At 71.9% G+C, this 57,671-nt stretch carries 45 protein-coding genes and 1 pseudogene (1 of these 46 running past the window's edge); 14 read left to right on the forward strand and 32 right to left on the reverse strand.

What is annotated here, in order from left to right; translation table 11 throughout:
• Window positions 1-436: 436 nt before the first annotated feature.
• Entirely contained in the window at window positions 437-763 is a 327-nt protein-coding gene (locus tag ABD329_RS28605) for an SEL1-like repeat protein (protein ID WP_344317116.1), read from the reverse strand.
• Between the two features lie 290 nt (window positions 764-1,053).
• Here ABD329_RS28605 and ABD329_RS28610 point away from each other — a divergent pair, with 290 nt between their 5' ends.
• From ABD329_RS28610 to ABD329_RS28620, 3 genes are all read left to right on the forward strand, one after another.
• Window positions 1,054-2,085, forward strand: coding sequence for a ferredoxin family protein (locus ABD329_RS28610; protein WP_344317117.1), 1,032 nt, complete (start codon window positions 1,054-1,056; stop codon window positions 2,083-2,085).
• A 106-nt stretch (window positions 2,086-2,191) separates the two neighbouring features.
• Complete coding sequence (locus ABD329_RS28615; protein ID WP_344317118.1) at window positions 2,192-3,862, forward strand: ATP-binding protein; 1,671 nt, start codon at window positions 2,192-2,194, stop codon at window positions 3,860-3,862.
• Window positions 3,859-4,569 carry a response regulator gene (locus tag ABD329_RS28620; RefSeq protein ID WP_198280444.1) on the forward strand — a complete coding sequence of 237 codons (711 nt, stop codon included), beginning with the start codon at window positions 3,859-3,861 and terminating at the stop codon, window positions 4,567-4,569. The genes ABD329_RS28615 and ABD329_RS28620 overlap by 4 nt, the downstream gene beginning before the upstream one ends.
• Window positions 4,570-4,582: 13 nt before the next feature.
• On the opposite strand, the gene ABD329_RS28625 is transcribed toward ABD329_RS28620, so the two are convergent.
• From ABD329_RS28625 to ABD329_RS28635, 3 genes are all read right to left on the reverse strand, one after another.
• Window positions 4,583-6,190: a solute symporter family protein gene (locus tag ABD329_RS28625; protein ID WP_198280445.1), complete on the reverse strand. Its 1,608-nt coding sequence runs from the start codon at window positions 6,188-6,190 to the stop codon at window positions 4,583-4,585.
• On the reverse strand, window positions 6,187-6,639 hold the full coding sequence (locus tag ABD329_RS28630) for a DUF485 domain-containing protein (protein WP_309142880.1): 453 nt from the start codon (window positions 6,637-6,639) through the stop codon (window positions 6,187-6,189). The genes ABD329_RS28625 and ABD329_RS28630 overlap by 4 nt, the downstream gene beginning before the upstream one ends.
• Before the next feature lie 220 nt (window positions 6,640-6,859).
• On the reverse strand, window positions 6,860-8,983 hold the full coding sequence (locus tag ABD329_RS28635) for a DNA gyrase/topoisomerase IV subunit B (RefSeq protein ID WP_198280446.1): 2,124 nt from the start codon (window positions 8,981-8,983) through the stop codon (window positions 6,860-6,862).
• 441 nt (window positions 8,984-9,424) lie between these two features.
• On the opposite strand from ABD329_RS28635, the gene ABD329_RS28640 reads away from it, so the two are divergent.
• Window positions 9,425-9,655: a DUF7455 domain-containing protein gene (locus ABD329_RS28640; RefSeq protein WP_037964812.1), complete on the forward strand. Its 231-nt coding sequence runs from the start codon at window positions 9,425-9,427 to the stop codon at window positions 9,653-9,655.
• Window positions 9,656-9,864: 209 nt separating this feature from the next.
• Here the strand turns inward: ABD329_RS28640 and ABD329_RS28645 are convergent, their stop codons facing one another.
• The 6 genes from ABD329_RS28645 to ABD329_RS28670 form a co-directional block, all read right to left on the reverse strand.
• Window positions 9,865-10,695 carry a S1 family peptidase gene (locus ABD329_RS28645; protein WP_344317120.1) on the reverse strand — a complete coding sequence of 277 codons (831 nt, stop codon included), beginning with the start codon at window positions 10,693-10,695 and terminating at the stop codon, window positions 9,865-9,867.
• A 203-nt stretch (window positions 10,696-10,898) separates the two neighbouring features.
• On the reverse strand, window positions 10,899-12,470 hold the full coding sequence (locus ABD329_RS28650) for an RNA polymerase sigma factor (protein WP_344317121.1): 1,572 nt from the start codon (window positions 12,468-12,470) through the stop codon (window positions 10,899-10,901).
• Between the two features lie 468 nt (window positions 12,471-12,938).
• Entirely contained in the window at window positions 12,939-13,892 is a 954-nt protein-coding gene (locus ABD329_RS28655; RefSeq protein ID WP_078559735.1) for a FadR/GntR family transcriptional regulator, read from the reverse strand.
• Between the two features lie 194 nt (window positions 13,893-14,086).
• Window positions 14,087-16,288 (reverse strand): ATP-binding cassette domain-containing protein, encoded by a 2,202-nt coding sequence (locus tag ABD329_RS28660; protein WP_344317122.1) that lies wholly within the window; start codon window positions 16,286-16,288, stop codon window positions 14,087-14,089.
• A gap of 130 nt (window positions 16,289-16,418) precedes the next feature.
• Complete coding sequence (locus tag ABD329_RS28665; RefSeq protein WP_344317123.1) at window positions 16,419-17,180, reverse strand: NUDIX hydrolase; 762 nt, start codon at window positions 17,178-17,180, stop codon at window positions 16,419-16,421.
• A 552-nt stretch (window positions 17,181-17,732) separates the two neighbouring features.
• Window positions 17,733-19,289, reverse strand: coding sequence for a DUF4192 domain-containing protein (locus ABD329_RS28670; RefSeq protein ID WP_198279213.1), 1,557 nt, complete (start codon window positions 19,287-19,289; stop codon window positions 17,733-17,735).
• A gap of 110 nt (window positions 19,290-19,399) precedes the next feature.
• On the opposite strand from ABD329_RS28670, the gene ABD329_RS28675 reads away from it, so the two are divergent.
• Both ABD329_RS28675 and ABD329_RS28680 read left to right on the forward strand, forming a co-directional pair.
• Window positions 19,400-21,565, forward strand: a complete 2,166-nt coding sequence (locus tag ABD329_RS28675) for a RecQ family ATP-dependent DNA helicase (RefSeq protein WP_198279212.1) — start codon at window positions 19,400-19,402, stop codon at window positions 21,563-21,565.
• A 229-nt stretch (window positions 21,566-21,794) separates the two neighbouring features.
• Entirely contained in the window at window positions 21,795-22,418 is a 624-nt protein-coding gene (locus ABD329_RS28680; RefSeq protein ID WP_198279211.1) for a hypothetical protein, read from the forward strand.
• 100 nt (window positions 22,419-22,518) lie between these two features.
• On the opposite strand, the gene ABD329_RS28685 is transcribed toward ABD329_RS28680, so the two are convergent.
• From ABD329_RS28685 to ABD329_RS28705, 5 genes are all read right to left on the reverse strand, one after another.
• Window positions 22,519-23,178 carry a hypothetical protein gene (locus ABD329_RS28685; RefSeq protein WP_198279210.1) on the reverse strand — a complete coding sequence of 220 codons (660 nt, stop codon included), beginning with the start codon at window positions 23,176-23,178 and terminating at the stop codon, window positions 22,519-22,521.
• A gap of 68 nt (window positions 23,179-23,246) precedes the next feature.
• On the reverse strand, window positions 23,247-23,948 hold the full coding sequence (locus ABD329_RS28690) for a ribonuclease HII (protein ID WP_086879272.1): 702 nt from the start codon (window positions 23,946-23,948) through the stop codon (window positions 23,247-23,249).
• 191 nt (window positions 23,949-24,139) lie between these two features.
• Window positions 24,140-25,033 (reverse strand): ADP-ribosylglycohydrolase family protein, encoded by an 894-nt coding sequence (locus tag ABD329_RS28695; RefSeq protein WP_198279209.1) that lies wholly within the window; start codon window positions 25,031-25,033, stop codon window positions 24,140-24,142.
• Window positions 25,034-25,044: 11 nt separating this feature from the next.
• Complete coding sequence (locus ABD329_RS28700; protein ID WP_198279208.1) at window positions 25,045-25,704, reverse strand: histidine phosphatase family protein; 660 nt, start codon at window positions 25,702-25,704, stop codon at window positions 25,045-25,047.
• 9 nt (window positions 25,705-25,713) lie between these two features.
• Window positions 25,714-27,360, reverse strand: a complete 1,647-nt coding sequence (locus ABD329_RS28705) for an ABC-F family ATP-binding cassette domain-containing protein (RefSeq protein ID WP_198279207.1) — start codon at window positions 27,358-27,360, stop codon at window positions 25,714-25,716.
• Window positions 27,361-27,474: 114 nt separating this feature from the next.
• Between ABD329_RS28705 and ABD329_RS28710 the strand changes: the two genes are divergently transcribed.
• On the forward strand, window positions 27,475-28,101 hold the full coding sequence (locus ABD329_RS28710; RefSeq protein WP_198279206.1) for a TetR/AcrR family transcriptional regulator C-terminal ligand-binding domain-containing protein: 627 nt from the start codon (window positions 27,475-27,477) through the stop codon (window positions 28,099-28,101).
• 35 nt (window positions 28,102-28,136) lie between these two features.
• Here ABD329_RS28710 and ABD329_RS28715 read toward each other — a convergent pair whose 3' ends face one another.
• The 3 genes from ABD329_RS28715 to nrdR all read right to left on the reverse strand — a co-directional run bounded on the left by ABD329_RS28715 (window position 28,137) and on the right by nrdR (window position 32,418).
• A complete protein-coding gene (locus ABD329_RS28715) occupies window positions 28,137-28,742 on the reverse strand; it encodes a YdbC family protein (RefSeq protein WP_201852655.1) in 606 nt (201 codons plus the stop codon).
• 171 nt (window positions 28,743-28,913) lie between these two features.
• A complete protein-coding gene (locus tag ABD329_RS28720; RefSeq protein WP_198279510.1) occupies window positions 28,914-31,781 on the reverse strand; it encodes a vitamin B12-dependent ribonucleotide reductase in 2,868 nt (955 codons plus the stop codon).
• A 118-nt stretch (window positions 31,782-31,899) separates the two neighbouring features.
• Window positions 31,900-32,418, reverse strand: a complete 519-nt coding sequence (nrdR, locus tag ABD329_RS28725) for a transcriptional regulator NrdR (RefSeq protein WP_198279509.1) — start codon at window positions 32,416-32,418, stop codon at window positions 31,900-31,902.
• Window positions 32,419-32,869: 451 nt separating this feature from the next.
• Here nrdR and lexA point away from each other — a divergent pair, with 451 nt between their 5' ends.
• A complete protein-coding gene (lexA, locus tag ABD329_RS28730; protein WP_037958216.1) occupies window positions 32,870-33,673 on the forward strand; it encodes a transcriptional repressor LexA in 804 nt (267 codons plus the stop codon).
• A gap of 144 nt (window positions 33,674-33,817) precedes the next feature.
• Here the strand turns inward: lexA and ABD329_RS28735 are convergent, their stop codons facing one another.
• From ABD329_RS28735 to ABD329_RS28750, 4 genes and pseudogenes are all read right to left on the reverse strand, one after another.
• The gene (locus ABD329_RS28735; RefSeq protein ID WP_198279508.1) at window positions 33,818-35,818 is read right to left on the reverse strand and encodes an ATP-dependent DNA helicase; all 2,001 of its coding nucleotides are present in this window, start codon (window positions 35,816-35,818) and stop codon (window positions 33,818-33,820) included.
• 217 nt (window positions 35,819-36,035) lie between these two features.
• Entirely contained in the window at window positions 36,036-36,734 is a 699-nt protein-coding gene (locus tag ABD329_RS28740) for a GNAT family N-acetyltransferase (protein WP_198279507.1), read from the reverse strand.
• A 76-nt stretch (window positions 36,735-36,810) separates the two neighbouring features.
• Window positions 36,811-38,904: an IucA/IucC family protein gene (locus ABD329_RS28745; RefSeq protein WP_425574393.1), complete on the reverse strand. Its 2,094-nt coding sequence runs from the start codon at window positions 38,902-38,904 to the stop codon at window positions 36,811-36,813.
• A 630-nt stretch (window positions 38,905-39,534) separates the two neighbouring features.
• Window positions 39,535-39,876 (reverse strand): annotated as a pseudogene (locus ABD329_RS28750) (aminotransferase class III-fold pyridoxal phosphate-dependent enzyme); the annotation flags it as partial.
• A 260-nt stretch (window positions 39,877-40,136) separates the two neighbouring features.
• Between ABD329_RS28750 and ABD329_RS28755 the strand changes: the two are divergent.
• Complete coding sequence (locus tag ABD329_RS28755) at window positions 40,137-41,312, forward strand: trypsin-like serine peptidase (RefSeq protein WP_198280781.1); 1,176 nt, start codon at window positions 40,137-40,139, stop codon at window positions 41,310-41,312.
• Between the two features lie 128 nt (window positions 41,313-41,440).
• Here the strand turns inward: ABD329_RS28755 and hflX are convergent, their stop codons facing one another.
• The 6 genes from hflX to miaA form a co-directional block, all read right to left on the reverse strand.
• Window positions 41,441-42,943 (reverse strand): GTPase HflX, encoded by a 1,503-nt coding sequence (hflX, locus tag ABD329_RS28760; RefSeq protein WP_138917189.1) that lies wholly within the window; start codon window positions 42,941-42,943, stop codon window positions 41,441-41,443.
• A 122-nt stretch (window positions 42,944-43,065) separates the two neighbouring features.
• Window positions 43,066-44,646, reverse strand: a complete 1,581-nt coding sequence (locus ABD329_RS28765) for a M1 family metallopeptidase (RefSeq protein WP_246618995.1) — start codon at window positions 44,644-44,646, stop codon at window positions 43,066-43,068.
• 119 nt (window positions 44,647-44,765) lie between these two features.
• On the reverse strand, window positions 44,766-47,012 hold the full coding sequence (locus tag ABD329_RS28770) for a RelA/SpoT family protein (RefSeq protein ID WP_344317127.1): 2,247 nt from the start codon (window positions 47,010-47,012) through the stop codon (window positions 44,766-44,768).
• A gap of 137 nt (window positions 47,013-47,149) precedes the next feature.
• On the reverse strand, window positions 47,150-48,082 hold the full coding sequence (gene dapF / locus ABD329_RS28775; protein WP_198281349.1) for a diaminopimelate epimerase: 933 nt from the start codon (window positions 48,080-48,082) through the stop codon (window positions 47,150-47,152).
• Window positions 48,083-48,309: 227 nt separating this feature from the next.
• Window positions 48,310-48,807, reverse strand: coding sequence for a hypothetical protein (locus tag ABD329_RS28780; RefSeq protein WP_198281353.1), 498 nt, complete (start codon window positions 48,805-48,807; stop codon window positions 48,310-48,312).
• A 108-nt stretch (window positions 48,808-48,915) separates the two neighbouring features.
• The gene (gene miaA / locus ABD329_RS28785) at window positions 48,916-49,854 is read right to left on the reverse strand and encodes a tRNA (adenosine(37)-N6)-dimethylallyltransferase MiaA (protein ID WP_198281350.1); all 939 of its coding nucleotides are present in this window, start codon (window positions 49,852-49,854) and stop codon (window positions 48,916-48,918) included.
• Between the two features lie 285 nt (window positions 49,855-50,139).
• Here miaA and ABD329_RS28790 point away from each other — a divergent pair, with 285 nt between their 5' ends.
• Both ABD329_RS28790 and ABD329_RS28795 read left to right on the forward strand, forming a co-directional pair.
• Entirely contained in the window at window positions 50,140-50,322 is a 183-nt protein-coding gene (locus ABD329_RS28790; RefSeq protein WP_309142925.1) for a gliding motility protein, read from the forward strand.
• Window positions 50,323-50,346: 24 nt separating this feature from the next.
• A complete protein-coding gene (locus ABD329_RS28795) occupies window positions 50,347-50,589 on the forward strand; it encodes an antitoxin (RefSeq protein WP_198281352.1) in 243 nt (80 codons plus the stop codon).
• Window positions 50,590-50,701: 112 nt separating this feature from the next.
• On the opposite strand, the gene ABD329_RS28800 is transcribed toward ABD329_RS28795, so the two are convergent.
• Both ABD329_RS28800 and miaB read right to left on the reverse strand, forming a co-directional pair.
• Complete coding sequence (locus ABD329_RS28800; protein WP_344317128.1) at window positions 50,702-51,451, reverse strand: class III extradiol dioxygenase subunit B-like domain-containing protein; 750 nt, start codon at window positions 51,449-51,451, stop codon at window positions 50,702-50,704.
• Window positions 51,452-51,473: 22 nt separating this feature from the next.
• Window positions 51,474-53,006, reverse strand: a complete 1,533-nt coding sequence (gene miaB / locus ABD329_RS28805) for a tRNA (N6-isopentenyl adenosine(37)-C2)-methylthiotransferase MiaB (RefSeq protein ID WP_198275756.1) — start codon at window positions 53,004-53,006, stop codon at window positions 51,474-51,476.
• Window positions 53,007-53,141: 135 nt separating this feature from the next.
• Here miaB and ABD329_RS28810 point away from each other — a divergent pair, with 135 nt between their 5' ends.
• The 3 genes from ABD329_RS28810 (at window position 53,142) to ABD329_RS28820 (ending at window position 55,592) form a co-directional block, all read left to right on the forward strand.
• The gene (locus ABD329_RS28810) at window positions 53,142-53,864 is read left to right on the forward strand and encodes an IclR family transcriptional regulator (RefSeq protein ID WP_198275760.1); all 723 of its coding nucleotides are present in this window, start codon (window positions 53,142-53,144) and stop codon (window positions 53,862-53,864) included.
• A gap of 97 nt (window positions 53,865-53,961) precedes the next feature.
• Entirely contained in the window at window positions 53,962-54,951 is a 990-nt protein-coding gene (locus ABD329_RS28815) for a TAXI family TRAP transporter solute-binding subunit (protein ID WP_198275755.1), read from the forward strand.
• 38 nt (window positions 54,952-54,989) lie between these two features.
• Window positions 54,990-55,592 (forward strand): class I SAM-dependent methyltransferase, encoded by a 603-nt coding sequence (locus ABD329_RS28820; protein ID WP_198275754.1) that lies wholly within the window; start codon window positions 54,990-54,992, stop codon window positions 55,590-55,592.
• 117 nt (window positions 55,593-55,709) lie between these two features.
• On the opposite strand, the gene ABD329_RS28825 is transcribed toward ABD329_RS28820, so the two are convergent.
• Complete coding sequence (locus tag ABD329_RS28825) at window positions 55,710-57,146, reverse strand: sensor histidine kinase (protein WP_198275753.1); 1,437 nt, start codon at window positions 57,144-57,146, stop codon at window positions 55,710-55,712.
• Between the two features lie 18 nt (window positions 57,147-57,164).
• Window positions 57,165-57,671: the 3' portion of a response regulator transcription factor gene (locus ABD329_RS28830; protein ID WP_198275752.1), read on the reverse strand. It continues 204 nt past the right edge of the window; 507 of the gene's 711 nt are visible here — the last part of the coding sequence; its start codon lies off the right edge, out of view — the gene reads right to left on this strand; it ends in the stop codon at window positions 57,165-57,167.

Consider the following 57,671-nt stretch of genomic DNA (forward strand, 5'->3'; position numbering starts at 1 on the left):
AAACGCTCGGCTGGGAAACCCCAGCCGAGCGCCTGCATAAACTGCTCGCAGCCTGATCAACACAACCACGTGTTGCGACGACTCCTAGAAACCGCCCGAGGGTGCCGCGCCCCTCGCCGTTCGCTGGTACCGCGCCCTTTGTGGGCACCGAGCCCTTTGCGGGCACCGCGCCCTTTGCGGGCACCGCGCCGTTCATGAGCAGCCGCGCCGCTCACGGGCAGCCGCGCCGCTCACGGGCACAGGCACCGCTCACGCACTTCGGGTCCGCCCGCACACGGGCCGCCCCGCTCCCGGCGCGCGGTACGGCCCGCCGGGGCCCGGCATGGCCCGATGCGACGGCCACCCCGCTCCCGGCGCCCGGCAGGGCCCCTCGCCGCGTTGCCGGAGCGGCCCGACGAAGGCGGCCACCGGACGACGGACGGCCACGGCGAACGATTCAGTGGCCGCTGCCGTTGCGCCGGGCGCGCATCTGGCGGAGGGCGAGGCGGGCGCCGTCGTGGCCGCGGTCGGCCGCCCGCTGGAAGTGCCGCTCGGCCTCGCCCAGCTCGCCATGGTCCAGGTGGACGGTGCCGAGCACCACCATGGCCGAGAGATCACCCGTCGCGGCGGCCTTACCGAGCCAGTGGACGGCCTCGGCGTACGCACCGCGCTGCCCCAGTCCGATGCCGTAGACGGTCATCCCCCGCGGATCACCGGACTCGGCCGCCTTACGGGCGAGCGATTCGGGAATCGGCCGCCCCTCGTCGTACGCCGCCCTCACCATGGCCCTCAGCCCGGGATCCAGCGAGCGCGCCCCGCGTCTCCCCCGGCGGCCGCGCCATCGCGCCCATAACCCACCCATATCCGCCCCCTCCGCCCCCTGAGCGTCATTTTCCCGTCTGCTCCCACCGCATGGAACGGCGAGTACGCGGCGGAATACGGACCGCCGCGCTCCGCCGCCCGGGGCCGATGCGGCGCCGTCCGGCCCCGGGGTGCTCCTCCCTCCACCACGGCTCCGCCGCGTACGCACGGCCCGGCGCGCGCTCTCGATCAAGAGAGGTTAGGCTTACCTTCGTGAGCACGTGCGCGACCGCCTCCCGCGACCTGTCCGAGCCGCTCGCCGGGACGGCGGCCACCGCCTCCACCTGGCTGCTGGTGGAACAGCCCGGGCCCTGGGGCACCGAGGCCCTCACCGCCAGCCGGCTCGACCCGGCCGTAGGGCGCGTCCTGGAGCGCGCCGCCGAGGGCACCGGCGTACGGGTCGCGCTGATCCGCCGCCCCGGCCGCCACGCCGATCTGCACACCGGCGCCCGGCACCGGGTGTTCGTGGCCCACACCCGGCCCGGCCGCTCCTGGATCCGCACCACCGCCCTGGACGACCCGGCACGGCTGCTCGGCCTGGATCTCGCCGCGCTGGGCGCGGGCGACCCCGGCGGGCTCACCCTGCGGCCCCACGAGTCCCACCAACCCCATGAGCCCTATGGGCCCCATGAGTCCCACGACCCCGCCGCTGACCCCGCCGCCTGGGAGGAGTACACCGGCGATCCGCTGGTGCTGGTGTGCACCAACGGCAAGCGCGACCGCTGCTGCGCCCTCCTCGGCCGCCCGCTGGCCGGTGAGCTGGCCGCCTCCGGGGTCCACAGCACCTGGGAGATCACCCATATCGGCGGCCATCGCTTCTCCCCCACCCTCGTCGTGCTGCCGTATGGCTACACCTACGGCCGTGCCACCGCGCAGGGCGTCAAGGACGTCATCGAGGCGCTGCGGCACGGCCGGGTGGTCACCGACGGCTGCCGCGGCCGCTCCGCCTGGGAGCGCCCGGGCCAGGCGGCGGAGCTGGCCGTCCGCGAGCTGACCGGCGAGGACGGGGCCGACGCGCTGACCGTCGTACGGACCGAGGGCGAGGCCCCGGTCTGGTCCGTGACCGTCGCGCACCGCGACGGCCGGGCCTGGCGGGTGAGCGTCGCACAGCTCGCCGCGGCGCCGCCGCGGCCGGAGAGCTGCGGCCTCCCCCTGGGCTCCCCGGCCCGGATGGAGGTCGTCGGGATCCGGACCGCCCGGCGGCCCGCGGACGGCGTACGGGCGATGGCCGCCGGGCGCCTCTGACGCCTCGGGCGACGCTCTCGTGAGCCCGCACCCACCCCCGTAGCGCCCCGGGGCCGCCACTCCCGGCCCCGTCCCCCAGACCCGCCCTTGGTTACCCTTCGTTGCCATGAGCGCCGCGATACCGCCGGGGCCGGCAGCCACGGCCACAAGGTGGCGCATCGGCTGGCCCCGACGCGTCTTCTCCCAGGTCCTGCTGATGCAGCTGGCCATCGCCACGGGTGTCACCGTGCTCGCGACCGGTCTCTTCCTCGCGCCGCTCAGCGACCACCTCGACGACCAGGCCATGCGCCGTGCCCTCGCCATCGCCCAGACCACGGCCGCCGAGCCCCGGATGGCCGACGCGCTCCAGCACACCCGGCCCACCCCCGGCGGGCCGGTGCAGACCGAGGCGGAGCGCATCCGCCGGGCGACCGGCGCCGAATATGTCGTGATCATGGACCGGCGCGGGGTGCGCTGGTCGCACACCTCCCCGGGCGAGATCGGGAAGCATGTCTCCACCGACCCCACCGAGGCCCTCGAGGGCCGGGAGGTCATGGAGATCGACGACGGCACCCTCGGCCGGTCGGCCCGCGGCAAGGTGCCCCTGCGCGCCGGGGACGGCCATATCGTGGGCGCCGTCTCCGTGGGCATCTCCTACGAGAGCGTGCGCGCCCGGCTCGTCGCCGCGGTCCCGGAGATGCTCGCCTACGCGGGCGGCGCGCTCGCGGTCGGCGCCCTGGCCGCGTATGTGGTCTCCCGCCGGCTCCAGCGGCGCACCCATGACCTGGCCTTCTCCGATATCTCGGCACTGCTGGCCGAACGCGACGCGATGCTGCACGGCATCCGGGAGGGCGTCGTCGCCCTTGACGCCCACGGCCGCATCCGCCTGGTCAACGACGAGGCCCAGCGGCTGCTCGACCTGCACCCCGAGGACACCGGACAGCCCCTGGAGGCGGTGCTGGCCCCGGGCCGTACGACCGATGTGCTGTCCGGGCGGGTCACCGGCGCCGATCTGCTGGCCGTCAGCGGCGGCCGGGTGCTGGTCGCCAACCGGATGCCGACGGACGACGGCGGCGCGGTGGTCACCCTGCGTGACCGCACCGAGCTGGAGCGGCTGGGCCGCGAGCTGGACGGCACCCGGGGCCTGATCGACGCCCTGCGGGCCCAGGACCATGAGCACGCCAACCGGATGCACACCCTCCTCGGCCTGATCGAACTCGAACTGCACGACGAGGCGATGGAGTTCATCACCGAGGCGATCGGGGTGCACCGGGCCACCGCGGAGCAGGTCACCGAGCGGGTGCACGATCCGCTGCTGGCCTCCCTGCTGGTCGGCAAGGCCACGGTCGCCACCGAACGCGGCGTCTCGCTGTCCGTCGCCGAGGACAGCCTGCTGCCCAACCGGCTGGTGGACCCGCCCGGAGTGGTGACGATCGTCGGCAACCTCATCGACAACGCCCTGGACGCGGCGGTCGGTTCGGCGGAGCCGCGGGTCGAGGTGGAGCTGTGCGCCGACGACCGTACGGTGCTGCTGCGGGTCTCCGACACCGGCCCCGGGATCCCCGCCGACCGGCGCGACGTGGTCTTCACCGAGGGCTGGTCGACCAAGGAACCGCCCGCGCACGGCAAGCGCGGCATAGGGCTCGCGCTGGTCCGCCGCCTCGCCGAACGCCAGGGCGGCAGCGTCCGCGTGTCCGACCGCGAGGGCGGGGGCGCGGAGTTCACCGTCGTCCTCCCCGAGGCGCTGGCCGAACAGCCGGCCGGGGCGCCGCTGACCGCGACAGGAGAGCCACGATGACCCTTGGAACCGGACCGGGCGGGCCCTTGGAGGTGCTGGTCGTGGACGACGACGTCCGGGTGGCCCGGGTCAACGCCGCGTACGTCGGCAAGGTGGCCGGATTCCGCGTCGCCGGGCAGGCGCACACCGCCGCCGAGGCGCTGGCCTTCCTGGAGGACACCCAGGGCGCCCACGTCGACCTGGTACTGCTCGACCACTATCTGCCGGACGAGACGGGGCTGTCGCTGGTGCGGCGGCTGCGGCAGCTCGGCCATCACACCGACATCATCATGGTGACCGCGGCCCGCGACATCGCGACCGTCCAGGCGGCCATGCGCCATGGCGCGCTCCAGTACCTGGTCAAGCCCTTCACCTTCGCGGGGCTGCGGGCCAAGTTGGAGGGGTACGCGGCGCTGCGCCGCGCCCTGGAGGGCGACGGCGAGGCCGGACAGGACCAGGTGGACCGGATCTTCGGCGCCCTGGGCGGCGCCTCGGCCGGCCCCGCGGAGCTGCCCAAGGGCCACTCGGCGCTCACCGCCGATCTCGTACGGGAGGTGCTGCGGGGCGCGGAGGGCCCGCTGTCGGCGCAGGAGGTGGCCGAGCGCTCCTCGCTCAGCAGACAGACCGCACAGCGCTATCTGAAGCTGCTGGAGCGCACGGGCCGGGTGCGGCTCAGCCTGAAATACGGGGAGACCGGCCGCCCCGAGCACCGCTACGACTGGGTCTGAACCCGTCCCCGCCTCAGGCCGCGCCCGCCCCGGTGAGCGCCCGCACCTCCGTCTCGGCGTGCTTGGCGGCATGGCCGGGGACATCCGCGGGGGCGGGTGAGGTGACCGTTCCGAGCCAGCCCGCGAGGAACCCGAGGGGCACCGAGACCAGCCCCGGGTTCTGGAGCGGGAAGAGGTGGAAGTCCACCCCGGAGAAGATCGCGTCCGGGCCGCCGGAGACCACCGGGGACAGCACCACCAGCACCACCGCCGGAAGCAGCCCTCCATAGACCGACCAGACCGCGCCGCGCGCGGTGAACCGCCGCCAGAACAGCGAGTACAGCAGGACCGGAAGGTTCGCCGACGCGGCGGCGGCGAACGCGAGCCCCACCAGGAACGCCACATTGAGGTCCTCGGCGAGCAGCCCCAGCCCGATCGCGGCCGCCCCGATCCCCACCGCAGCGATCCGGGCGACCAGCACCTCGCCGCGCGGGGTGCGGCCCGCCCGCCTGCTCAGCGAGGCGTAGAGGTCATGGGCGACGGAGGCCGAGGAGGCGAGGGTGATCCCGGCGACGACGGCCAGGATGGTGGCGAAGGCGATCGCCGCGACGACCGCGAACAGCACCGTGCCCCCGGTCGATCCGGCGCCGCCCCCGAGGTCGAGCGCGAGCAGCGGAACGGCCGTGTTCCCGGCCGCGTTGGAGGTCCGTACGGCATCGGTGCCCAGCACGGCGGCCGCGCCGAAGCCGAGCACGATCGTCATCAGGTAGAAGCCGCCGATCAGCCAGATCGACCAGATCACCGAGCGGCGGGCGGCCCGGGCGGTGGGCACGGTGTAGAAGCGCGAGAGGATGTGCGGCAGCCCGGCGGTGCCCAGCACCAGGGCGAGGCCGAGGCTCACGAAGTCCAGCCGGGCGGTCCAGCCGCCGCCGTACTTGAGCCCCGGGGCCAGGAAGTCCACACCGTGGCCGCTGTTGCGCGCGGCGGTACTGAGCAGGGTGTCGAGATCGCCGCGGAAGCGGACGAGGACCAGGGCGGTCAGCGCGATCGCCCCGCCCATCAGCAGCACGGCCTTCACGATCTGGATCCAGGTCGTGGCGCGCATCCCGCCGAGCGCCACGAAGACCACCATCAGGGTGCCCACGCCGATCACCGTCCAGGCGCGGGCGCGGCCGCCCGTCTCCCCGAGCAGCAGGGCGACCAGGCTGCCCGCGCCGACCATCTGGGCCACGAGATAGAGCACACAGACCGTGACCGAGGAGATGCCCGCGGCGATCCGGACCCGGCGCTCCCGCATCCGCGCGGCCAGCACATCGGCCAGGGTGAACCGGCCGCAGTTGCGGACCAGTTCGGCCACCAGCAGCAGGACCACCAGCCAGGCCACGAAGAAGCCCACGCAGTACAGCACCCCGTCATAGCCGAAGAGCGCGATCAGGCCGGAGATCCCGAGGAAGGACGCGGCGGACATGTAGTCACCGGCGATGGCGAAGCCGTTCTCCATCGGGGAGAACAGCCGCCCGCCCGCGTAGAACTCCTCCGGCGAGCCGTGCCGCCGGCGCCCCGCCCAGGTGGTGATGGCCAGGGTGGCCGCCACGAAGACGCCGAAGAGCAGCAGCGCCAGGCTCCGCTGATCGCCGGTCACCGCCCGTGCCCCCGCATCATCTCCTGCGTCACCCAGCGGAGTTCGAGCGCGACGCGGTCCCGGCGCAGCCGTGCGTGCCGGGCGTACGCCCAGGTCAGCAGGAAGGTGGTGGCGAACTGCGCGAGCCCCGCGACCATCGCCACATTGAGCGTGCCCACGACCGGACGGGCCATCAGCCGGGGTGCGGCGGTGGCCGCGACGACATACCCGAGGTACCAGATGAGGAACGCGGCGGCCGCGGGGAACACGAACCGGCGATAGCGGCGGCGCACCTCCTGGAAGGCGGCGCTGCCGTGCACCTCCGTGTAGACCGCCTGGGCGGCGGGCGGACGCGCGCGCCCGGGTTCGGCCTCCGTGTCGTCCACTTCACCCCAGCCGGACGCGAGCGCGTCGTACCACGGGTCCTCCAGCCGCGCCGCTCCCGTGTCGCGCGCGTTGTGCATGTCCACCCCGAACACTCCTTGTTCACTGCGGCATTCGCCGCGTGACCAAGGATGGGCGGATCAGAAAGATCCGGAGCCCTTCAATACCGGACCTTCACCCCATCAGGTGACTCAGGTGATGAACGGTCCGGAAACGGCACTACAGAAGCGGACAGAGCGGAAAACGCCGAGCGGGGTCCCCCGGGTGGGAGACCCCGCCGGACCGGCCCTGCCGAGGGGCCGGGCGTCAGACGTCGATGCGCGACCGGTCCAGGGTCGCCGCCGAGTTGGTGATGAACTCCTTACGGGGCGCGACCTCATTGCCCATGAGCAGGTCGAAGGCGCGCTCGGCGGCCTCCAGATCGCTGATGTTGATGCGCCGCAGGGTGCGGTGGCGCGGGTCCATCGTGGTCTCCGCGAGCTGGTCGGCGTCCATCTCACCGAGACCCTTGTAGCGCTGGATGCCCTCCTTGTAGCGGATCTCCCGGCGCTGGAGGTCCAGCAGGGTCTCCTGGAGCTCCTGGTCGGAGTAGGTGTAGAGGTACTTGCTCTGGCCCCGCTTGGGGTTCACCAGCTCCACCCGGTGCAGCGGCGGCACCGCCGAGAAGACCCGCCCCTGCTCGACCATCGGCCGCATATAGCGCTGGAAGAGGGTCAGCAGCAGACACCGGATGTGGGCGCCGTCGACATCGGCATCGGCGAGGAAGATCACCTTGCCGTAGCGCGCCTGGTCGATGTCGAAGGTCCGGCCCGACCCGGCCCCTATCACCTGGATGATCGCGCCGCACTCGGCGTTCTTGAGCATGTCGGAGACCGACGACTTCTGCACATTGAGGATCTTGCCCCGGATCGGCAGCAGCGCCTGGAACTCGGAGTTCCGGGCCAGCTTGGCCGTGCCCAGCGCCGAGTCCCCCTCGACGATGAACAGCTCGCTGCGGCCCACGTCGTCGCTGCGGCAGTCGGCCAGCTTGGCGGGCAGCGAGGAGGACTCCAGCGCGGTCTTACGGCGCTGCGCCTCCTTGTGCTGACGGGCCGCGATGCGCGTACGGGCCGCGGCCACGACCTTCTCCAGGACGGCGCGGGCCTGCTGCTTGGCGTCCCGCTTGGAGGAGGTCAGGAACGCCTTGAGCTCCTTGGAGACCACATTGGCCACGATGCGGGAGGCCGCCGAGGTGCCCAGCACCTCCTTGGTCTGGCCCTCGAACTGCGGCTCCGCCAGCCTTACGGTCACCACCGCCGTCAGGCCCTCCATGGCGTCGTCCTTGACGACGTCGTCCTCGGCGACCCGCAGCAGCTTGGTGGCGCGCAGGGCCTCGTTCACCGTCCTGGCGATCGAGCGCTCGAAGCCGGAGACATGGGTGCCGCCCTTGGGGGTGGCGATGATGTTGACGAAGGACTTGATCGTCGCGTCGTAGCCGGTGCCCCAGCGCAGCGCGATGTCGACGCCCATCTCGCGGGTGACCTCGGTCGGGGTCATGTGGCCGCGGTCGTCGAGGACCGGCACGGTCTCCTTGAAGGTGCCCTGCCCGGACAGCCTCAGCACATCGCAGACGGCCTTGTCCTGGGCGAGGTACTCGCAGAACTCACTGATCCCCCCGTCGTAGCGGAAGGTCTCCTCGACCGGCCCCTCCCGCCCCTCCAGATTCCGCTCGTCCCGGACCACCAGGGTGAGCCCCGGCACCAGGAACGCGGTCTGCCGGGCGCGAGCGTACAGCGTCTCCACGGAGAGCTTGGCGTCCTTGAGGAAGATCTGGCGGTCCGCCCAGTAGCGGATGCGGGTGCCGGTGCGGGTCTTGGGGACCCTCTTGCCCTTGAGGATGCCGCTGGACGGGTCGAACGGGGCGTCCGGCCCGGATTCGGTGAAGATCCCGGGGACGCCGCGGCGGAAGCTGATCGTGTGGGTCTTGCCGTGGAGGTCCACCTCCACGTCGAGACGGGCGGACAGCGCGTTCACCACGGAGGCGCCGACGCCGTGCAGACCGCCGGAGGCCGCGTACGCGCCGCCGCCGAACTTTCCGCCGGCGTGCAGCTTGGTCATCACGACCTCGACGCCGGACAGCCCCGTCTTGGGCTCGACGTCCACCGGGATCCCCCGGCCGTTGTCCCGCACCTCCACGGATCCGTCGTCGTGGAGGATCACCTCGATGTGATCACAGAAGCCGCCCAGGGCCTCGTCCACCGAGTTGTCGATGATCTCCCAGAGGCAGTGCATGAGACCACGGCTGTCGGTGGAGCCGATGTACATGCCGGGGCGCTTGCGCACCGCCTCGAGCCCCTCGAGGACGAGAAGGTGCCGCGCGGTGTAGTTACCGCCGCCCCGGTCTGCTCCGGTCAGCAGCGCAGTGGACGGCACGGACGTGTCGGCGGTCACGCGGTTCGCTCCTCGCTGAATTTCTGGTTGGCCCGGCTGTGGGCACGATGGTGGCATGGTCGCCCGACAGAGCGTACCGAGGCCTGATAGAGCCTTTGTGCCGCCACCCGTTGAAACGTCCATGCTAGTCCCACCGGCCACCGTTTCGCTCGTACGTTCGATAGCTCACGGCGGTGCCGCACAGATCACGTTCCCTTTCAGGCATGAACCATTTAGGCTCCGGGCACGTCCTCATTCACAACCGGCAACCCGGCCGGGAGGGCAAACCAGACAATCGACGCGAAGCATCAAAGCTAGGCAATACGGCTCATTCGCCGCCAAACGTCACCATCCGGCCTACTCAGAAGCAACTTTTGGGAAAAAGCCACGAGCGGGAACGATTTCAGGCTGGTTGGATGTTGACCCTGGTACGACAGCTCGTCGAGCTAGAGAAGAGGCGACGTGACTACTGTTCTGACCCCCGCGAGCCCGTTGACGGCCGCTGACCGCTGCGACCGCTGCGGCGCCCAGGCGTACCTGCGCGTCGTGTTGATCAGCGGTGGTGAACTGCTCTTCTGTGCCCACCACGGGCGCAAGTTCGAGCCGGAACTCAAGAAGATCGCCGCGGAAATACAGGACGAGACCGAGCGACTCACGGCCGTTCCGGCGTCCGCGTCCGAAGACGAACGCTGACGCCTCATACCCACGACGACGAGCGACGCCGGCCCAGGGCCGGAAGCCGGGCGGTCTGCCCCCTGAGCGGGGCGGCCGCCCACGCTCGTATCGTGGGTCTTTCCGCGCTTTCGGTACTTTCGACATGACCCAAGGGCCCGCCGGGGCTCGCCCCGGGGTCCCTTCCAGGTCCAGGCCCTGCCACAGGCGCCTTCGGACTTCGTTTCGTATCAGTCATGGGCGGCCACCAGACCCGCCACCGACGAGATCCTCGTGTAGACGCCGGGCCGCCCCGCCACGGCGCATCCACTCCCCCAGGACACCAGGCCCACCAGCCGCCCCCGGACCACCAGAGGCCCTCCGCTGTCCCCCTGGCAGGCGTCCCGGCCCCCGTCCGGCAGTCCCGCGCAGACCATGGAGCGCGGGTCGTAGTCCCCCTCCGCGTTGCCCGGATAGGCGCTCTCACAGACGCTGTCGGCCAGCACCCGGACCGTCGCGGTGCGCAGCGACGAGGCATAGGTGCCATCGCCCTCCGTATCGCCCCAGCCGTACACCGCGGCCCGCTCACCCGGCCGGTACGCCTTGTCGCCGGTGGCCGCCATAGGGATCGTGTAGGCCGCGGGCACCGCGACCCCCAGGGTGAGCACCGCGATGTCCCCGGCCCGGTTGTCGCCCTCGTACGCCGGATTGACCCACACCCGCGCGAGCGGGTACTCCACCCCGTCCTTCTTGCGCAGGTCATTGCGGCCGATGATCACCTTCAGGTCCCGTACCTCCCGCCAGTCCTTGCCGAGCACCCCACGGCTCAGACAGTGGGCCGCCGTGACGACCGTTGTGGGGCCCACCACCGCCCCGCCACAGAACTGGCCCGACCTCTTCTCCCCGAAGAGCGCACGGCTGGCCACAGCCGCCGCCCAGGGCGCCTCGACGGTACGGGCCGGATGCCCGCCGATCACCACCCGGTCGGCCGTCGCCGGGGCGGGCACGGTGAGCACTATCGCGAGTGCGGCGGCCAGCGGCACCGCCAGGGCGATGAGGAGCGAGCGGGGGGACGTGGGCATGCGGCCTCCTGACCATACGGAGCAAGACGCATACTCAGCGTTACCCCCTCTGTCGCGAAGCGCATCCCCAGTGGGCCAAGCGGGGAACAGGACGCCGACGGACTTGGCACCGCACAGCGCGAAGGCCGGGCCCCCTCGGAGGGAGTCCGGCCTTCGCGCTGTACCGCTTCCGCCGTAAGGCGGCTATGCGGCGGCGGTCCGCATCAGTCCAGGTAGTCGCGGAGGACCTGGGAGCGGGAGGGGTGGCGCAGCTTCGACATCGTCTTGGACTCGATCTGACGGATCCGCTCACGCGTCACGCCGTAGACCTTGCCGATCTCGTCGAGGGTCTTCGGCTGACCGTCGGTGAGGCCGAAGCGCATCGAGACCACGCCCGCCTCGCGCTCGCTGAGCGTGTCGAGCACGGAGTGCAGCTGCTCCTGAAGCAGGGTGAAGCTGACCGCGTCGGCCGGGACGACCGCCTCGGAGTCCTCGATGAGGTCACCGAACTCGCTGTCGCCGTCCTCGCCCAGCGGGGTGTGCAGCGAGATCGGCTCACGGCCGTACTTCTGGACCTCGATGACCTTCTCGGGGGTCATGTCGAGCTCCTTGGCCAGCTCCTCCGGGGTGGGCTCACGGCCCAGGTCCTGGAGCATCTGGCGCTGGACGCGCGCCAGCTTGTTGATGACCTCGACCATGTGCACCGGGATACGGATGGTGCGGGCCTGGTCGGCCATGGCGCGGGTGATCGCCTGACGGATCCACCAGGTGGCGTACGTGGAGAACTTGTAGCCCTTGGTGTAGTCGAACTTCTCGACCGCGCGGATCAGACCGAGGTTGCCCTCCTGGATGAGGTCCAGGAAGAGCATGCCGCGGCCCGTGTAGCGCTTGGCCAGCGAGACCACCAGACGGAGGTTGGCCTCCAGGAGGTGGTTCTTGGCGCGGCGGCCGTCCTCGGCGATGATCTCCAGCTCGCGCTTGAGCTTGGGGGCCAGCTTGTCGGAGTTGGCGAGCTTGTCCTCGGCGAACAGACCGGCCTCGATGCGCTTGGCGAGCTCGACCTCCTGCTCGGCGTTGAGCAGCGGGACCTTGCCGATCTGCTTGAGGTAGTCCTTGACCGGGTCGGCAGTGGCACCGGCCGCGGCGACCTGCTGCGCGGGGGCGTCGTCCTCGTCCTCGTCGGAGAGCACGAAGCCCGCATTCTCCGGCTCGGCCTCGGCGCCCTCGGGGCCGGGCTTGCCCGGTGCCTCCTCGATGACGTCCTCGCCCTCGAGGAGCTCGTCGGTGACGTCCTTCTTTGCGGTGGCCTTCTTCGCGACCGTCTTCTTCGCGGCGGCGGTGGTGGCGGTCTTCTTGGCGACCGCCTTCTTGGCCGCGGCCTTCTTGGCGACCGCCTTCTTCGCGGGGGCGCCCATGGCCTCACCGGCCGGGGCGGCGCCCGGGTCCGCGGTGGGGGCGGCCGGGGCGGCGGGGGCCTTCTTGGCGGTGACCGTCTTGGCCGCGACAGTCTTGGTGGCGGTGCGCTTTGCCGGGCTCTTCGCTGCGACGCTCTTACGGGTGCGCTTGGGCGCCTCTGCGGCACTGACCATCAGCGTCACACCCTCCTCGTCGAGGATCTGGTTGAGGCTGCGCAGTACGTTCTTCCACTGGGTTGGCGGAATCTGGTCAGCCTCGAAGGCCCGGCGCACATCGTCGCCGGCGATCTGCCCCTCAGCCTTTCCCCGCTCGATGAGCGCCATGACAGACTCCGACTCGGCGATCTCCGGCGGGAGCGTACGGGATGTGCTGGCCGACACGAACAACCTCTCGGAACGTTGGAAACGGCTTCCGGCTCAGTCCACTGGGGACCGGAGCCGACGACCGCCGGCAGGGATGAACCGACGGCGCGGGCGGAGTGCGGAGGAGTACAGCGTTTTGAGCGACATCCGTATTCCCTCCGCGGCTGCCACCTCTTTAATCATCGCGCTGCCCCAAAGAGCGTTACGCCCAATACTCGTGGCCCGAGTCACACCCCATAACGGTCTTAATGCCCATCCAACGGGACAGAAAACTCCCAGTCGTGCGCTGATGGGAGTCACACGGCGCCGATCGACCAGATCGCGCCGCGCCGCCGAACCCGCGACGCGGGATCCGGCGACGCCCTCTCGTACGCCGTACGGCATCCATCGGCCCGGAACTCGCCGGCTACGGACACCGCCTTGCCGTACGTCGTACGCCGCACGCTCCGGACGCCCGGCGCTCCGGGCGACCGGACGCGCCGCGGATCAGTGCTCGCGCGGCGCGGGCACCCCGACCTCGGCATGATCGAGATCCGGGTGGACGGTCAGCAGCTGGCGCATCGCCGCCTCGGCCGCCGCGGCGTCGCCCTCGCCGACCGCCTCGACGATCCGGCGGTGATGGGCGACCCCCGCCTCGGTGAGGCGGTCGCAGCCGGAGACCGGGGCCCCGGAGACATGGAGCGCGGCGGCGACGATGCCCGCCAGGTGCTCCAGCATCCGATTGCCCCCGACCTGGAGCAGCAGCGCGTGGAACTCGGCGTCGGCCCGGGAGAAGGTGAGGGCGTCACCCTGGGCCAGCGCATGGCTCATGATCTCGACCATGTCGCCGAGCCGCTGCTGCACCTCCTCGCGGCCGTGCCCGGCGGCGAGCCGGGCGGCCAGCGGCTCGATGGTCCAGCGCAGCTCGCACAGCTCACGGCGCTGGTCGTCGCGCTGCGGGCCGAAGGCGCGCCACTCGATGATGTCCGGATCGAGCAGGTTCCAGTCGCTGACCGGGCGGACCCGGGTGCCCACATTGGGGCGGGCGCTGACCAGGCCCTTGGCCTCGAGGACGCGCAGCGATTCCCGTACGACGGTGCGGGAGACCTCGAAGCGCTGACCGATCTCCTCGGGAACGAGCGGACGGTCCGCGCCCAGGTCACCGGAGACGATCATCTGGCCCAGCTGCTGAACGAGTTGGCCGTGCAGCCCGCGGCCCCGGTTGCCGGCCGCGCGCCGGCCCACCCGGCCGATCTCCGCCTCGGCACCGTCCCAGGAGGAGGGGGCGCTGCCGCGGTCGGCGCCGGGGGCTTCGGCGTAGGAGTAGCGGTCAAGCTCGCCCGAACCGGCCAGGCCGGAGTCGGCGGGGCGAGCCGCGGTCATCGTGGTGTGCGCAAGGGTACTCACGCATCCTTTGTCGGCGACGCCTCGGAAGCCCTTGAGGTCTTTGGTGAAAAGCACACGAAAGGGTGATCGCCCATTACCTCATAATTGACGCTCAATCGGACAGAAAGAAGCATCCTTCGGGGAGTTGCGAGCAGCTCGCGCGACGGCTGTACGAATCCGCTCCGGGCCTGATCCACCGGTGGCTTGGAGGCGGGCGCGGGTGCCCGGCGCGGGGCGGGCGCTTACCGGCGGGTGCTCACTGACGGGTGCTACTGGCGAGTGCTCTTGCCGCGCAGACCGGTGAGGGCGTAGGCGCACAGCAGGACGGCCACCGACAACATCAGCGCCTGTCCGACCGGTTGGGACGCGAGCCGCAGCGCGACCGCCAGCCCTCGGTCGATCATGGAGGGCGACCGGTCCAGCGTCGCCGCGCGCAGCCGGTGCGGCAGCATGACCAGCGAACGCAGCGACGGATCCTGCGCCGCGCGCTGGACGACGGGCACCGCGAGGATCGGCACGGCGAGCAGGGTGGCCAGCCCGAGCGCGGTGGAACGGAAGACTCCGGCGGCGAGCAGCCCGGCCCACGACGAGCCGATGGTCAGACCGAATACGCCGACCACCAGCGCGGGCCAGTCGCCCGGCAGCGGCACCGCGTTACCGCCCACGAGCAGCAGGAGCGCCGCGCTGTCGAGCACGATGACGCCGAGCGACAGCAGGACGGCACCGGCCGCGCAGACCGCGAATTTGGCGGCCAGCAGCCCGAGTCGGCGGGGCACCGCGTCCCGGGTCGCGGCCAGTGCCGGAAAGCGGAACTCGTCACCGAAGGCGAGGGCGCCCAGGAGACCGGCCGCGATGGCGACGGGAGGCAGCGGAAGGTCGGCGGGCCAGCCGGTGAGCCGGTGCAGCTCCCCGGTGTCACCGGCGCGGGCGAGCAGAACGGAGGCGAGGAGGGAGGCCACGATGGAGGCGACGCCGATCAGCCAGCCGGTCCGTACGCCCGTGGCGCGGCGCACCTCGTAGCGCATCGGCCAGGCGGGGCCGGGGAAGCGGAGTTTGGGGAGCAGCCGCAGCGGGGGCGCCTCGGGGTCGCGGGCGCGGGCGGCCGCGGGAGTCCCGGGCCCCAGATCGGCGGTCTCCTCGACCAGCCGGTGGACCACGATGCCGTGGCGGTAGGCGGTCTCCCCGACCGATGCGGGGGACAGGCCGTAGACGGAGATGTGGGTGTCGTCGTCCCGCACCACGGAGAACGGGTCGGCGGCCACGGCGACCGGCTCCTCCTCGACCTCGGCCCCGGCCCCGAGGCCGACGCCGCCCCCGGGCCGCGTGTGGGCCGGTTCGGCGCCGGCCGTGTCGGTGTCGGCAGCGGGGGCGGGGATGGCGGCGGGGGCGGGGGCCGATGCGGGAGCGGGGGCAGCCTTGTCCGCCGGATTTGCCGTGTCCGCCTTGTCGCCCGTGCTCGCCTTGTCGTTGGCCGCGTCGTCGTTGGCCACGGCTTTCGCGGTGGCCTTCTTCGCCTCGGCCGCGGCGGAGCCGCGGGTGGCGAACTGGGCCATCCTGACCTTCCGCCAGATCGTCCTCTTCCTGGCCTTGGGGCCGGCGCTCTCAGCCTTGACGACGTCACCCCCGTCGGCCACGTCGGACTGGGCGACGTCGGCGGCCTGGGCAGCCTCGACCTTGGCCGCGAGCTCGGCCGCCACCCGGGCCTCCTCCGCGGCCTGGGCCTCGGCCACCTGCCGGGCGGCCTCGACCTCCTCCTCCAGGACGGCGGCGAGGCGGCCGACGAGCGGCGAGTGGACGACGACACGGGGGCGCAGCCGGGTGCGGGCGAACTCGTCCACCGGCTGATCGGCCACCAGCCGCCCCGATTCCAGGGTGAGCACCTGGTCCGCGAGGCGGATCACACCCTCGGCGTCCTCGGTGGCGACGAGGACGGCGCCGCCCTGGGCGGCGAATTGACGCAGCAGCCCGTACAGCCAGGTCGCCTCCCGGGCCGGCAGGCCCCGCGCGGGCTCGTCGAGGACCAGGGTGTGCGGGTCCCCGAGCAGCGCGGTGGCGATCCCGAGACGACGCTCCGCCCCGGTGGACAGATCACCGAGCCGCTCGTCCGCCAGATCGGTGAGGCCGACCACATCGAGCACGACATCGGCGCGCGCGGCAGCCACCCCGGCCGCGGCACCGAGCATCCTCAGATGCCCCCGCACGGTGCGGCCCGGGTGGCCCGGGACGTCCTCGAGGAGGACGCCGATCTCATGAGCCGGGCGCCGGATGCGGTGCAGGGGGCGGCCCCGGAAGAAGGCGGAGCCATGGCCCCGGTCGAGCTGTAGCAGAAGCCGCAGGGCGGTGGTCTTGCCCGCGCCGGGTCCGCCGAGCAGGGCGGTGACCCGGCCCGCCGGGGCCTCGAAGGTGAGGTCGTCGACAACGGGCGGTTGGTTGCGGCGGGGGGTGCTGGTCAGTCCGGTGGCCTGGATCATGGCTTCTCCCGCGGGGCATGGAACCGCTCGATGGCACGTGGGGACTGGTGACGTACCGGAGAACGTTAACCCGCTATGTCCTATTTCGTCAGGACATAGCACTCCCGGGGAGTCGTCGTGTCATGGCCCGTCACACCTCAGGACGAAGCATGGGCGGATTGAGCAGCGTCGCCCCTCCGGCCCGGAACAGCTGGGCGGGACGGCCGCCCTGACGGGTCGTCGTACCGCCGGTGGGCACCAGGAAGCCCGGGGTGCCGGTGACCTTGCGGTGGAAGTTCCGCGGGTCCAGGGCCACGCCCCACACCGCCTCGTACACCCGGCGCAGCTCACCGACCGTGAACTCCTGCGGGCAGAAGGCGGTGGCCAGCGAGGAGTACTCGATCTTGGAGCGGGCTCGCTCGACCCCGTCCGCGAGGATGCGGGCATGGTCGAAGGCGAGCGGGGCGGCCAGATCACCGTCACGCCCGAAGGCCCCCTCCTGGTCGAGCAGCGACTCGACCGGCGCCCATCGCACGCTGTGCGCGTCGCCCCCGGCCCGGGGCGCGGGCAGATCGGGCGCCAGCGCGAGATGCGCCACGCTGACCACGCGCATCCGGGGGTCCCGCTTCGGATCGCCGTACGTGGCGAGCTGCTCGAGGTGGGCCGCGTTCGGCGGGACCGGAAGCGTGGGGTCATGGGCGAGCAGCCCGGTTTCCTCGGCCAACTCCCTGGCAGCGGCGACGGCGAGATCCTCATCGGGCCGCACGAAACCGCCGGGCAGCGCCCACCGACCCTTGAAGGGCGGCTCCCCGCGGCGAACGGCCAGCGCACACAGCGAATGCCGCCGCACGGTGAGCACGACCAGATCAACGGTGACGGCGAATGCCGGAAAAGCCGACGGGTCGTAGGGCATGACGCGATCATAGTCGTCTGCCTGACGATAATCAGGCCCTTGAGCATGATCACCGATGTTCGTGAAATCGCTCTCTCAAGCGCTCGCCTGCACGATTCCCACACTCCTTTCCGATTCCCCCGGCCCGCCCCACGCGGGCGAACCACCACCACTAACCACCGTCCACCCCGGACCGCCACGCCTCGGCCCACCTCCCTCGCCGCCCCCTGTCCACCCCGGCCGCCCCGGGCCTCAGCACGCCTCCTGCCGCGACCGACCGCCCCTGGCCGCCGTGTCTCAGGCAACGAGCCCCCAGCGGATCGGCATCCGCGAGCTGGAGGACCCCGCGAGCCGTTCGCTGTCTGCCTCCGGCCACCTGGCCTCGGCCCACCCGCCGACCGCCGCCGCCAGCGGCTCAGCTGCCGAACTCGCCAGCGGATCAGGATCCCCGATGGGAGAGCCGCTCGCAGACCGTCCACTGTCCGCCCGCGACGGCCGCGCCCCGGCCAACCTGCCCGCCACGCCTGGCCTCGCCCCAGGGCCTCGCCCCAGGGCTTCGCCGACCCGTCCGGGTCAGCGGCGGCTGCGCGTGCCCCGGCCGCCGGTGCGGCGTCGGGTGCGTGGCCGCCCTTCCGGGCGGCGCCTGCCACCCGGGGCGCTCGTCCCTGCCGGACCGCTCCTGCCACCCGGGCCCGCCGTCCCGCTTCGCCGCTCCCGCGCCGACTGCCGCTCCGTCTGGCCTTCCGCCTCCCCCGAATCCTCCGACTCTCCCGAATCCTCCAACTCTCCCGATTCCCCCCACTCCTCCGCCTCTGCGACTTCACCGCAGTCGGCCGAAACGGCGGGCTCAGCCGACTCGACCGGTCCGGCCATTTCCATGGCCGTTTCGGCCGGGGCTCCGGCCACCCCCAGCCGCTCCGCGGCAGCCAAGTCGCCGAGTCGCTCCAGCTCCGCGTGCACCGCGGCGTGCACAGCACGGTCGGCGCGGTCGGCCGGGCCGGAGCGCTCGGAGTCCTCCCGACGCAGGCATTGACGCAGCAGCTTCGGATGGACCCCCTCATTGCACGCCTGGTGCAACAACCTCGCGAAGAGGTAGTCAGGATCGACCCGCAGGGCACGGCCGAGCGCCACCCGTGCCATGAGCTCATCCCCCGCCGACCAGGCGACCCACCCCGCCAGGGTGAGCGGCGCCGCCGCATGCTCCCCGTAGGAGCCGACACAGCGACGGGCCAGCGCGCGCCACAGCCGCAGCGCCGCGTCGGCGTCCGCGTCCTCCATCCATCCGGCCACCCGATCCCGGGTCCGCCGGTCCTGCAACCCGATGATCACCGCCGCCGCCTCCTGGTCGTCGAGCAGACCGTCATCGCGGAGATCGGCAGCGCAGGCGTCGGCCACCGGTGGCGCGGCCTGGAACGTGTCCAGCATCCGGCCCACCAGACCAAGGGTTTGCGCACGCACGGTCGCGGAGCCGGCGCCATCCAGAATCCTCGGCACAAGATCGGCTCCGGCCGCGTCCAGCGCCCGCTCCTGAACATCGGCCCGAGGCGCCCCGAGCGGGGCGAGCCTGGCCTCCATCTCCCGCAGCGAGCCGCGCACCTGGACCCCCGCGAACGTCGCCGCCGCGGCCATGACCGAGGTGCCGGGCAGGGCGAGTGGAACACCTTCCGGCGGACAGCAGCGCCGGTCGGGGCAGACATACGACCAGAACCGGCCGCCGGAGATGCACAGCGCCTCGAACACCGGCACCTCCAACCCGCCGCACGCGATGCGCAACCGCTGGGCGAGGGGCCGCAGCCGCTCCATAGCCTCCTGCGCGGACTCGCCCTCGGCCGGCTCCTGGCACAGGAACAGAACGACTCCGTCCGGCCGCACGCCACGCCGCTCACTGCCGCTGATCAGGCATTCGGCAAGCTGATCGCAGACCTCCGGCCACTCCTCCGGGCCCCGGGGAATGCCGAGCCTGAGCCTGCCGCCGAACCGGCCGCGGGCGCCGTGCAGCGCGATCATCACAATGCTGTCGTCCGGCTGGAAGCCCAGGACATAGGGCAGGGCATCGGCGAGCTCGGCCGGGCTGCGGAGGGTGACCTGATCTTCGCCGGGCAGACCGGCAGCTTCGTTGTGTCGAGTCATGACCCGACGGTCCCTCAGCCCCGCCGACCCCGCCACCCCTGTGGATAACGTTATCCACAGGCTGCCGGGGGCGTTGGCGCGATGTCGGCGGGATCGGGTTGCATGGGGGTATGAGCGACGAAAACCTGCGCCTCTCGGCCGACCGCGTCCTGGCCCGCCTCGTCGGGGACACCACCGGCTCCGCCCGGCTCCGGGAGGATCAATGGCGGGCGATCGAGGCGCTGGTCGCCGAGCGCCGCCGGGCGCTGGTCGTCCAGCGCACCGGCTGGGGCAAGTCGGCGGTGTATTTCGTCGCCACCGCGCTGCTGCGCGAGCGCGGCAGCGGTCCCACCGTGATCGTCTCCCCGCTGCTGGCGCTGATGCGCAACCAGGTCGAGGCCGCCGCGCGCGCCGGTATCCAGGCCCGCACGATCAATTCCGCGAACACCGAGGAGTGGGACACCATCCAGGCGGAGGTGGCCGCGGGCGAGGTGGATGTGCTGCTGGTGAGCCCCGAGCGGCTCAACAACCCCGATTTCCGCGACCAGGTGCTGCCCCGGCTCGCCGCCGCCACCGGCCTGTTGGTCGTCGACGAGGCACACTGCATCTCCGACTGGGGCCATGACTTCCGGCCCGACTACCGCAGGCTGCGCACCATGCTCGCCGATCTGCCCCAGGGCGTGCCCGTGCTCGCCACCACCGCGACCGCGAACGCGCGGGTCACCGCCGATGTGGCCGAGCAGCTGGGCACGGGCGAGGGAACCGGGCGGGCGCTGGTGCTGCGCGGCCCGCTGGACCGGGAGAGCCTGCGGCTGGGCGTGCTGCCGCTGCCGGACGCCGCGCATCGGCTCGCCTGGCTCGCCGACCACCTCGATGAGCTGCCGGGCTCCGGGATCATCTACACCCTCACCGTGGCCGCGGCCGAGGAGGTGACCGCGTTCCTGCGGCAGCGCGGCCACACCGTCGCCTCCTACACCGGCAAGACGGAGAACGCGGATCGCCAGCAGGCCGAGGAGGACCTGCTGGCCAACCGGGTCAAGGCGCTGGTGGCCACCTCCGCGCTGGGCATGGGCTTCGACAAGCCGGACCTCGGCTTCGTGGTCCATCTCGGTTCGCCGTCCTCCCCCATCGCCTACTACCAGCAGGTCGGGCGCGCCGGGCGCGGTGTGGAGCACGCCGAGGTGCTGCTCCTGCCCGGTCGCGAGGACGAGGCGATCTGGCGGTATTTCGCCTCGCTCGCCTTCCCGCCCGAGGAGCAGGTGCGCCGCACGCTCGACGTGCTCGCGGCGTCGGACCGGCCGGTGTCGCTGCCCGCGCTCGAGCCCCAGGTCGAGCTGCGGCGGTCGCGTCTGGAGATCATGCTCAAGGTGCTCGACGTGGACGGCGCGGTGCGGCGGGTGCGCGGCGGCTGGACCGCCACCGGGCAGCCCTGGGCGTATGACGCGGAGCGGTATGCGTGGGTGGCGCGCCAGCGGGAGACCGAGCAGCAGGCCATGCGGGAGTACGCCACGACGGCCGACTGCCGGATGGAGTTCCTGCGGAGGCAGTTGGACGACGAGAAGGCGGCGCCCTGCGGCCGCTGTGACAACTGTGCGGGGGCGCGGTTCACCACCGAGGTGTCGGCCGCCTCGCTGGACGCGGCGCGCGGTGAGCTGGGGCGGCCCGGTGTCGAGGTGGAGCCGCGCCGTATGTGGCCGACCGGGCTGCCCGCGGTAGGCGTCGATCTCAAGGGCCGCATTCCAGCGGGTGAGCAGGCCGCTCCGGGCCGGGCCCTGGGCCGTCTGTCCGACATCGGCTGGGGAAACCGGCTGCGGCCGCTGCTGGCCCCGCAGAGCCCGGACGCCCCCGTGCCCGACGATGTGGCCGGTGCGGTGGTGACGGTGCTCGCCGACTGGGCCAAGGGCCCTGGCGGCTGGGCCTCGGGTGCGCCGGACGCCCCGGACCGCCCGGTGGGCGTGGTCACCCTCGCCTCCCGCACCCGCCCACAGTTGATCCAGTCACTTGGCGAACGGATCGCCACGGTCGGCCGGCTGCCGCTGCTCGGGAGCATCGCGTACCACGACGGCGAGATCGACACCCGGGTGCCGCGCACCAACAGCGCCCAGCGGCTGCGGGCGCTGCACGGCGCGCTGACCGTGCCGCCCCCGCTGGCGGCGGCCCTTGCCGAGGCGGGTGGACCGGTGCTGCTGGTGGACGACCTGGCGGACACCGGCTGGACCTTGGCCGTCGCCTCCCGGCTGCTCCGCCGGGCCGGGGCGGCCGGGGTGTTTCCGCTGGTCCTGGCCGTGCAGGGGTAGGGAAGGCCGGGGCCGCGGCGGAGCGCGAACCGGCCAGGAATATAGAACGCACATCCAGGTAAAACGGTCAGTGGTGCCGACTGCGCATTGCCGCACGCGGGCGCTACCGCGAGAATTGTCAGCAGCTCCCCCGCCCCCGGTCCGGCCGTGGTACCGACGGGGCTGTGTCGTGGCCCGCGCCCGTGCCCGACCCTTCGCACGGACCGTGGGCGCAGACGAAGGGAGGACCGTGACCTTCGGCTTCGTTCCGCCACCGTCCGCCGATTCCGCTTCCCGAGCGGGCCGGATACTCCAGCCCGCCGAGTGGGCGGCAGCGGGAATCCCGTTGCTGCGCAATCCGCGCGAGGTGGTCACCGGACTGCACATCCGCCATCTGCCGACGCCCTCGACCGCCGTCGTCGCGGTTCTCGATCCGGAGGAACGGCTCACGGCGAGCGCCTCGTTCGTCCGCCGCAGCGCCGCGGCCGTCGACGGCTGGGACTTCCGGAACGCGCTGCTGGCGCGGTTGCGCCGGGTGATCCCACACGATCTGCGGCGCCGCACACCGATCCGCACCGCCGTGCTGCTCTACTGCCGCGAGGGCGAGAGCCGGTGGACGGAGGAGGACGGCGCCTGGATGTGGGGGCTGCGCGACGCCTGCACCCTGCACGGCCTGCGCTGCGGTGCCTACATCACGCTGACCCACGACGGATGGCGGGTCCTCGGCGAGGGGCGGGGCGGCCGTCGGCCGCACTCCACTTCGCTGCCGACCGAGCTGGGCGTGGCCGTCGAGGGCGACGGCGACGCCAAGGCGCTACCGCGGCCCCACCTCGGAGGGCGGCGCAAGGCGCTGAGCCACTCCGCCGCCGTCTGACCGGTCACGGGCCGCGCGACCACCGGCCGTCCGGGCGCCGGACAGCTCCGCCACATGGGGCAGAGACTGCCGGACACCGGGCGTTCGGGGACGTGCGGCCTCAGGCGCCCGGACCGATGAGGGTGTTGATGCGCTTCGGATCGCCGCAGACGATCAGCAGCGTCCCGGCACGGCCCATCGCCTCGGGCAGCGCGCGGGCCACGGCGTCGTTGGCACCGCCGTTGACGGCGACGACCACGACCGGACGGCCCTTGAGGCGGTCGGCATCCGCGCCGGCGTAGAAGACATCGTCTCCGGCGTCATGCTGCGCCCAATAGGACGCCTCACCGAAGGACAACTCATGTGCCGCCCACGGATGCTGCTCCCCGGTGGTCAGCACCAGGATGTCACCAGGAGCTCGGCCGGAATCCAGCAACAGGTCGACCGCCTCGTCCGCCGCGTCCAGGGCGCCGTCCACCGTGGCGGGGATCAGCTGGATCTGGGGCGTGGCCTTTGTGGCGGTGGGTGCGGCCTTGGCAGCCGAAGCCGCCGGGGCGGTCGGCACGGGCTTCGTCGCATCGCTCGTGGTGCGCTGCGACTGGGCCGACGAGGTTCCGGCGGAGCCACGGTTGGGACCGGGGCTTCCGGGCCGCCGCGGTGCGGGCCGGGGGCCGGGACCAGGGACAGGACGAGGGGTCGGCGCGGTACGGCCTGCGGCCGGTGTCGCGCGGGGACCCGGGACACTCTCGTGAATCTGAGGCTCCTCGGGGATGAGAGGCATGGGCTGATGTCTATCAAACGTCGGTGCGAGTCGCATCGGCGGGTGGCGGTTTTGACCGCTTGGTCTGCTCAGAAGTCGAAGCCGAGTTGGCCTTCGTCCTCCAGCCCGACCGGTTCGGATGTGCTGCGGAACCGCTTCAGGTGCCGCCAGCGGGGCAGCCCGTCCATATAGGCCCAGGACAGCCGGTGGTGGGGCGTGGGCCCCAGTTCCCGCAGGGCGGCGCGGTGCGTGGGGGACGGATATCCGGCGTTGTCCCCGAAGCAGAAGTCCGTGTGCTCGGCTCCCAGTTCGGCCATCATCGCATCCCGGCGGACCTTGGCGATCACCGAGGCAGCGGCGACGGACACACAGGACTGATCGCCCTTGATGACCGTACGAACCGTCCAGGGACCGCCGAGGTAGTCGTACTTCCCGTCCAGGATGACCGCGTCCGGCCGGACCGGCAGCGCGTCCAGCGCACGCGTGGCGGCGAGCCGGAGGGCGGCCGTCATCCCCAGGTCGTCGATCTCCTCGGGAGAGGAGTGACCCAGGGCGTGTGCGGTGACCCACGAGTCCAACTCCAGGGCCAGGGCCGTGCGCTTCTTGGGACTCAGCAGCTTGGAGTCGGTGAGCCCGGTCGGCGGACGGCGCAGACCGGTGACCGCCGCGCAGACCGTCACCGGACCGGCCCATGCCCCGCGCCCGACTTCGTCGATACCGACGACGATCTTGGCTCCCGTCGTGGCTCGGAGCGAGCGCTCGACACTGTGGGTGGGCGGTTCATAGGCCATGGCGAGGACAACCTTACGCCGCTCTTACCTGCGTTCGGAACCCGGATCCCCAGCAGTGATCACCGGCCGCCCCCGGCGGTCGCGACCCCGGTGGATCCAGTGGCCGTTTCCGCCCAACACGACGCGGCGCGCGGCTGGTTCGACGGGTGGGGCAAACCGGACGGCGCACCGCATCACGCCCACGCCAAAGGTCAGTCGGCGCCCCCTGGAACCCACTCCGGCAGCGCCTCGGTGCGGTCCAGCCAGTCGGCTGGTGGCGCACCGGCGGCCTCGGACGCGACCACTCCCCCGACGATGGCACAGGTGGTGTCCACATCTCCGCCGGCCGAGGCCGTCCTCCAGAACGCCTCCTCGAAGGAGCCCAGGTGGCGGGCGGCCGCCCACAGGGCGAACGGCACGGTGTCATGGGCGCTGGTGCGGCGGCCACAGCCGAGCACCGCGGCGACGGTCCCGGCGTCCGCGTAATCGAGCATGTCGCGGGCGCGGCGCAGCCCCGCCTGAACGGCGCTGCGCGGCACCACCTCGACCACCCGGTCCAGCAGTTCCCCGGGCCCGCCGTGGCCCGCCGGATCGGCCACCAGCGCCGCGGCCGCGGCCACCGCCATGGCGCCCGCCACCGCCTCGCGGTGCTGATGCGTGGTGTACGCCGAGATCTCCGCCTGATGCGTGGCCTGCTCCACATCGCCCGCGTACCAGGCGCCCAGCGGGGCGATCCGCATGGCGGCGCCGTTGCCCCACGAGCCCTGCCCCTGGAACAGCCCGGCGGCCAGGTCGCGCCAGTCGCCGCCCTCCCTGATCAGGCGGAGCATCCGGTTCACGGCGGGGCCGTAGCCCCGGTCGAAATCATGGTGGTCGGCGAAGGACCGGGCGAGATCGTCCTGGTCGATCCGGCCGTGGGTCACCAGGGCGGCCAGGATCGAGCAGGCCATCTCGGTGTCGTCGGTCCACTGCCAGGGGGTGGGCGGCAGCTCGCGGCGCTTGAGGTAGGGATAGTTGGCGGGGACGAAGAACTGGGAGCCGAGGGCGTCGCCCACGGCCAGCCCGCGCAGGCTCCGCAGAGCCCGGTGGAAACGGTCAGCGGTCATCGCTGCGCACTCTAACCGGTGTGGCCGTATGGCTTGGGGGTGCACCAGCGCTCAAAGGGCCGGTCGAGGTGGTAACGCCCGTCGGAGCCGAGCAGCAGGGTCCGCATCTCACCGTTGCCGGGGTTCGACAGCGACTCGAATTCGGCGACGTTCCAGTGCAGCCACCGCATGCAGAACAGCCTCATGGTCAGCCCATGGGTCACCAGCAGGACGTTCGGCGGATGGGCCGGGTCCTCGAAGCTGCGCCACAGGCTGTCCAGGAAGGCGTCCACCCGGTCATAGACGTCGGCGCCCGACTCACCCTGTGCGAACCGGTAGAAGAAGTGCCCGTAGGCGTCGCGGTACGCCATCTGTTTCCGCACGTCCTCGCGGTCCTGCCAGTTCCCCCAGTCCTGCTCCCGCAGCCGCGGTTCCTCCCTGACCCGGGTGCGGGAGGGGTCGAGATCGAGCAGCTTCAGGGTCTGGTGGGTGCGGCGGTACGGCGACACATAGATCGACACGCGCTCGTCGCCGAAGGTGGCGCGCAGTCGCCCACCCGCCGCCTCCGCCTGTCGGCGCCCGGTATCGGTCAGTCTCAGAGCATGGTCGGGCACCCTTTCGTACACCGAGTCATCGACGTTCCCCTCCGATTCTCCGTGCCGTAGGAGGACGATGCGCCGGGGTCGTGCCATGGCGCCACCCTAGATCGAGGCCGTGGTCGACGCCTCGCTCCCCTCCTCGGCCATGGGCCGGCCTCCTCGTATCTCGCAGTGACGCCCGGTGAAGCGGCCGCGCAACAGCCGGTCGTGCGAGACCACCACCAGCGCCCCGGCCCACTGGGCCAGCGCCTCCTCCAGCTCCTCCACCAGACCGAGGGCGAGATGATTCGTCGGCTCGTCGAGCAGCAGCAGATCGGCGGGGCGGGCCAGCAGCCGGGCGAGCGCCAGCCGGCGGCGCTGACCCGCGGAGAGCGACCCCACCGGGACGTGGAGGGCGTCCGGGCGGAAGAGCCCGTACGACAGCAGCAGGTCGGTCTGCTCCTCCGGCGTCCCCGGCAACCCCCGGCCGAAGGCCGACAGCAGCCGCTCCCGGGGCCGGGCAATCGGTATCTCCTGGGCGAGATAGCCGATCCTGCCCCGCCGGGCCACCCGGCCCGCCTCCGGTTTCTCCACCCCGGCCATGACCCGCAGCAGCGTGGATTTGCCCGCGCCATTGGCGCCGTGGACGAGCAGCCTGTCTCCGGCCGCCACCGTGAGCCGGTCGATCGCCAGCCGCTCCCCCACGCGGACGTCGTGAAGGTCGACGAGCGGACCGTCAGCCGAGCCAGCGGCGGGGAGCGCCGAGAACCGCAGCGGCTCCGGCGGGCGCGACACCGGCTCCTCCTGGAGTCTGCGCAGCCTCTCCCGTGCGTTCCGCACCCTGCTGGACACCGAGGACTGCACACGTCCCCGGTCCCGGTCGTAGGCCATCTTGTTGCCGTCCTTCATGCCGCGCCCCGGGGCGACCCGCCGGGCGACGGTGGTGGCGGCCTCGGCGAGCGCGGCCGTCTCCGCACACCACTCCTCGTACGCCTGCTCCCAGCGGCGGCGTGCGGCGATCTGCTCGGCGACGAATCCGCCGTACCCCCCGCCGTACCGCACCAGGGTGCGCCGGTCGGCGTCCACCTCGACGATCGCGGTCGCCACCCGCTCCAGGAAGACCCGGTCATGGGAGACCGCGACGACAGTGCCCGGATGTGCCCGGAGCGCCTCCTCCAGCCAGCCGAGCGCCGCCCCGTCGAGGTGGTTCGTGGGCTCGTCCAGCAGCATCACCTCAGGGGCGGCCGCGATCAGGCAGGCGAGCCCGAGCCGGGCCTGCTCACCGCCCGACAGACTGCCGAGCCGCCGCTCGTACCCGATGCCGCCGAGCCCCAGGCCGTGCAGGGCCTTCTCCACCCGGGCATCCGCCTCATAGCCACCGCGGGCCTCGAACGCGGTGAGCAGATCGCCGTAAGCGGTGAGCACATCGGGGGCACCGCCGCCGAGATCCGCCTCCAACTCGCGCAGCCCGCGCTCCATGGCGCGCACCTCGGCGAGGGCGGTGTCCACCGCGTCGCGCACCGTGTGGTCCGGCGGCAGCTCGGGCGTCTGGCCGAGGTGGCCGACGCCGCCGTCTGCCACCGTCACCACGGCGCCGTCGTCCGGTGACTCGCGCCCTGCCAGCAGCCGCAGCAGGGTGGACTTACCGGCCCCGTTCTCCCCCACGACGCCGATCCGCTCCCCGGGCCGCACCGCGAAGGACACGTCGTCGAGCAGCAGCCGGTCACCCCGGGACAGCGTGACGCCTCGCAGCGAGATCTGAGTGGGCAAGAGCGCACCTCCGAGCACGCGAGCGGCCATCCGGACCGCACACTCCAAACACAACTGAAGTTGCGTTACCCTCAGCATGACACGGCGAACCCACTAACACAACTGGAGTTGCACTTGTCCACACAGAGCGCCGCCCCCACGCCGGGTACCGTCCGGCCCGGCGGGCGCACCGCACGCACCCGCTCGGCGGTGCGCGACGCCGTGCTCACCGGCCTCGCCGAGCACGGCTATCCGGGACTGACCGTGGAGTACGTCGCCGAGCGTTCCGGCATCCACAAGACGACCGTCTACCGGCGGTGGGGCAGCGTCGAGGGGCTCGTGGCGGACGCGCTGGACCTGGCGGGAGAGGACGCCTGGACACCACCCGACACCGGAAGTCTGGAGGGCGATCTGCGCGCCCTCGCCCGCGAGGTGACCGAGACCTTCGGCAGCGTGTCGGCCGCCGCCGCGCCGACCGCCTTCATCGCGGCCGCCTTCCAGTCCGAGCGCGCGGCCCAGGCGCTGCGCGACTTCTACACCGCGCGCTTCGCGCGCTGCGAAACCGTGGTGCGGAGGGCCGTCGACCGCGGTGAGGCCCCCTCCGGCAGCGACGCGGCGGCAGTCGTGCGCGCCGTCTCCGCGCCCTTGTTCTTCCGCGCGCTCATCACCCGCGAGCCCATCGACACCCCGCTCGCCGACCAGACGGCGGCCGCCGTCGCCGCCGCGGTCCGGGCCGGGGCCTACCTCCCCGCCCGCCCCTGATCAGGACCGCTCCATGACCGGCAGAGGGCTCCGCCTCACACCGTCCAGGCGGACTCCACCCGTACGACATCGCCGGCGATCGCCGCCACATCCGCTTCGGTCTGCGCGCGCAGGCCCAGCCGCTCGATCCGCTCCACGCGGTACTTCCCGTGCTCGGCCGCCGAGTCCCACATCGACAACACCAGGAACTCGTTCCCCGGCGCCTCCCCGAACACCCCGCGCAGCATCCCGGGCGATCCGGCCATGGCCGGATTCCACACCTTCTCCTGCACCAGCGTGAAGTGATCCACCCGGTCGGGGCGCACCCGGCAGTGCGCGACGCGCACCACGTCCGCGTCCGAGAACCGCGGCTCGAAGCCGACCTTCACATCGAATCGGTGCTCGAACAGCCGGACTTGCATATCCCGGTACGTGCCCGACTGCGAGGCCGCCAGCCGGTCGTGCGAGCGCGCCATGAAGGAGTCGTAGAACGCCCGGCTCTCCCAGAACGAGAAGACATGCGCCACATTCGGCCGCCCCCGGCTCCAGCCACCGCCCTGCCCCCGGAATCCCGGTTCGCCGGGCAACCCCGCCCACTTCCGCTGCCCCCGCTCGAAACCCGGGCGGTCCACCACGGTGCAGCGAATCCACTTGACCAGCACCGCGCCATCCTACGGCCGCACGGTGGCCCCCATCACATACCGGAGAGTCCGCCCCCGGTTCGCCATCGCGCCGTACGGGACCGGGGGACGACGACGGCGGGGCGCGGACCCTAAGGTCCGCGCCCCGCCTGGGATGTCATGCCCTCGGATGTCATCCGTAAGGGCTCACGATCAGCTGCAACCGCTGGTCGAACCACAGCCCTCGCACAGGTAGCAGCTGCCCGCACGGCGCATCTTGGTGCCGCAGGAGAAGCAGAGCGGCGCGTCCGCGTTCAACCCCAGCTGGATCTCGACCAGTTCGGTCGAGCTGTGGGCCTCCTTCGCGGACTCGGACCCGCTCCGCGACTGCGGCGAGGACCCACTGCTCTTCGGGGCGGCCACATGGCGCGGCGCCGACTGGGCCAGGCCCTCGACGTCCACCTCGTCGTCGGCGGCCTCGTAGGACCCCGTCTCCAGGTGGCGCTGGCGCTCCTCAGCGGAGTGGATACCGAGCGCCGAGCGGGTCTCGAAGGGCAGGAAGTCCAGCGCCAGCCGGCGGAAGATGTAGTCGACGATCGACTGCGCCATCCGCACGTCCGGGTCGTCCGTCATACCGGCCGGCTCGAAGCGCATGTTGGTGAACTTCGAGACGTAGGTCTCCAGCGGCACGCCGTACTGCAAACCGACCGACACGGCGATCGAGAAGGCGTCCATCATGCCCGCCAGGGTCGAGCCCTGCTTGGACATCTTCAGGAAGACCTCACCGAGACCGTCGTCCGGGTAGGAGTTGGCGGTCATGTAGCCCTCGGCGCCGCCCACCGTGAACGAGGTGGTGATGCCGGGACGGCCCTTGGGGAGGCGCCTGCGGACCGGGCGGTACTCGACGACCTTCTCGACCTCGGGCTCGGCCTGCTCCTTCTCCTCCTTCTTCTTGGCGGAGAGCGGCTGGCCGACCTTGCAGTTGTCGCGGTAGATCGCCAGGGCCTTGATGCCGAGCTTCCAGCCCTCGAAGTAGATCTCCTCGATCTCCTCGACGGTGGCCGACTCCGGCATGTTGACCGTCTTGGAGATCGCGCCGGACAGGAACGGCTGGGCGGCCGCCATCATCCGCACATGGCCCATCGGCGAGATGGAGCGCTCGCCCATCGCGCAGTCGAAGACCTCGTAGTGCGCGGGCTTCAGCCCCGGCGCGTCGATCACATTGCCGTGTTCGGCGATGTGGGCGACGATCGCCTCGACCTGCTCGTCCTGGTAGCCGAGCCGCTTGAGCGCCTTGGGGACCGTGTTGTTCACGATCTGCATGGAGCCGCCGCCGACCAGCTTCTTGAACTTGACCAGGGCCAGGTCCGGCTCGACGCCCGTGGTGTCGCAGTCCATCATCAGGCCGATGGTGCCGGTCGGCGCGAGCACCGACGCCTGGGCGTTACGGTAGCCGCTCTTCTCGCCGAGGCGCAGCACGTCCTGCCAGGCCTCGGTGGCCGCGGCCCAGACCGGGGTGTCCAGGTCGTCCATGCGCTTGGCAGCGGCGTTGGCGTCCGAGTGCTGCCTCATGACGCGCTTGTGGGCGTCCGCGTTCCGGGCGTAGCCGTCGTACGTGCCGACCACGGCGGCGAGCTCCGCGGAGCGCTTGTACGAGGTGCCGGTCATCAGGGACGTGATCGCTCCGGCCAGGGCCCGGCCGCCGTCGCTGTCGTAGGCGTGACCGGTGGCCATCAGCAGGGCGCCCAGGTTGGCGTAGCCGATGCCCAGCTGGCGGAAGGCGCGGGTGGTCTCGCCGATCTTCTCGGTCGGGAAGTCCGCGAAGCAGATGGAGATGTCCATCGCCGTGATGACCAGCTCGACGACCTTGGCGAAGCGCTCGGCGTCGAAGCGCTGGTTGCCCGCGTCGTCGTCCTGGAGGAACTTCATCAGGTTGAGCGAGGCGAGGTTGCACGAGGAGTTGTCCAGGTGCATGTACTCGCTGCACGGGTTGGAGGCGGTGATCCGGCCCGACTCCGGCGAGGTGTGCCAGTGGTTGATGGTGTCGTCGTACTGGATGCCCGGGTCGGCGCAGGCCCAGGCGGCCTCGGCCATCTTGCGGAAGAGCGCCTTGGCGTCGATCTCCTCGATGGGCTCACCGGTCAGCCGGCTGCGCAGCCCGAACGAGGAGCCGGACTCCACCGCCTTCATGAACGTGTCGTTCACGCGGACGGAGTTGTTGGCGTTCTGGTACTGGACGGACGTGATGTCGTCGCCGCCCAGGTCCATGTCGAAGCCCGCGTCGCGCAGGGCGCGGATCTTCTCCTCCTCCTTGACCTTGGTCTCGATGAACGCCTCGACGTCCGGGTGATCGACGTCGAGCACGACCATCTTGGCCGCCCGGCGGGTGGCGCCGCCCGACTTGATCGTTCCGGCGGAGGCGTCGGCACCGCGCATGAAGGAGACGGGACCGGAGGCGTTGCCGCCCGAGGAAAGGAGCTCCTTGGAGGAACGGATGCGGGAGAGGTTCAGACCGGCACCGGAGCCGCCCTTGAAGATCATCCCCTCTTCCTTGTACCAGCCCAGGATCGACTCCATGGAGTCGTCCACGGAGAGGATGAAGCAGGCGCTGACCTGCTGCGGCTGCTTGGTGCCCACGTTGAACCAGACTGGCGAGTTGAAGCTGAAGACCTGGTGCAGCAGCGCGTAGGTGAGCTCGTGGTCGAAGATCTCGGCGTCCGCGGGCGAGGCGAAGTAGCCATTGTCCTCACCGGCCTTGCGGTAGGTGCGCACCACGCGGTCGATGAGCTGCTTCAGGCTCGCCTCGCGGTCCGGGGAGCCCACCGCGCCACGGAAGTACTTGCTTGTGACGATGTTGACCGCGTTCACCGACCAGAAGTCGGGGAACTCCACGCCGCGCTGCTCGAAGTTGATCGAACCGTCGCGCCAGTTGGTCATGACGACGTCACGGCGCTCCCAGACCACCTCGTCGTACGGATGCACGCCGGGGGTGGTGTGAATGCGCTCGATGCGCAGACCCTTGTTCGCCTTGCTGCCCTTGGAGCGGGAGCCTCGTGCCGGGCCGCTCGTCGTCTCTGTCATTCCGCCTCCCTGTACGGGCGAAAACGCCCTGATGTGCCCATTTCTTCCCCGGGCACGGTGTGTCTGTTCTTTCACCCGGACACGGCTAGCGCCCCCGGGCGGGTATGTGGGTCGCCGGTCAGTCGGCGACGGCCGGCGCGGGGGCCTCCGCGGCCCCTTCGGCGCCGGGCCCGCGGTCGTGCGCGGGAGGCCGTTGCTGGTCACGCAGCTCCGCCACGGCGGCCTCGAAGTCCTCAAGGGAGTCGAAGGCGCGGTAGACGGAGGCGAAGCGGAGGTAGGCGACGAGGTCGAGCTTCTGGAGCGGGCCGAGTATGGCGAGCCCGACGTCATGGGTGGACAGCTCGGCGCTGCCGGTGGCCCGGACCGCCTCCTCCACCTGCTGACCGAGCTTGGCGAGGGCGTCTTCGGTGACCGGACGGCCCTGACACGCCTTGCGAACCCCCGAGATGACCTTGTCGCGACTGAAGGGCTCGGTGACCCCGCTCCGCTTGATCACCATGAGTGACGCGGTCTCCACGGTCGTGAAGCGACGCGAGCAGTCGGGGCACTGGCGGCGCCTGCGGATCGAGCAGCCGTCATCCGTGGTACGGCTGTCGACCACGCGGCTGTCGGGGTGCCTACAGAAGGGGCAGTGCATGACTCCGATCCCTCCCTCACCCTCAAAAACGGCGCATGACTGAACATGCCTGAACATGCCTGATGAGCCCCGTCCGGGCCGAAAGGCCCTCCGGGGCGGCCACAAGCATAGGCCAAAACTCTGTCGGCGGATCCACCAGGGACCACAACCTATGGGTGCCTTGCATCCATCAAACCACTAGATCTGGTGTCCGGCTCTCAACCGAGCCGGATGGCGTGTCACGGGTCGGGAGCAGCCACGAGACTACGCGAACCACGTGCGTCCCGGATTCACAGGGGTCGGGATGCAAGACTGGGGCCGCCGCACGGCGACCGGACCAAACGGCGTATACACCCAACCCTGTGATCACGTCAGTCCATCTGCGAAATTTCACTCGAACGTGTGTTTGGCGCAACCTTTCGAAAGCAACTACCGTTGTCCAACTAGGGAGAACATCTCGAGAGGGGCCGTCGTGACCACCACCGCAGAGAGCGCCACCGTTACCGCCCAGGAGCGCTCCCAGAGCCGACTCGAACAGACACACGCGATGAACCAGACCCACCCGATGAACGACGACGCCACGACCCCGGAGGGGCAGAAGCCCGCGCGCTCGCTACCAGGGCGACCTCCAGGCATCCGGGCGGACAGCTCGGGGCTGACCGACCGGCAGCGGCGCGTCATCGAGGTCATCCGCGACTCTGTGCAGCGGCGTGGCTACCCGCCGTCCATGCGGGAGATCGGTCAGGCGGTGGGCCTCTCCAGCACCTCCTCCGTCGCCCATCAGCTGATGGCCCTGGAGCGGAAGGGCTTTCTGCGGCGCGACCCGCATCGGCCCCGGGCCTACGAGGTCCGCGGTTCCGACCAGCCCAGCACCCAGCCCCCGGACACCACCGGCAAGCCCGCCGCCTCCTATGTGCCCCTGGTCGGCCGGATCGCGGCCGGTGGCCCGATCCTCGCCGAGGAGTCGGTCGAGGATGTCTTCCCACTCCCCCGGCAGCTGGTCGGCGACGGTGAGCTCTTCGTGCTGAAGGTGGTCGGCGACTCCATGATCGAGGCCGCCATCTGCGACGGCGACTGGGTGACGGTGCGCCGCCAGCCCGTCGCGGAGAACGGCGACATCGTCGCCGCGATGCTCGACGGTGAGGCCACGGTGAAGCGTTTCAAGCGCGAGGACGGCCATGTGTGGCTGCTTCCGCACAACGCCGCCTACCAGCCGATCCCCGGCGACGAGGCCACCATTCTGGGCAAGGTGGTCGCGGTGCTGCGGCGCGTCTGAGCGCGCCGGATCGAGGTGCGCCCTTAGCGTGCCCTACGACCGGGCCCCGGGACCACTGCGCCGGTTCCGGGGCCCTGCTGTGTCTCACGACTGTCGAGGCCCACGACCGTCGAGGCCCTGTCGTACGAGACGACCACGCCTCCGCTAGGCCTCCTGGGCCTTGGCCGCCGCGTCGATGGCGGCCAGCGAGCGGCGCACCTGGTTGCGGTCGGTGGTGTACCAGAATTCCGGCATGGACTTGCGGAGGAACGAGCCGTAGCGGGCCCGCTCGACTCGCGGATCCAGGACAGCGACGATGCCCCGATCACCCGAAGCCCGCACCAGCCGGCCGGCGCCCTGGGCCATCAGCAGCGCGGCATGGGTCGCGGCGACGGCCATGAATCCATTGCCCCCGGCCTCCTCCACCGCCTTCTGGCGGGCGCTCATCAGAGGGTCGTCGGGACGGGGGAAGGGCACCCGGTCCATCACCACCAACTGACAGCTGGGCCCCGGCACATCCACGCCCTGCCAGAGGGACAGCGTGCCGAACAGGCAGGTCCTGGCGTCGGCGGAGAAGGAACGGATCAGCTCGCCCAGCGTCTCCTCGCCCTGGAGGAGAATGGGCATGTCCAGACGCCCACGCAGGTCCTCCGCGGCCGCCTGTGCGGCGCGCATGGACGAGAACAGCCCGAGCGTACGACCACCCGCGGCCTCGACCAGCTCGGCGAGCTCATCGAGCATATCGGCGCGGCTGCCCTCGCGGCCGGGCTGGGCGAGATGCTTGGCGACGTAGAGAATCCCCTGCTTGGAGTAGTCGAAGGGCGAGCCGACGTCGAGACCCTGCCAGCGCGGCGCGGTCTCCTCGCCGCCCTCCGGATCCTGCGGGCTCTCGGGCGCGAGACCGAGTGAGGCCGCCACCCCGTTGAAGTCCCCGCCCAGCTTGAGCGTGGCGGAGGTGAGGACGACGGACCGGTCCTCGAACAGCTTCTCCCGCAGCAGCCCGGACACCGAGAGCGGGGCGACACGCAGCGAGGCACCGAAGCGGTCGTGCCGCTCGTACCAGACCACGTCGTACTCGGAGGCTTCGACGATCCGCTCGGCCACCTGGTGGATGTTCTCCACGGCGCCCAGCGCCTGCTTGCGGACCGCGTCCTCGTCCTTGACCGAGGCGTCCCGGGTGGCGCCGAGCGCCGAGATCACCGTGCGGGCCGCGTCGCGCAGCGCCATCAGCACATAGCAGAGGTCTTCGGGGATCTTCTCGAGGCGGCCGGGCAGGGCGAGCTCCATCAGCCGCTCGAAGCCCTCGGAGGCGGTCTGGAGGGCGTCCGCCGCCTGTTCGTTGACCAGCTTCGCGGCACGCCGCACGGCGCGGTTGACCTGGCCCGGGGTGAGCTCTCCGCTGGCCACGCCGGTGACCCGGGAGACCAGCTCATGGGCCTCGTCGACGATCAGCACCTCATGGCTGGGCAGCACGGGGGCGCCCTCGATCGCGTCGATGGCGAGCAGCGCGTGATTGGTGACGACGACATCGGCGAGCTTGGCCCGCTCACGGGCGGCCTCGGCGAAGCACTCCGCACCATAGGCGCACTTGGAGGCGCCGAGGCACTCCCGGGAGGTGACCGACACCTGGGACCAGGCGCGGTCCGAGACACCGGGGGTCAGATCGTCCCGGTCGCCCGTCTCGGTATCGTCCGACCAGTCGCGCAACCGCAGCAGGTCCTTGCCGAGCTTGCTGGTGGGCGCGGCGGCCTCGAACGGGTCGAAGAGCCCGGCCTCATCCGCGTCCTCCTGCGGGACGCCCTCGTGGAGCCGGTGCAGGCACAGGTAGTTGGAACGGCCCTTGAGCATGGCGAACTCGGGGCGGCGGCGCAGCAGCGGATGCAGCGCCTCCACGGTGCGGGGGAGGTCGCGCTCGACGAGCTGCCGCTGTAGGGCGAGGGTCGCCGTGGCGACGACGACGCGCTCGCCGTGGGCGAGGGCGGGCACCAGGTAGCCCAGGGACTTCCCGGTGCCGGTGCCGGCCTGGACCAGCAGGTGGGAGCTGTCGTCGATCGCCTCCGCCACGGCTTGGGCCATGGCGGTCTGGCCAGGGCGCTCGGTGCCGCCGACCGCGGTTACGGCAGCGTGCAGCAGATCTTCGAGTGGAGGCGAGGACGATTCAGTCATAGGGCTGCCAGCCTAAGGGGCGGCACCGACATCACTCCTGTCGGTGTGGTCGGTGACGGACGGTTTCGGCCGGGGCGGGGTTCGGTTGGACCTTCACCCCGTGGCACGGGCGGATCCGCGCCGCGTGGGAACCGGACCCGGGCGAGCGGTGTATCAACAGTGGAATCTCGCATCGAGGCAGATGGATCAGCGGGGGGGCACGGATGGTTGCGGATGCTCACAGGACGTGTCGCAGGGCACGGTCGCGCAGCATCAGCGCGGCGCGTTTGCCCGGGAGTTCGACTTCCGCGGAGAAGCGGAAGCCGGCGCCGAGGAAGGCGGCCACGGAGGGGGTGTTGCGGAGATCCGGTTCGGCCACGACCCGGGTGCAGGACGGACGGTGCTCGAGGACGAGGTCGGCGGCCGCGCGGAGCAGGATGGTCCCCAGGCCACGGCCGCGATCGCTGACCCGGCCGATGAGCAGGTGGATACCCGTGTCGTGCGGACGGGCCGGGTAGTACCGCGCGAGCGGGTCCAGATCGGCGCGGTACACCTCCCAGTAGCTCATCGGGACACCGTCCAGGACGCCCAGACAGGGCACGCTGCGCCCATCGCCGTCGAGTTGGTCCCCTAGGTGGCTCGCTGTGGCCTCCTCAGGGCCGTCGAGCTCCCAGAAGGCGGCCACGGACGGGTCGTTCATCCATTGGGCGATGAGCCGCAGATCGCGCCCGATACGGACCGGGACGAGCTGGAAGGTGCCCAACGGGGTGTTGGTGGGCCCCCATTCGACGATGTGGTCGAGGAGGTCCGGCCGGTCGTCGGCCTCCGGTCGTGCGGAGTCCAGGTCGATGAGTCGTGCGGTGTCCTCTTCCTGGCGCAGCCGCATGTCGATGGTGTCGTCGGTGCTGGAGCTCGTACTGGAGTCGGTGTGCGGCACGGCGATGCTCTCCTCTCAGGGCTCTGGGCACGTCGGGAGGGACGTGGGGTGAGGGGCGTGATCGCGGGTCGCGGAGTCAAGCCATGGGGGTGACAGCGGTGGAGCCGGAAGGCGAGACGGACATGGAAAGGGGGTTGGGGATGGTCACGTAGACGGACTGGGTGTCCACCGGTCCCACGAGCTCGTCCAAACCGCGCAGCCGCGTGAGCAGGTTGGCCTTGCAGCGCAGGGTGGGTGTCTCCAGGAGCCGCGTGGGAAGCGGCGAGCGGGTTCTACCGGGGCCGGACGCGGCCTCGGCGAGGAAGCGGCGGAACGCGGCCAGCAGGACGCGTTCGTCGACGAGCCGCTGGGATCCGAAGGCGCCGATCAGTCCGAGGACGTTGTTGACACCCAGGTAGTAGGCGAACCGCTCATCGGTGACCTCGTCGGAGACGAAGGTGTCGCTGCGGCCGCCGATACCGGGCAGCCGGCGCTGGAGTTCGGCGTGCCGGGACGCGCGGAAGTAGTAGCCCTGGTTGTCCCGGTAGCGGCCGCCGGCCGGCCAGCCGTCGGGGTCCAGCAGCACCAGAGTGTTCTGCTGGTGCGCCTCGAGCGCGATCCCGGCCTCTCCGTCCAGCCAGAGCAGGGGGCGTACGACCGTGTGCAGATAGCGCAGGAACCACTCCGTGCCGACGGCCGCGGTGGAGCGGCCGGTTCGAGCGGCGAGCCGGGCGAGTAGGTGGGCGAGCCGGGAGCGCATCACCGGCTGCCCGGGCCAGGGGCGCGGCGCGAGGAGTCCGGCGACGCAGACGGCGTCGTCGCCGGGGCCGAACGGGTTGTGCCGGATGACGACGTCGAGGCCGGTCAGGGGTTCGCCATCCGGTCCGTCGACGGCGAGCCAGGCCGGGTCCCGGACGATGTCGAAGCCCGGGAAGCCGGGGAAGGCCCCTCGCCACTGCTCGGCCAGTCCGCTGCGGAGCAGCCGGTGCACCTCGACACCGCGGCGGAGTTCCTTACGGAGATTCTCACGACGGGAGTTGGTGATCCGCAGACCGAGGGAGAGCTTCAGCATGGCGGGAGCGCCGGGCCGGTAGACGGTGCGGACCGAGGAAGTGGGGTGCCAGGGCCCACCGGACGGTCCTAGGTCGTGCAGCACGCCGGCATCGAAGAGCGCGGCGACCTCCGGACGGTGCCGGATCTCGCGAGCCTGCCAGGGATGCAGGGGCAGCGGCACGGTCCCTGGGGGAAGTTGGAGGCCGCTGCCCGCCAGGGAGAGGGCGAGCCGCTCGGCGGGTACCGTCCGGCCGCGCTCCGTCCAGGCCGACTCGCAGGCCAGTGCGGACCGGGCGACCGCGATCCAGTGCAGAGGGAAGGAGCCACGCGTTTCCGGTGAGCAGACGGTGGATTCGGAGTCGGAGAGGCCCTCGCGGCTCTTCGGCGTGGGATGCAGGGGGTGACCGAAGAGGAGGGACTGTTCGGCGCTGAGGAACGGGGTGCTCGTGCTCGGATCGGCGGGTGTGGCCCGGCGGAGAGTGAGGAAGAGGGCGGTGCGTCGTACGGAGTCCGCGACACGGCCGACGAGTTCGGTGGCGTCCGCGTCGGGGTCGTCCCGTCGTGCGCTGTACGTCGCCTCGCGGGTGAGCAGGGCCGCGAGGGTGACGGCACCCACAGCGGGCGCGTCATGGGGGCCGTGCTCCAGTAGCGGCGGGCCGAAGCGGTGGCAGCCGGTGGGTGACCAATAGCGCACCGGGACGAGCAGGACGGTTCCGCTGGCGGCGAGGGGAATGCGCAGAGTGTCCCCGTCGGTGCGCACGAGGCCGCTCTCGCGCACCCAACAGCGCAGCAGGTTCTCGACGGCAGCGGCGTCGGCCGCGATCTGCGGGTCGGGGTCGTCGAGCGGATCCGCGCAGAGCTCGTAGCGGCCGGCCTCGCGGGCGCGGTTGTCCGGCGACGCTGCACGACTGTCGTGGTTCTGCCGGGGCACGGCCGTCGCGGCGAGGGGCGGCCCCTGGGCGGGCAGTCGCGGCGCGGGTGGATCGTCCGCCGGGGGCTCCAGGGCGGAGGGTGGCTCCGGGACAGGTGGCTGGGGTGCTCCCGTTCCCGCTCCCGCCACGCTGGCGGGCGGCGCCGTGGCGGGTGATGCCGTGGCGGGTGATGCCGTGGCGGGCGGCGCCGCCGGGGACGGTGGCAACGGTGCCGGGGGCGGTGACGCCGCCGTTGGGGGCGATGGCGGTACTGGGGGCGCCGCGTGGTCGCCGGCGGCCGCTGTGGCGCTGGACGGTGCCCTGACCGTCTGGACCGCCGTGGGTGGGGCGGGCGGTGGGATGGGAGGTCTTGCCGCCTCGTCCGGGGGAAGCGCTGTGTGGGGCGGGTGCGGGACGGGCCGCGGGCGGCCGGGGCGGGCGGAGTCGTCGGGCTCGGTCAGGGCGCCGGGCGCGGGCTGCGGCTGGGGAGGCAAGGGGGCTCCCCCGGGGGTGTGCGGCATGGTGGGTGTGGCGCGGGCGTCACGGCGTTCACATCCTGGGCCCGGCGCCTGCCTCCTTCGGTGGTGCGATGGCGGTGCGGTCGTACGGTGCGGGACGCGTCACCGGTCGTCTCCGGTGATCGGCGGGGCGAATGGGGCAGCGGGGAGAGGTAGTTCGCGGGAGCGGGCTCCGGCGGTGCGGGTCGCCGCGTCCAGGGCGTCGGTGAGCCGGTCCAGGACGGCCTCTGACTGCTTATCGGTGATGGTGAGCGGAGGGAGAAGGCGGATCACCGCACCGTGATGTCCGCCGAGTTCGACGATGAGCCCGCGCCGCAGGCACTCCTGCTGAACGGCCGCCGCGAGTCCGGGCGGCAGGGTGGCGAACAGCTCGTCCGTGCAGGCGTCCTTGACCGGGGTGGCCAGATCCAGGACCTGCAACGGCGCCTCCGCGTCCAGGACTGCCCGGATCGCGTCCAGCACCACCGGGTGGTTGTGCCCCAGGGCCAGCGCCCCGGCCCCGCGGAGGCAGTCGAGATAGCGGCGGCCGTCGGCCCCTTCGACCGTCATCCCCCGGGCGCGCACCGGAACGATGGGCAGCGCCCGGGCGTAGGCGCGGGCGGCGGACTCACGCAACGCCTGGCGCCGCAGAATGCCCTGGGCGGCGCCGCCGCCGTCGTCGGAGACGGTGGCCAGGGCCATCGGCGGGAGCTGGGTCACGGCCACGCGTCTCGGTCCTCCTGCTGCTGAACACCCTCCGGCTGTCCCCCGTACGTACCAACGACGCGTGGCGCTCTGGATCACGGGCTGGGCGAAGATCCTTGCGGCCGGGAACCAAGGACCCGCTCGCAGCCGTCGTAGGCGGCACCGGCATAGTGGGATACCACCCCATTGCCGGGGCGGTGCATGACAATTCCATACAGGCCGTAGAGCAGCTCAGAACCTCAGGGGGAGTCCCACCCATGCCATCCAAACGCCGACCCGCACTGGCCGTGGCCGCCATAGCCTCGGTTCTGGCGCTCACCGCCACCGCGTGCGACTCCTCGGACGACAACGCCGACGCCAAGCCGACCGCGTCGTCGGAACAGCGGGGTGTGGACGACATCAAGCTGCCCGACAACCTCAACGACAAGTTGAAGAACCTCGGCATCGATCTGGACCAGTGGAAGAACGGTGCCTGGAACAAGTGGGACAAGGACGACTGGCTGCGCGAGGCCGGTGACTTCATCAACCCGATCATCAAGGGCCTGTGGAAGCCGGACCGGATGCGCGAGGCGCAGGAGCCCGACAAGCCGGTGGACGACAGCGACATCGCGGACGACCAGGGTGTGACCGACCCCGATCCGCAGCCCGTCCCGGCCAAGGAGGTCGCCAGCCCGTACAGCTCCAAGGTCCCCTACGCGGGCAAGGTCTTCTTCGACGGTCCCGAGGGCTCGATGGTCTGCTCCGCGACGGTGGTCGAGGACCCGGCGCACCCGGGCAAGTCCAACCTGGTGTGGACGGCGGGCCACTGCGTCCACGCGGGCAAGGGCGGCGGCTGGTACAAGAACCTGATGTTCGTGCCGTCCTACAACGACGCGGGCAAGTCGCAGGCGGAGCTGGAGAACGCCACCAAGGAGGAGCTGGCTCCCAAGGGCGTGTGGTGGGCCGACTGGGCACAGACCTCCTCGCAGTGGATCGACAACGGCGCGGCCGTGGGCGGCAAGGGCGCTCCGTACGACTTCGCGGTGATGCATGTGAAGCCGGAGGCCAGTGGCGGCAAATCGCTCGAGGAGACGGTGGGCGGCGCGCTGCCGGTCGACTTCAACGCCCCGGCGGTGAAGTCCATCGACGAGATCACGGCCACCGGCTACCCGGCCGCCCCGCCGTTCGACGGCCAGAAGATGAACCAGTGCGCGGACAAGCCGGGCCGACTCTCCCTGGACGCCAAGCAGCCGACGATGTACCGCATCGGCTGCACCATGACCGCGGGCTCCTCCGGCGGTGGCTGGGTCGCCAATGGCGCGGACGGCAGGCCGGCGCTGGTGTCCAATACCTCGATCGGCCCGTCCAACGCGACCTGGCTGGCGGGCCCGCATCTGGGCCCCGAGGCCAAGGGCGTCTACAGCGCGGTCAGCAAGAAGTTCGCGAACCAGTGACCGGTTGAGCCGGTAGCCGTCAGGCAGCCGGCCATCCCATGGCGAGGGCCCGCCCCCGGATTTCCGGGGGCGGGCCCTCGTCGTACGGGCGTCGTAGCCGACGCGGTGCGGCCGGTGCGACTGGCTGACTAACGCTGTCCCGCGGCCGTGGCCGGGATGAAGCGCCGCAGCTCCGCCGCGAGCTCCTCGTGCACGCGCGCCTTGAGCAGCGTGCCCTCGGGGGTGTGCTCCTCGGAGAGCACCTCGCCCTCGGCGTGGGTGCGCGCGACGAGCTTGCCGTGGGTGTACGGCAGCAGCACCTCGATCTCGACCTGGGGCCGGGGCAGCTCCTCGTCGATCACCGCGAGCAGCTCGTCGATGCCCAGCCCGCTGCGGGCCGACACCGCCATGGCGCGCCGCTCCATGCGCAGCAGCCGCTGCACGACGAGCGGATCGGCCATGTCCGCCTTGTTGATCACAACGATCTCGGGCACGTCGACCGCGCCCACATCGCGGATCACCTCGCGCACGGCGGCCAGCTGCTCCTCCGGCGTCGGATGCGAGCCGTCCACCACATGGAGGATCAGATCGGCGTCGCCGACCTCCTCCATCGTGGAGCGGAACGCCTCCACCAGGTGGTGCGGCAGATGCCGGACGAATCCGACGGTGTCCGCCAGCGTGTAGAGCCGCCCGCTGGGGGTCTCGGCCCGGCGCACGGTCGGGTCGAGGGTGGCGAACAGCGCGTTCTCCACCAGGACGCCCGCGCCGGTGAGCCGGTTGAGCAGCGAGGACTTGCCCGCGTTGGTGTATCCGGCGATGGCGACCGAGGGGACCTTGTGGCGCCGGCGCTCCTGCCGCTTGATGTCGCGGCCGGTCTTCATCTCGGCGATCTCGCGGCGCATCTTCGCCATCTTCTCGCGAATGCGGCGCCGGTCCGTCTCGATCTTGGTCTCACCGGGACCACGGGTGGCCATGCCGCCGCCCGAGGATCCGGAGCCACCGCCACCCATCTGGCGGGACAGCGACTGACCCCAGCCTCGGAGCCTCGGCAGCATGTACTGCATCTGGGCGAGCGAGACCTGCGCCTTGCCCTCTCGGGACTTGGCGTGCTGGGCGAAGATGTCGAGGATCAGGGCGGTCCGGTCGACCACCTTGACCTTGACGACGTCCTCGAGGTGGATCAGCTGCCCGGGGCTCAGCTCACCGTCGCAGACCACGGTGTCAGCACCGGACTCGACCACGATGTCACGCAGTTCCTCGGCCTTGCCGGAGCCGATGTAGGTGGCGGGATCCGGCTTGTTGCGCCGCTGGATCACACCGTCGAGTACCAGGGCGCCGGCGGTCTCGGCGAGGGCGGCGAGCTCCGCCAGGGAGTTCTCCGCGTCCCGCACCGTGCCGGAGGTCCATACGCCGACCAGCACCACGCGCTCCAGGCGCAGCTGCCGGTACTCGACCTCGGTGACGTCCTCGAGTTCGGTGGACAGCCCCACCACACGCCGCAGCGCGGCACGGTCGGAGCGGTCGTACTGGTCGCCGTCACGCTCCTCGTCGATCTCGTGACTCCAGGCGACGTCCTCTTCCATCAGGGCGTCGGCCCGAAGGCTCTCGGCGAGGCGCTGCCGGTCCTGCGGAAGGGAAGAGGAGTGGGTCAAAGGAATCCTTACGTCGTGGAATACCGTCACTGTCGACAACGCGTGGCGGGCCCGCGGGATTCCCCCGCCGGGGCCGGCCGCGGATGCCGACCCCTTGATGGTCGCACGCGGCGGGCGGGCCGTCACCCGGGTTTCACGGCCCATGGCACCGCGTAACGGACCGCGTGCCGACCCGCCCGCGCGCCGGGCAGCGCGGCGCCCTTCGCGGTCTCCTTCTGCGTCTGCTTCCAGTCGGGGTGTCCTGGCATCGGCGGGGTCTTCCTGCCGTACAGCCACGGATGGAGGAATCCGCCGAGATCGCGCCCCGCCACCGTGGAGGCCAGCCGGACGAAGTCGGCGGTCGAGGCCACTCCGTCGCGGTGGCGGAGCACCCATTGCCGCTCCAGCCGCTCGAAGGCGGCCCGGCCGATCCGCTGCCGCAGCGCGTACAGCACCAGCGCGCTGCCGTCGTAGACCACCGGGCGGAAGATGCCGATCGGCTGGCCGGGGTCGGCGGGCTCGGGGGCCGCGGGCGGCCCTCCCTCGGCCCGCCAGGCGTCGGACTGCCCGTACGCCTTGCGCATCCGCCGCTCCAGGCTCGCCTTACCGCGCTCATCGGCGTACAGCGCCTCGTACCAGGTGGCGTGGCCCTCGTTGAGCCACAGATCGGACCAGCGGCGCGGGCTGACGCTGTCGCCGAACCACTGGTGCGCCAGCTCATGCACCATGATCGACTCGATGTACCACCGGGGCAGCTGACCGCTGGTGAACAGATCGCGCTCGAAGAGGGAGAGCGTCTGCGTCTCCAGCTCGAAGCCGGTGGTGGCGTGGGCGATCAGCACGCCGTAGGTCTCGAAGGGGTAGCGCCCGGCCTTTTTCTCCATCCAGGCCAGCTGCCCGGGGGTGCGCGCGAGCCACTTCTCCAGCCGAGTGCGGTCCGCGGCGGGAACGACGTCGCGCACCGGCAGCCCATGGGGCCCGGTGCGGCGCGGCACCGCGGAGCGGCCGATGGAGATCTGCGCCAGCTCGGTGGCCATGGGGTGGGCGAGGCGGTACGTCCAGGTGGTGCGCGATCCCTTGCGGACGCGCCGTCCGGGCAGTCCGCCCGCGACGACCGTAAGGCTCTTCGGAGCGGTGATCCGGAAGGTGAAGCGGGCCTTGTCGGCGGGGTGGTCGTTGCACGGGAAGACCCGGTGGGCGGCGTTGGCCTGGTTGGCCATGGCCAGCCCGTCGCTGGTGCGGACCCAGCCGCCGTTCGTGCCGCTCCGCGGATCGCTGGTGTGGCGGACGGTTACCCGGAAGGCGGCGCCCTTGTGGAGGGGCGCGGGCGGGGTGATGACCAGGTCCTCACCGGCCGTGGCGAACCGGGCCCGCGCTCCGTCGACCCGCACCGAGTCCACGGCGCCCTGGGCGAAGTCGAGGTTGACGGTGCGCAGCGGGGCGGTCGCGCGGACGTCGATGGTGGTGACGGCGTCGAGCGGCCGGTCCTGACGGCGGTAGGCGAACGCGATGTCGTACGCCGTGACGTCGTACCCGGGGTTCCCGAGCTGCGGGAAGAGGGGGTCACCGATGCCCAGGGGACTCGGGTGCGCGAGGGACACCGGCCCCGCGGCGGAGGAGGGGCCGACCGCGAGGAAGACGGCGGCCATGGCGGCGGCCACCGGCGCGGTCCTGCGGCGCCGGGTGCGCGGCGGCCGGGGGCGGCGCCCCGAGGAAAGCTTCATGCCCTACGGCTACCAGCGCCCTGGCGCCCGCGCAGTCGCTCCCGGCCTTGATCCACCCGAAGGAGTTCAGACGGCCCGACCGTGGTCAGGAGAGGGCCGCCCAAGATCGCGCCCGGCCGTCAGTGCGCCGCTGCCATGCTGCGGCCCTCGCGCGTGACGTCGTAGACTCCGGGGACGTTCCGCATGGCCCGCATCAGTGTCGGCAGCCTGCCCGCGTCGGGCAGCTGGAGCGTGTAGGTGTGCCGGACCCGCTGCTCACGGGGCGGTTCGACGGCGGCCGCCACCACCTCCGCGCCCTCGGCGGCGATGGCCTCGGTGAGATCCGCGAGCAGATGCGGCCTGCTGAACGCCTCCGCGAAGAGGGTCACGCGATAGTCGCCGCCCCCGTCCCCGTCGTCCTCGTCCGCCCAGCGCACCCCGACGGCCGTGCGCCCGGCCGAGGTCATCCGCGCCACGCCGGGGCAGCGCTCGCGGTGCACGGTGACGGCGCCGCCGCGGACCGCGAAGCCGGTGATCGCGTCGGGCGGCACCGGGGTGCAGCAGCGGGCGAGCCGTACGGTCACGCCAGGAAGGTCGACGACGATGCCCGCCTCGGGGCGGCCCGCACCGGTCGACGCGGGGGCGACGGTCTGGCCGCCCTGCGAAGCCTGCGAGCCCGTCGCGACCTGCGCGTCCTGCGTCTCCTGACCGTCCTGGCCGTCCTGCCTGTCCTGGCCGTCCTCGCCGGTGAGCTCGGAGGCGGACTCCGGCTCCTCGGCTGGCTCCCGGGGCTCGTGCTGCGACGCCGGATGGGCGGCCAGCCAGCGGTTGATGGCGATGCGGGCGGCCGGGGTGCGGGCGTGGTCGAGCCACTCCGGCGAGGGGCCGTGGGAGGCGGTGTCCCGGGAGTCGCTCGCCATCAGCAACTGGAGGGTGTCGCCGTCGCGCAGCACCGTGCTCAGGGTCGCGATCCGGCCGTTGACCCGGGCGCCGATACAGGAGTGCGCGTCGTCGCCGTACAGGGCGTACGCGGCGTCCACACAGCTCGCGCCCGCGGGCAGGCCGAGCGTCCCGCCGTCGGAGCGGAAGACGGTGATCTCCCGGTCCTGGGCCAGGTCATCGCGGAGCGAGGTCCAGAAGATGTCGGGGTCGGGGGTGGCACTCTGCCAGTCGAGCAGCCGGGACAGCCAGCCGGGGCGGGTGGGGTCGGCCCGCTCGCCCTCGGGAGCGTCCACACCCTCCGTCGGGGCGTACGGATTGCCGAGGGCGATCACTCCGGCCTCGGCGACCCGGTGCATCTGGTGGGTGCGGATGAGGACTTCGGTGACCTCGCCGTCGCGCCCGGCCACGGCCGTGTGCAGCGACTGGTAGAGGTTGAACTTGGGGACCGCGATGAAGTCCTTGAACTCCGAGATCACCGGGGTGAAGCAGGTGTGCAGTTCGCCGAGGACCGCGTAGCAGTCCGCGTCGTCGGAGACCAGGACGAGAAGGCGGCCGAGATCGGTGCCGGTCAGCTCGCCGCGCTTGAGCCCGACCCGGTGGACGGAGACGAAGTGCCGCGGCCGGACCAGGACTTCGGCGGTGATGCCCGCCTCGTGCAGCACGCCCCGTACGTCCTCGGCGGCCTGGGCCAGCGGGTCGGGGCGGCCGGCGTGGGCCTGGAGGAGCTCGCGGGTCCGCGCGTACTCCTCGGGGTGGAGGATGGCGAAGACCAGGTCCTCGAGCTCGGTCTTGAGCGCCTGCACCCCGAGCCGCTCGGCGAGTGGGATCAGCACATCGCGGGTGACCTTGGCGATGCGCGCCTGTTTCTCGGGGCGCATCACGCCGAGGGTGCGCATGTTGTGCAGCCGGTCGGCGAGTTTGATCGACATCACCCGGACGTCGTTGCCGGTGGCGACGAGCATCTTGCGGAAGGTCTCGGGCTCGGCCGCGGCGCCGTAGTCGACCTTCTCCAGCTTGGTGACGCCGTCGACGAGGAAGCGGACCTCCTCGCCGAATTCCTCCCCCACCTGATCGAGGGTCACCTCGGTGTCCTCGACGGTGTCGTGCAGCAGGGAGGCGGTCAACGTCGTGGTCTCGGCGCCCAGTTCGGCGAGGATCAGCGTGACGGCCAGCGGATGGGTGATGTACGGCTCACCGCTCTTGCGCATCTGGCCGCGGTGGGAGGACTCGGCCAGGACATACGCCTTGCGGAGCACGTCCAGATCGGCTCCGGGGTGGTGGACGCGATGGACCTTGGCCACATGCTCGATCGCGTCCGGCAGCCGGCCGCGGGAGGCGGACCCCAGCAGGGCGGCTCGGCTGAACCTGCGGAGATTGCGCAGGTCGATGCGGGGGAGGCCGCGCCTGCGGCCGAACGGGGCCTGGTCGGTGGCCTCTGCGCTCATGGGCAACCTCCGGCGGCGTCGAGCGTCAACCGGCGTGGGTACTCCCCCGGGGCCGGTGCTTGATGCTATCGAGCCCATCACGCACGGCCGACCGGCTCTCGCCCAGAGTGAAACGGATCACCCATTCGAGGGAAGTGTCAGCCGAGGTCCGTGCCCAGCCAAGAGGAATCGATCTCCCCCTCGGCCACGATCACGGCAGGGCCGGTCATCTCCACCGTACCGTCCGGCCGTTCGCTGATGACAAGCCGCCCTCCGGGAACGTCCACGGTGTACGTGACGGGGTGGCCGGTGACCGCCGGATCGGCCCCGTCACGGCGTGCGGCGGCGACCATCACGGCGCAGGCGCCGGTGCCGCAGGAACGGGTCTCGCCGGAGCCGCGCTCATGCACGCGCATCGCGACATGGCGCGGGCCGCGGTCGACGACGAATTCGACGTTGGTGCCGTGGGGGTACGCGGCGGCGGGGCGCACGGCGGGGGCCGTGAGCAGATCACCGGCCTGGGCGAGGTCGTCGACGAAGGCGACCGCGTGCGGATTGCCCATGTTCACGTTGCGCGCGGGCCAGCTGCGGTCACCGACCGTGACCGTGATCTCCCCGTCGGGGCCGGGCTCGGGCAGCGTGGCCTCGCCCATCACCACGGTGATCGGGCCGTCGGGCCCGGCCGTGGCCTCGCCCGGTCGGGCTGCGTCACCGGCGTCCTTGGCGATATGGGCCCGGCGCACCCCGGCCCGGGTGGCGATGGCGAGATCGCCCGCCTCGACCAGCCCGGCGCGCTGGAGGTACCGGGCGAAGACGCGAACCCCGTTGCCGCACATCTCGGCGATGCTGCCGTCGCTGTTGCGGTAGTCCATGAACCATTCGGCCTGGTCGGCCATGGCCCGCGCCTCGGGGTGTGCCGAGGACCGCACGACGCGGATCAGGCCGTCACCGCCGATACCGGCGCGGCGGTCACAGATCCGGGTGACGGTGGCCGCGGACAGCTCAAGACGGCCGTCCAGGTCGGGGACGATGACGAAGTCGTTCTCGGTGCCGTGCCCCTTCAGGAAGGCCAGCCGTGGTGCGGTGCTCATCCCTCGATCCTACGGGGCTCCGCCCGCACCGGCCCCCGGCGCCCGGCCTGCCCGGGGGAACACTGGCCGGAGGGCCTCAGCAGGTCGGAGGAAGTCCGCTACGGGTTCGGGCAGCGCTCCGAGGGGGCGCGGGGCTGTGTCGATGTGCGGCTCCGCCGCGCGGGCGCGACCAGCCACGACGGCGCCGCGGGCGGCCGACGACGCATCGCGACACCTCCAGCGGAGCCTCAGCGGAGGCGGGCCACCCGCCAGAAGGTGAGGGCGGCCAGCAGCGCCACGATCGCCACATAGAGCATGACGAAGCGCCAGTCCGGGCGGCGTCCGGAGCCTCTGGGGGGCAGGCCCGGCCAGGTGTAGCCCACCCGGCGGGCGGCCATCAGGCCCCAGCCCGCCGCGCAGCAGCTCAGCAGCAGGCCGAGCATGGCCACGACCGCCCCTCCGTCACCGAACTCGAAGGCGAGCGGGAAGGCGAACATCAGCGAGCCGAGGATGGCGAGGGCGACGATCGGCGCGATCTGCCAGATCCGCAGCCGGCGCGGCGGGCGCAGCTCCCGGAACGACTCCCCGGAGACCGAGCCCGCGCCGACCTCTCCCTCGGAGCCGTCATCGAGGAGCGGTGCGCCGGGTTCGTGGAGCCCTCCGGCCTCATCGGGGCCGTCCGGGGTCAGCGGCCGCGCGTCTCCGTGCGGCGATTGCTGCGATGCGTCTCGAGGGCCGGCCTCCATCGCCACACGCCCTCCCAACTCCAGACACCACGGCACGATCGGAGCTTGATGATGGCATGCCCGCCGGTGCCCGAATGACGAGCTGAGCTTCCCGATGCCATGACGTGATCAGGCTGTGACCGCCCGTTCAATCAACGCGAGCGCGCTCGCCAGGAGTTCCCCTCTGCGGTCGGCCGCTCCGCTGAGCCAGTGGACCCTGGGATCGCGGCGGAACCACGAGTCCTGACGGCGTGCGAACCGCTTGGTGGCGCGCACGGTTTCGGCCCTCGCCTCCTCCTCGCCGCACTCTCCCGCGAGCGCGGCGAGCACTTGCTGATAGCCCAGTGCGCGGGAGGCGGTACGGCCGGAGCGCAGCCCGGCGTCCTCCAGCAGGCGGACCTCCTCGACCAGCCCGGCGTCCCACATCCGGTCCACCCGCAGGGCGATCCGCTCATCCAGCTCGGGCCGCTCGACGTCGACGCCGATCTGGAGCGTGTCGTAGACGGCCTCGTGTCCGGGCAGATTGGCGGTGAACGGGCGGCCGGTGATCTCGATGACCTCCAGTGCCCGGACCACCCTGCGGCCGTTGCTGGGCAGGATCGCGCGCGCCGCCTCGGGGTCGGCGTCGGCGAGCCGGGCGTGCAGAACCCCGGAGCCCCGCTCCTCCAGCTCGGCCTCGAGCCGGGCCCGGACGGCGGGGTCGGTGCCCGGGAACTCGAGGGCGTCGATGGCCCCGCGGATGTAGAGGCCGGAGCCGCCGACCAGGACGGGGGTGCGGCCCTCGGCGAGCAGACGGTCCATCTCGGCGCGGGCCAGCCGCTGGTACTCGGCGACGCTCGCGGTCTGGGTGACGTCCCAGATGTCCAGCAGTCGGTGCGGCACCCCCTGCCGCTCGTCCTCCGTCAGCTTGGCGGTGCCGATGTCCATGCCCCGGTACAGCTGCATGGAGTCGGCGTTGACGACCTCGCCGTCGAGGTGTCTGGCGAGTGCGACGCCCAGATCGGACTTTCCGGCCGCCGTGGGGCCGACGACGGCGATGACTCGCGGCGGATGGCCTGCTGTATTCACCGGGCCAGTCTCGCAAATACCCCGGGGGCGTCTCGAATGAGCGACGTGACGGGGCGCCGCCGGGTTCGTTGCCTGTTGCGAGGCTCCCAGGGCCGGTTCGGGGAATCGGCCGCCGCGCGCCGCACGGTCACCGCGCATCGCACCAGGGGACACTCCGGGCGGCACGGGATTTCGGCCACGCGAGTTTCGCCCACACGAGTAAGGTATGGAGTAGATATGGGCGTGTTTTCCAGGTTTCGTCGTGCGTCGAAGGAGGCGAGCCGTTCGTCCGAGGAGGCACCCCCGGTGCGTGACGCCCAGACCACGGCCGACGCCATGACGGCGAAGACCGAGTCCGGGACCGCCGATGGGGCTGAGGCCGCGCGGAGCGGGAAGGAGAACCCGGCGGGTGAAGGCGCCGGGATCCCCAAGCAGCAATCCGCGGCCGAGGCGGCCGACAGCGAGACCGGCGAGAGCGCCCGCGCATAGGCAACCGACGAGGGTAGGTGGCACATGGGCCTGATGGACAATCTCAAGGCCAAGGCCGGTCAGATGAAGGGCAAGGCCGGCAGCTTCGCGCAGCAGCACGAGGCCCGGATCGGGCGGGGCCTGGAGAAGGCGGCCAAGTCGGTCGACACCAGGACCAAGGGCAAGTACAGCGCCAAGATCGAGACTGGCACGGGCAAGGCGAAGGACGCTCTCAACCGCCTCTCGCAGATGGACGAGCGCAAGCCCAGGCACAAGGGCGACGCATAAGACCGGCCAAGCAGACAACGCACAGAAGACGGGGGCGGGCGATGCCGGGCCCGGACCGGCCGGCCCCGCCGGTACGCGGCCGTGGAGCGTGGGCTCCACGGCCGCGAGCGGCCTATGACGACCAGCTCGCCACGAAATACCCCACGCCGTACGGCGCTTCGTCATACCGCAACTCCCCCTTCAGGCGCACCCCCTCGCCCGCCCCCGCGAGCACCTGCCACGGCGCGCGACCAGCCGCCTTGAGCTCGTACGCCAACTCCTCGTCGAGCGCGGCCAGCGCCCCGGTGTCGGCGGCCGCCAGCGACCGCGCCACCTCGGCGTCGAACGCGGCCGCCCGCTCGTCGAGATAGCCCGGCGCCTTCAGCGTGCGGCATGCGGTGCCGTCGCCCATCACCAGCAGCGCGACCCGCTCCGCCCGCCCGGCGAGCTCCCTTCCGACGTGAATACACCGCTCGGCCGCGAGAGGTTCCCCCACACCCAGCCCCTCGACGGGCACCGCCGGGTCCCACCCCGCGTGCTCCAGCAGCCAGGCGCCGACCGTCAGCGACGTCGGCAGCGAGCGCGATGACCCGCCGTCCGCGGCGTCCTCGCAGCCGGACTCCCCCGCCACCGGCGCGGCGAGCCGCACATCCACCTCCACGCCGAAGCCGCGGAACGAGCCGGCCGCGCCCTGCGCATGCGGCCCGCGCCCGGCGCGATCGGCGGGCCCCAGCACGATCAGGCGCTCCGGACGCGCCGCCGCGAGGGCGTGGATGACCTCGAAGCACTCCGCGCGCAGCCCGTCCAGCTCGGGGGCGGCTCCGGCGGCGACCTCGGGCACCAGCAGCGGCGGACACGGGCAGACGGCGGCGGCGATCAGCATGATCGTGAGCCTAGCCGGGCGCTCAGTCGCAGCCGCAGCCCGCGGTGGGCGCGGCCGGCTGCGGCGGCGGGGCGCCCACCGTCGGCAGGCCCAGCATCACACCCGCGGGCTTCTTCTCCTCGGGCGCGTTCCGCCGCTCCCAGGCGTCTCCGGCGCGGGTGCGCCGCACGCCCCGGGCCGGGCCCTCGGCCAGCAGATGGTGGGGGGCGGCATAGGTGATGTCGACGGTGACGACATCACCGGGGCGCACCGGCTCCTCGGGCCGCGCGAAGTGCACCAGACGGTTGTCGGGGGCGCGGCCGGACAGCCGCCGCGTGGCGTCGTCCTTACGGCCTTCACCCTCGGCGACCAGCACCTCCAGCGTGCGCCCGACCTGCTTCTTGTTCTCCTCCCAGGAGATCTCCTCCTGGAGGGCGACCAGCCGCTCGTAGCGCTCCTGGACGACCGCCTTGGGCACCTGGTCCTCCATCTCGGCCGCGGGCGTCCCGGGCCGCTTGGAGTACTGGAAGGTGAACGCCTGGGCGAACCGCGCCTCGCGCACCACGTGCAGCGTCTGCTCGAAGTCCTCCTCGGTCTCCCCGGGGAAGCCGACGATGATGTCGGTCGAGATGGCGGCGTCCGGCATCGCGGCGCGCACCTTCTCGATGATGCCCAGGTAGCGCTCCTGCCGGTACGAGCGGCGCATCGCCTTGAGCACGGTGTCCGAGCCGGACTGAAGCGGCATGTGCAGCTGCGGCATCACGTTCTCCGTCTCGGCCATGGCGGCGATGACGTCGTCGGTGAAGTCGCGCGGATGCGGTGAGGTGAACCGGACCCGCTCCAGGCCCTCGATCTTCCCGCAGGCGCGCAGCAGCTTGCTGAACGCCTCGCGGTCGCCGATGTCGGAGCCGTACGCGTTCACGTTCTGGCCGAGCAGGGTGATCTCGGTGACACCCTCGGCGACCAGGGTCTCCACCTCGGCGAGGATGTCGCCGGGGCGGCGGTCCTTCTCCTTGCCGCGCAGCGCCGGGACGATGCAGAAGGTGCAGGTGTTGTTGCAGCCCACGGAGATGGAGACCCATGCGGCGTACGCGGACTCCCGCCGCGTCGGCAGCGTGGAGGGGAATGCCTCCAGGGACTCGGCGATCTCGACCTGGGCCTCCTCCTGGACGCGGGCGCGCTCCAGCAGCACCGGCAGGCTGCCGATGTTGTGGGTGCCGAAGACCACGTCGACCCAGGGGGCCTTGTTGACGATGGTGTCGCGGTCCTTCTGGGCCAGACAGCCGCCGACGGCGATCTGCATGCCCGGCCGCCGGGCCTTGATCGGCGCGAGCCGGCCGAGGTTGCCGTACAGCCGGTTGTCGGCGTTCTCCCGCACCGCGCAGGTGTTGAAGACGACGATGTCGGCCTCGCCCTCGCCGGTGCCCTCGGGCGCGCGGACATAGCCCGCCTGTTCCAGGAGGCCCGAGAGCCGCTCGGAGTCATGGACATTCATCTGGCACCCGTAGGTGCGGATCTCGTAGCTCTTGGGTGCTTGAACGTCCACTGCCGGGCTCCGGTCGCTGCTGATGGTCACCCAACAAGGGTAGGCGCTCACAGAAGCCCCTCTGCCGGGCGGTGGACCGGCCCACCGACCGGTCCGCCGGGGTGGGCCGACGGCCCGGCACCGAGCACACTGTGTTCCATGACACGGAACAACGCACAGGGCAACATGCTCGACAAGGCCATGGCAGTGCTCGGCTGCTTCCGCCCCGATGGCGGCGCGTTCCGTCTCACAGAACTGTCCGCGCGCACGGGGCTGGCCAAGACCACCGTGTTCAGGCTCTGCGCCGATCTGGTCCGGCTCGGCCTGCTCGAACGTGACGCCGAGACCTACCGGCTCGGAGGCGCGCTCTTCGAACTGGGCTCACTCGTCCCGCGCCGACGCGATCTGCGGGAGGCCGCGCTGCCGTTCCTCCAGGACCTCTTCGAGGCCACGCACGAGACCGTGCACCTCGGGGTGCGCGAGGGCCACGAGGTGGTCTACGTCGAGCGCATCCATGGCCACGACGCTCTTCGGCTGCCGTCCCGCATCGGCGGCCGACTGCCCCTGACCTGCACCGGCGTCGGTAAGGCGCTTCTGGCGTTCTCGGGCTCCGAGCTGGTCGAGGAGGTCCTGGTCGCGCCGCTGCCCGCTCTCACCCCCCACTCGATCACCGATCCGGACCGGCTGCGCACCGCCGTCGAGCAGGCCCAGGTGGCGGGTCTGGCCTACGAGGAGGAAGAGGCGGCCCCGGGGGTCAGCTGCATCGCGGCTCCCGTCTTCGACGGGCCGACCTCGGTGGCGGCCCTGTCGGTGGCCGTGCCCCGCGGCCGCTTCCGGCCGGCGCAGCTGGCGCCGGCGGTCCGGACGGCGGCCCTGGGTCTGTCGCGGGCCCTGCGCTCCGGCAGATGAGCGGGCGGCGGGCACGACGGGATCCGCGACTCGCCTCCGCCCTTCCGTGACGGCTCGCCCCTCCCCTCACATCAGCGGGCCTGGCAGGATCCTCGCCATGGCCCTCACCCTTCCGCGCCTGGACCGGCGCCGCGCCCTACAGTCAGCCGCCGCGGGCCTCGTCGCCCTCGGGCTGCTGCTGTGGTGGCTGCTGGCGTCGGGCGGTGGCCCCTCGCCCAGCGGCCGGGTGACGTTCGCGACGGGGGTATCCACCGGGGTCTACGACACCTACGGCCGGATGCTCGAGCAGGACCTCGCCCGGGACCTCCCCGATGTCGATGTGCGGCTGGAGCGGTCCAGGGGGTCCCCGGACAACGTCGAGCGGCTGGCCCGGGGCAGAGCCACCTTCGCCATCGCCGCCACCGACGCCGTCGCCGCCTACCAGGGTGCGGGAGCGGGGCGGCTGCGGGCCTGCGCCCGGCTGTACGACGACTACATGCAGCTGGTCGTGCCGAGGGGCTCGTCCGTGCAGTCGGCCCACGATCTGAAGCATCTGCGGGTCGGGGTGGGCGGCGACGGCTCGGGCGTGCAGCTGATCACCCGCGCGCTGATCAAGGCCGCCGGGCTCGACTTCGACCGGGACATCCGGGCCGAGCGGGTCGGCATCGACGCCATGCCGAAGCTGCTGCGGCAGGGCAAGCTCGACGCCTTCTTCTGGTCGGGCGGGCTCCCGACATCCGCGGTCCGCACCCTGGCCCACGCCTACCCGATCCGGCTCGTCCAGCTCGGCGACCTCACCGGCCCGCTGCACCGGCAGGGCGGGGTGACCCGCTACTACCGGGCGGCCACCGTGCCGGCCGACGCGTACGAGGAGATACGCAGGCCGGAGCCGGTCAAGACGATCGCCGTACCGAACCTCCTGGTCACCACGGACCGGGTGGCCCCCGATCTGGCAGAGGGCGTCACCCGCACGGTGATAGAGAACCGGGACCGCATCGGGGCGAAGGTGCACGCCGCCCAGAAGGTGGACCTGCGGACCGCCGTCTTCACCGACCCCCTCGCCCTCCACAAGGGCGCGGCCCGCTATTACCGCTCGGTCAAGCCGTAGTCCGGGCCGCCGCCGCTCCGGTCCGGCAGGATCTTCACATGACAGTGAAGAACGGCAGGCGGTGGAACCACAACATCCACTACCACCCTCGCATCCTCCACGCGGTCCCCGAGGGCGCCCGGCGCGCCCTCGACGTCGGCTGCGGCGAGGGCATGCTCGCCCGCGAGCTGAGGCGGACCGTGCCGCACGTCACCGGGATCGACCTCGACGCGGCCGGGCTCGAGCAGGGACGTGCGTACGGGGACGACGTCGACTACGTCCACGGCGACTTCCTGAGCCATCCCTTCGAGCCCGCCTCGTTCGACGTCATCGCGTCGGTAGCCGCTCTGCACCACATGGACGCCGCCACCGGGCTGGCCCGCATGCGCGACCTGCTGCGGCCCGGCGGGGTCCTGGCCGTCGTCGGTCTCGCCCGGAACTCCATGCCCAGGGATCTGCCGCGCGTCCTCGCCGCCGTCGCCGTCGGTAGCGTCCACCGCGCCAGGAAGGGCCACTGGGACCACCCGTCCCCCGTCGTATGGCCGCCACCGGTGACCTATCCGGAGATGCGGGCGCTGGCCGCCGAGCTCCTCCCCGGCTCGCGGTACCGCCGTCACGTCCTGTGGCGCTACAGCATCGTCTGGCGCAAGCCCCGGGACTGAGCGGCGAGCGGCCTTACGGTCCGCACGGCCCGCCTCACGTCGTTACGTTCCGCCTCGCGTCCTTACGGCCCGACTCACGTCCCTCTGGGCCCGCCTCACGGTCCGCACCGGCCCGCGTCACGTCCTTACGGTCGTCACGGTCTCACCGGGCCCCGTCCGCGGCACCGTGATGGTCACGCGCAGACCGCAGGGCTCGTTGGGCGCGTAGTGGATCGTGCCCCCGCCCGCCGTCAGCAGCGCGCGGGTGATGGACAGGCCCAGGCCCGAGCCCGAGACGTTCTGGTGGCGGCTGCTGCGCCAGAAGCGGTCGCCGATGCGGGCGAGTTCGTCCTCGGTGAGGCCCGGGCCGCCGTCGGCGACGACGATCGCCACGGTGTCGCCCTCCGTGCGCGCCGAGACCTCCACATGCGCCCCCTCTGGCGTGAACTTCAGCGCGTTGTCGACGACGGCGTCCAGTGCGCTGGACAGGGCCACCGGATCGGCCCAGCCGGTGATCGCCGCGGGGCCGGTGTAAGCGAGCCCGACCTCCCCCCGATCGGCCACCGGAAGCCAGGCGTCCACCCGGTCGGTCGCCAGCTCCGCGATATCGGTGAGCCGCAGGTCCGCGGCGGAGTGCTCGGCCAGGGCGAGGTCGAGCAGATCGTCCAGGACGCTGGCCAGGCGCTTGCCCTCCGCCCGCACCGAGGCGATCTCCTCATGGCCGTCCGGCAGCTCCAGCGCCAGCAGCTCGATGCGCAGCAAGAGCGCGGAGAGCGGATTGCGCAGCTGGTGGGAGGCGTCGGCCACGAACGCCCGCTGCTGCTCCAGGACCTGCTCGACGTTGTCGGCCATCTCGTTGAACGAGCGGGCCAGCCGCCGCAGCTCCGGGGGCCCGGAGGCGGCCGCGACGCGTGACTGCATCCGCCCGGTCGCGATGTCATGGGTCGCGGTGTCCAGGACGCGCACGGGCCGCAGCACCCATCCGGTGAGCCGGAAGGCGGCGCCGACGGCCAGCAGCATCGCGGCGCATTCGCCCGCGCCGATCACCAGCCAGCCGTGCAGGATCCGCGACCGCATCTGGCCGGTGGGCGAGTCGGTGACGACGACGGCCACCACGTCCCCGTCGCGGACGACAGGGGAGGCCACGGTGAGCCTGCCCCGCTGCCAGGGCCACACCTGGAGCGGATCGTGGCTGCGGCGCCCGGCGAGGGCCTCGTCGAACGCCTGGGCGCTCTCACCCGTGTCCGCCAGCCGCCAGCCGCCGGGCGCCTCGGCCATGGGCGGTGCGTCCCGGTCCCGGTAGAAGACCCCGGCCCGGATGCCGTACAGATCGTGGTAGCGCTTGAGCTCGGCGCGCAGGGTGTCCAGCCGCTCGTTCCCCTCGGTGCCGACCGCCCCCGAGGGCCCGGCGGTCACGAACTGGGCGAGCGCGGCGAAGCGCGCGGTGTCGTCGATCCGGTCGACGACCACGCGCTGCTGCTCCCGGGCGGCCAGGCTCCCCGCGAGCGGGAAGCCGAGGGCGAGCAGCACGCCCGCCATGAGGACGATGAGGAGCGGGAGGAGCCGAGTGCGCACCGAGGGAGCCCCGGTCGCTCAGCCGACCGGGGCGACGAGGCGATAGCCCACCCCGCGCACCGTCTCGATCAGGGCGGGCATCCGCAGCTTGGAGCGCAGGGAGGCGATATGGACCTCCAGGGTGCGCCCCGTCCCCTCCCAACTGGTGCGCCAGACCTCACTGATGATCTGCTCCCGGCGGAAGACGACACCGGGGCGCTGGGCGAGCAGGGCGAGCAGATCGAACTCCTTACGGGTGAGCGAAACGGTCGTGCCGTTGACGGAGACCTGGCGGGTGGGCAGCTCGATGGTCACCGGGCCGAGCCGCAGCGGCGGATGGAAGCCGTCCGGGCTCTCCTCGGGGCCATGGCCCGGGTCGTGGGCGGCGGTGCGGCGGCTGACGGCGTGGATCCGGGCGAGCAGCTCCATGGTGTCGTACGGCTTGACCACGTAGTCGTCGGCGCCCAGGTTGAGCCCATGTATGCGGGAGCGCACATCGGCACGCGCCGTCACCATGATCACGGGAGTGGCGGTGCGCTTGCGGAT

The organism is Streptomyces javensis, from assembly GCF_039525925.1.
Taxonomy (GTDB): domain Bacteria; phylum Actinomycetota; class Actinomycetes; order Streptomycetales; family Streptomycetaceae; genus Streptomyces; species Streptomyces asiaticus.

Excerpts from the sequence above, each read along its gene's own strand:
- ABD329_RS28670 (WP_198279213.1), bottom strand. The coding sequence starts at position 19,289 with ATGACTCGACACAACGAAGCTGCCGGTCTGCCCGGCGAAGATCAGGTC.
- ABD329_RS28755 (WP_198280781.1), top strand. The coding sequence starts at position 40,137 with ATGCCATCCAAACGCCGACCCGCACTGGCCGTGGCCGCCATAGCCTCG.
- ABD329_RS28810 (WP_198275760.1), top strand. The coding sequence starts at position 53,142 with ATGCTCGACAAGGCCATGGCAGTGCTCGGCTGCTTCCGCCCCGATGGC.
- ABD329_RS28620 (WP_198280444.1), top strand. The coding sequence starts at position 3,859 with ATGACCCTTGGAACCGGACCGGGCGGGCCCTTGGAGGTGCTGGTCGTG.
- ABD329_RS28795 (WP_198281352.1), top strand. The coding sequence starts at position 50,347 with ATGGGCCTGATGGACAATCTCAAGGCCAAGGCCGGTCAGATGAAGGGC.
- ABD329_RS28770 (WP_344317127.1), bottom strand. The coding sequence starts at position 47,012 with ATGAGCGCAGAGGCCACCGACCAGGCCCCGTTCGGCCGCAGGCGCGGC.
- ABD329_RS28615 (WP_344317118.1), top strand. The coding sequence starts at position 2,192 with ATGAGCGCCGCGATACCGCCGGGGCCGGCAGCCACGGCCACAAGGTGG.
- ABD329_RS28765 (WP_246618995.1), bottom strand. The coding sequence starts at position 44,646 with ATGAAGCTTTCCTCGGGGCGCCGCCCCCGGCCGCCGCGCACCCGGCGC.
- ABD329_RS28735 (WP_198279508.1), bottom strand. The coding sequence starts at position 35,818 with ATGACTGAATCGTCCTCGCCTCCACTCGAAGATCTGCTGCACGCTGCC.
- ABD329_RS28720 (WP_198279510.1), bottom strand. The coding sequence starts at position 31,781 with ATGACAGAGACGACGAGCGGCCCGGCACGAGGCTCCCGCTCCAAGGGC.
- ABD329_RS28815 (WP_198275755.1), top strand. The coding sequence starts at position 53,962 with ATGGCCCTCACCCTTCCGCGCCTGGACCGGCGCCGCGCCCTACAGTCA.
- ABD329_RS28660 (WP_344317122.1), bottom strand. The coding sequence starts at position 16,288 with ATGATCCAGGCCACCGGACTGACCAGCACCCCCCGCCGCAACCAACCG.
- ABD329_RS28820 (WP_198275754.1), top strand. The coding sequence starts at position 54,990 with ATGACAGTGAAGAACGGCAGGCGGTGGAACCACAACATCCACTACCAC.
- ABD329_RS28685 (WP_198279210.1), bottom strand. The coding sequence starts at position 23,178 with ATGCCTCTCATCCCCGAGGAGCCTCAGATTCACGAGAGTGTCCCGGGT.
- ABD329_RS28690 (WP_086879272.1), bottom strand. The coding sequence starts at position 23,948 with ATGGCCTATGAACCGCCCACCCACAGTGTCGAGCGCTCGCTCCGAGCC.
- ABD329_RS28645 (WP_344317120.1), bottom strand. The coding sequence starts at position 10,695 with ATGCCCACGTCCCCCCGCTCGCTCCTCATCGCCCTGGCGGTGCCGCTG.
- ABD329_RS28665 (WP_344317123.1), bottom strand. The coding sequence starts at position 17,180 with ATGCCCTACGACCCGTCGGCTTTTCCGGCATTCGCCGTCACCGTTGAT.
- ABD329_RS28800 (WP_344317128.1), bottom strand. The coding sequence starts at position 51,451 with ATGCTGATCGCCGCCGCCGTCTGCCCGTGTCCGCCGCTGCTGGTGCCC.
- nrdR (WP_198279509.1), bottom strand. The coding sequence starts at position 32,418 with ATGCACTGCCCCTTCTGTAGGCACCCCGACAGCCGCGTGGTCGACAGC.
- ABD329_RS28695 (WP_198279209.1), bottom strand. The coding sequence starts at position 25,033 with ATGACCGCTGACCGTTTCCACCGGGCTCTGCGGAGCCTGCGCGGGCTG.
- ABD329_RS28605 (WP_344317116.1), bottom strand. The coding sequence starts at position 763 with ATGGTGAGGGCGGCGTACGACGAGGGGCGGCCGATTCCCGAATCGCTC.
- ABD329_RS28700 (WP_198279208.1), bottom strand. The coding sequence starts at position 25,704 with ATGGCACGACCCCGGCGCATCGTCCTCCTACGGCACGGAGAATCGGAG.
- ABD329_RS28675 (WP_198279212.1), top strand. The coding sequence starts at position 19,400 with ATGAGCGACGAAAACCTGCGCCTCTCGGCCGACCGCGTCCTGGCCCGC.
- ABD329_RS28780 (WP_198281353.1), bottom strand. The coding sequence starts at position 48,807 with ATGGAGGCCGGCCCTCGAGACGCATCGCAGCAATCGCCGCACGGAGAC.
- dapF (WP_198281349.1), bottom strand. The coding sequence starts at position 48,082 with ATGAGCACCGCACCACGGCTGGCCTTCCTGAAGGGGCACGGCACCGAG.